This is a genomic window from Cohnella sp. GCM10012308 (genome assembly GCF_042649185.1).
Taxonomy (GTDB): domain Bacteria; phylum Bacillota; class Bacilli; order Paenibacillales; family Paenibacillaceae; genus Cohnella.
Genome location: NZ_JBHRYU010000022.1, coordinates 57,672 through 115,342 on the forward strand (window position 1 = coordinate 57,672; position 57,671 = coordinate 115,342).

Annotated in this window: 50 protein-coding genes (2 of these 50 cut by a window edge); 35 read left to right on the top strand and 15 right to left on the bottom strand. The window is 60.4% G+C overall.

The window, feature by feature from the left end:
- From cls to ACFOTD_RS21720, 4 genes are all read right to left on the bottom strand, one after another.
- Positions 1–534, bottom strand: partial view of a cardiolipin synthase gene (gene cls / locus ACFOTD_RS21705; RefSeq protein ID WP_378122026.1) — the start only. 918 nt of this gene lie to the left of the window's left edge; 534 of the gene's 1,452 nt are visible here — the first part of the coding sequence; its start codon is at positions 532–534; its stop codon lies beyond the left edge, outside the window.
- Positions 531–653 (bottom strand): hypothetical protein, encoded by a 123-nt coding sequence (locus ACFOTD_RS21710; protein WP_378122027.1) that lies wholly within the window; start codon positions 651–653, stop codon positions 531–533. The genes cls and ACFOTD_RS21710 overlap by 4 nt, the downstream gene beginning before the upstream one ends.
- A 41-nt stretch (positions 654–694) precedes the next feature.
- Positions 695–2,251, bottom strand: coding sequence for an ABC-F family ATP-binding cassette domain-containing protein (locus tag ACFOTD_RS21715; protein ID WP_378122028.1), 1,557 nt, complete (start codon positions 2,249–2,251; stop codon positions 695–697).
- A 136-nt stretch (positions 2,252–2,387) separates the two neighbouring features.
- Positions 2,388–2,630: a hypothetical protein gene (locus ACFOTD_RS21720; RefSeq protein WP_378122029.1), complete on the bottom strand. Its 243-nt coding sequence runs from the start codon at positions 2,628–2,630 to the stop codon at positions 2,388–2,390.
- Between the two features lie 188 nt (positions 2,631–2,818).
- Here ACFOTD_RS21720 and ACFOTD_RS21725 point away from each other — a divergent pair, with 188 nt between their 5' ends.
- Together ACFOTD_RS21725 and ACFOTD_RS21730 are read left to right on the top strand one after the other, a co-directional pair.
- Positions 2,819–3,541 (top strand): Cthe_2314 family HEPN domain-containing protein, encoded by a 723-nt coding sequence (locus ACFOTD_RS21725; protein WP_378122030.1) that lies wholly within the window; start codon positions 2,819–2,821, stop codon positions 3,539–3,541.
- A 29-nt stretch (positions 3,542–3,570) separates the two neighbouring features.
- On the top strand, positions 3,571–4,353 hold the full coding sequence (locus tag ACFOTD_RS21730; protein ID WP_378122087.1) for an SDR family oxidoreductase: 783 nt from the start codon (positions 3,571–3,573) through the stop codon (positions 4,351–4,353).
- Positions 4,354–4,421: 68 nt separating this feature from the next.
- Here ACFOTD_RS21730 and ACFOTD_RS21735 read toward each other — a convergent pair whose 3' ends face one another.
- Positions 4,422–4,670, bottom strand: a complete 249-nt coding sequence (locus tag ACFOTD_RS21735) for a NifU family protein (protein ID WP_090111072.1) — start codon at positions 4,668–4,670, stop codon at positions 4,422–4,424.
- A gap of 82 nt (positions 4,671–4,752) precedes the next feature.
- Here ACFOTD_RS21735 and ACFOTD_RS21740 point away from each other — a divergent pair, with 82 nt between their 5' ends.
- A complete protein-coding gene (locus tag ACFOTD_RS21740; protein WP_378122031.1) occupies positions 4,753–5,019 on the top strand; it encodes a YuzB family protein in 267 nt (88 codons plus the stop codon).
- A gap of 22 nt (positions 5,020–5,041) precedes the next feature.
- On the opposite strand, the gene ACFOTD_RS21745 is transcribed toward ACFOTD_RS21740, so the two are convergent.
- Together ACFOTD_RS21745 and mqnE are read right to left on the bottom strand one after the other, a co-directional pair.
- Positions 5,042–6,103 carry an NAD(P)/FAD-dependent oxidoreductase gene (locus tag ACFOTD_RS21745; protein ID WP_378122032.1) on the bottom strand — a complete coding sequence of 354 codons (1,062 nt, stop codon included), beginning with the start codon at positions 6,101–6,103 and terminating at the stop codon, positions 5,042–5,044.
- Positions 6,104–6,118: 15 nt separating this feature from the next.
- Positions 6,119–7,222, bottom strand: coding sequence for an aminofutalosine synthase MqnE (gene mqnE / locus ACFOTD_RS21750; RefSeq protein WP_378122033.1), 1,104 nt, complete (start codon positions 7,220–7,222; stop codon positions 6,119–6,121).
- Positions 7,223–7,487: 265 nt separating this feature from the next.
- Here mqnE and ACFOTD_RS21755 point away from each other — a divergent pair, with 265 nt between their 5' ends.
- Entirely contained in the window at positions 7,488–7,955 is a 468-nt protein-coding gene (locus ACFOTD_RS21755) for a hypothetical protein (protein WP_378122034.1), read from the top strand.
- Between the two features lie 226 nt (positions 7,956–8,181).
- Here the strand turns inward: ACFOTD_RS21755 and ACFOTD_RS21760 are convergent, their stop codons facing one another.
- The gene (locus tag ACFOTD_RS21760; protein ID WP_378122035.1) at positions 8,182–8,778 is read right to left on the bottom strand and encodes a pentapeptide repeat-containing protein; all 597 of its coding nucleotides are present in this window, start codon (positions 8,776–8,778) and stop codon (positions 8,182–8,184) included.
- A gap of 150 nt (positions 8,779–8,928) precedes the next feature.
- On the opposite strand from ACFOTD_RS21760, the gene ACFOTD_RS21765 reads away from it, so the two are divergent.
- Positions 8,929–9,291 carry a HesB/IscA family protein gene (locus ACFOTD_RS21765; protein ID WP_378122036.1) on the top strand — a complete coding sequence of 121 codons (363 nt, stop codon included), beginning with the start codon at positions 8,929–8,931 and terminating at the stop codon, positions 9,289–9,291.
- Between the two features lie 236 nt (positions 9,292–9,527).
- Here the strand turns inward: ACFOTD_RS21765 and ACFOTD_RS21770 are convergent, their stop codons facing one another.
- The 4 genes from ACFOTD_RS21770 to ACFOTD_RS21785 form a co-directional block, all read right to left on the bottom strand.
- A complete protein-coding gene (locus tag ACFOTD_RS21770) occupies positions 9,528–9,905 on the bottom strand; it encodes a hypothetical protein (protein ID WP_378122088.1) in 378 nt (125 codons plus the stop codon).
- Positions 9,906–9,996: 91 nt separating this feature from the next.
- Positions 9,997–10,371, bottom strand: coding sequence for a DUF2750 domain-containing protein (locus ACFOTD_RS21775; RefSeq protein ID WP_378122037.1), 375 nt, complete (start codon positions 10,369–10,371; stop codon positions 9,997–9,999).
- 386 nt (positions 10,372–10,757) lie between these two features.
- Positions 10,758–11,243 (bottom strand): hypothetical protein, encoded by a 486-nt coding sequence (locus tag ACFOTD_RS21780; protein WP_378122038.1) that lies wholly within the window; start codon positions 11,241–11,243, stop codon positions 10,758–10,760.
- 678 nt (positions 11,244–11,921) lie between these two features.
- Positions 11,922–15,284, bottom strand: coding sequence for a DEAD/DEAH box helicase (locus tag ACFOTD_RS21785; RefSeq protein ID WP_378122039.1), 3,363 nt, complete (start codon positions 15,282–15,284; stop codon positions 11,922–11,924).
- Between the two features lie 330 nt (positions 15,285–15,614).
- Between ACFOTD_RS21785 and ACFOTD_RS21790 the strand changes: the two genes are divergently transcribed.
- From ACFOTD_RS21790 to melA, 26 genes are all read left to right on the top strand, one after another.
- Positions 15,615–16,286, top strand: a complete 672-nt coding sequence (locus ACFOTD_RS21790; RefSeq protein WP_378122040.1) for a YheC/YheD family protein — start codon at positions 15,615–15,617, stop codon at positions 16,284–16,286.
- 293 nt (positions 16,287–16,579) lie between these two features.
- Entirely contained in the window at positions 16,580–16,726 is a 147-nt protein-coding gene (gene sda, locus ACFOTD_RS21795; protein WP_090110608.1) for a sporulation histidine kinase inhibitor Sda, read from the top strand.
- 476 nt (positions 16,727–17,202) lie between these two features.
- Entirely contained in the window at positions 17,203–18,396 is a 1,194-nt protein-coding gene (locus tag ACFOTD_RS21800) for an NAD(P)/FAD-dependent oxidoreductase (protein ID WP_282907293.1), read from the top strand.
- Positions 18,396–18,677 (top strand): hypothetical protein, encoded by a 282-nt coding sequence (locus tag ACFOTD_RS21805; RefSeq protein WP_282907294.1) that lies wholly within the window; start codon positions 18,396–18,398, stop codon positions 18,675–18,677. Before ACFOTD_RS21800 ends, ACFOTD_RS21805 begins: the two co-directional genes overlap by 1 nt.
- A gap of 146 nt (positions 18,678–18,823) precedes the next feature.
- Positions 18,824–20,614: a sensor histidine kinase gene (locus ACFOTD_RS21810; protein ID WP_378122041.1), complete on the top strand. Its 1,791-nt coding sequence runs from the start codon at positions 18,824–18,826 to the stop codon at positions 20,612–20,614.
- On the top strand, positions 20,607–22,019 hold the full coding sequence (locus ACFOTD_RS21815; protein WP_378122042.1) for a response regulator transcription factor: 1,413 nt from the start codon (positions 20,607–20,609) through the stop codon (positions 22,017–22,019). Before ACFOTD_RS21810 ends, ACFOTD_RS21815 begins: the two co-directional genes overlap by 8 nt.
- A gap of 262 nt (positions 22,020–22,281) precedes the next feature.
- Positions 22,282–23,190: an ABC transporter permease gene (locus tag ACFOTD_RS21820; protein WP_378122043.1), complete on the top strand. Its 909-nt coding sequence runs from the start codon at positions 22,282–22,284 to the stop codon at positions 23,188–23,190.
- Complete coding sequence (locus ACFOTD_RS21825; RefSeq protein ID WP_378122044.1) at positions 23,191–24,117, top strand: carbohydrate ABC transporter permease; 927 nt, start codon at positions 23,191–23,193, stop codon at positions 24,115–24,117.
- A 48-nt stretch (positions 24,118–24,165) separates the two neighbouring features.
- Positions 24,166–25,833 carry an extracellular solute-binding protein gene (locus ACFOTD_RS21830; RefSeq protein WP_378122045.1) on the top strand — a complete coding sequence of 556 codons (1,668 nt, stop codon included), beginning with the start codon at positions 24,166–24,168 and terminating at the stop codon, positions 25,831–25,833.
- Positions 25,834–25,923: 90 nt separating this feature from the next.
- On the top strand, positions 25,924–27,663 hold the full coding sequence (locus ACFOTD_RS21835) for a right-handed parallel beta-helix repeat-containing protein (protein WP_378122046.1): 1,740 nt from the start codon (positions 25,924–25,926) through the stop codon (positions 27,661–27,663).
- A 563-nt stretch (positions 27,664–28,226) separates the two neighbouring features.
- The gene (locus tag ACFOTD_RS21840; RefSeq protein ID WP_378122047.1) at positions 28,227–29,243 is read left to right on the top strand and encodes a LacI family DNA-binding transcriptional regulator; all 1,017 of its coding nucleotides are present in this window, start codon (positions 28,227–28,229) and stop codon (positions 29,241–29,243) included.
- 355 nt (positions 29,244–29,598) lie between these two features.
- Positions 29,599–31,728: a DUF5054 domain-containing protein gene (locus tag ACFOTD_RS21845; RefSeq protein ID WP_378122048.1), complete on the top strand. Its 2,130-nt coding sequence runs from the start codon at positions 29,599–29,601 to the stop codon at positions 31,726–31,728.
- Between the two features lie 192 nt (positions 31,729–31,920).
- On the top strand, positions 31,921–33,786 hold the full coding sequence (gene iolD / locus ACFOTD_RS21850) for a 3D-(3,5/4)-trihydroxycyclohexane-1,2-dione acylhydrolase (decyclizing) (protein WP_378122049.1): 1,866 nt from the start codon (positions 31,921–31,923) through the stop codon (positions 33,784–33,786).
- Between the two features lie 12 nt (positions 33,787–33,798).
- Positions 33,799–34,719 (top strand): myo-inosose-2 dehydratase, encoded by a 921-nt coding sequence (gene iolE, locus ACFOTD_RS21855; protein ID WP_378122050.1) that lies wholly within the window; start codon positions 33,799–33,801, stop codon positions 34,717–34,719.
- A 2-nt stretch (positions 34,720–34,721) separates the two neighbouring features.
- Positions 34,722–35,774, top strand: coding sequence for a 5-dehydro-2-deoxygluconokinase (gene iolC / locus ACFOTD_RS21860; RefSeq protein ID WP_378122089.1), 1,053 nt, complete (start codon positions 34,722–34,724; stop codon positions 35,772–35,774).
- 40 nt (positions 35,775–35,814) lie between these two features.
- Entirely contained in the window at positions 35,815–37,260 is a 1,446-nt protein-coding gene (locus tag ACFOTD_RS21865; RefSeq protein ID WP_378122051.1) for a CoA-acylating methylmalonate-semialdehyde dehydrogenase, read from the top strand.
- Positions 37,261–37,290: 30 nt separating this feature from the next.
- Positions 37,291–38,316 (top strand): inositol 2-dehydrogenase, encoded by a 1,026-nt coding sequence (gene iolG, locus ACFOTD_RS21870; RefSeq protein WP_378122052.1) that lies wholly within the window; start codon positions 37,291–37,293, stop codon positions 38,314–38,316.
- Positions 38,317–38,321: 5 nt separating this feature from the next.
- Positions 38,322–39,131: a 5-deoxy-glucuronate isomerase gene (gene iolB / locus ACFOTD_RS21875; RefSeq protein WP_378122053.1), complete on the top strand. Its 810-nt coding sequence runs from the start codon at positions 38,322–38,324 to the stop codon at positions 39,129–39,131.
- A 12-nt stretch (positions 39,132–39,143) separates the two neighbouring features.
- Positions 39,144–41,726 carry a glycosyl hydrolase family 95 catalytic domain-containing protein gene (locus tag ACFOTD_RS21880; protein WP_378122054.1) on the top strand — a complete coding sequence of 861 codons (2,583 nt, stop codon included), beginning with the start codon at positions 39,144–39,146 and terminating at the stop codon, positions 41,724–41,726.
- Positions 41,723–43,225 (top strand): HAD family hydrolase, encoded by a 1,503-nt coding sequence (locus ACFOTD_RS21885; protein ID WP_378122055.1) that lies wholly within the window; start codon positions 41,723–41,725, stop codon positions 43,223–43,225. The genes ACFOTD_RS21880 and ACFOTD_RS21885 overlap by 4 nt, the downstream gene beginning before the upstream one ends.
- 502 nt (positions 43,226–43,727) lie before the next feature.
- Positions 43,728–45,491: a sensor histidine kinase gene (locus tag ACFOTD_RS21890; RefSeq protein WP_378122056.1), complete on the top strand. Its 1,764-nt coding sequence runs from the start codon at positions 43,728–43,730 to the stop codon at positions 45,489–45,491.
- The gene (locus ACFOTD_RS21895; protein ID WP_378122057.1) at positions 45,466–46,566 is read left to right on the top strand and encodes a response regulator transcription factor; all 1,101 of its coding nucleotides are present in this window, start codon (positions 45,466–45,468) and stop codon (positions 46,564–46,566) included. Before ACFOTD_RS21890 ends, ACFOTD_RS21895 begins: the two co-directional genes overlap by 26 nt.
- A gap of 220 nt (positions 46,567–46,786) precedes the next feature.
- Positions 46,787–48,469 (top strand): extracellular solute-binding protein, encoded by a 1,683-nt coding sequence (locus tag ACFOTD_RS21900; protein WP_378122058.1) that lies wholly within the window; start codon positions 46,787–46,789, stop codon positions 48,467–48,469.
- 82 nt (positions 48,470–48,551) lie between these two features.
- Entirely contained in the window at positions 48,552–49,409 is an 858-nt protein-coding gene (locus ACFOTD_RS21905; protein WP_378122090.1) for an ABC transporter permease, read from the top strand.
- 19 nt (positions 49,410–49,428) lie between these two features.
- Positions 49,429–50,307: a carbohydrate ABC transporter permease gene (locus tag ACFOTD_RS21910; RefSeq protein WP_378122059.1), complete on the top strand. Its 879-nt coding sequence runs from the start codon at positions 49,429–49,431 to the stop codon at positions 50,305–50,307.
- Positions 50,308–50,417: 110 nt separating this feature from the next.
- Positions 50,418–51,716: an alpha-glucosidase/alpha-galactosidase gene (gene melA / locus ACFOTD_RS21915; protein ID WP_378122060.1), complete on the top strand. Its 1,299-nt coding sequence runs from the start codon at positions 50,418–50,420 to the stop codon at positions 51,714–51,716.
- A 122-nt stretch (positions 51,717–51,838) separates the two neighbouring features.
- On the opposite strand, the gene hemQ is transcribed toward melA, so the two are convergent.
- Entirely contained in the window at positions 51,839–52,585 is a 747-nt protein-coding gene (gene hemQ, locus ACFOTD_RS21920) for a hydrogen peroxide-dependent heme synthase (RefSeq protein WP_378122061.1), read from the bottom strand.
- 167 nt (positions 52,586–52,752) lie between these two features.
- Here hemQ and ACFOTD_RS21925 point away from each other — a divergent pair, with 167 nt between their 5' ends.
- Entirely contained in the window at positions 52,753–53,037 is a 285-nt protein-coding gene (locus tag ACFOTD_RS21925; RefSeq protein ID WP_282907317.1) for a YuiB family protein, read from the top strand.
- Complete coding sequence (locus tag ACFOTD_RS21930) at positions 53,037–53,453, top strand: GtrA family protein (protein WP_378122062.1); 417 nt, start codon at positions 53,037–53,039, stop codon at positions 53,451–53,453. Before ACFOTD_RS21925 ends, ACFOTD_RS21930 begins: the two co-directional genes overlap by 1 nt.
- Before the next feature lie 620 nt (positions 53,454–54,073).
- Here the strand turns inward: ACFOTD_RS21930 and ACFOTD_RS21935 are convergent.
- Both ACFOTD_RS21935 and ACFOTD_RS21940 read right to left on the bottom strand, forming a co-directional pair.
- Positions 54,074–56,161 (bottom strand): class I SAM-dependent methyltransferase, encoded by a 2,088-nt coding sequence (locus ACFOTD_RS21935; protein ID WP_378122063.1) that lies wholly within the window; start codon positions 56,159–56,161, stop codon positions 54,074–54,076.
- A 17-nt stretch (positions 56,162–56,178) separates the two neighbouring features.
- A complete protein-coding gene (locus ACFOTD_RS21940) occupies positions 56,179–56,670 on the bottom strand; it encodes a GAF domain-containing protein (protein ID WP_378122064.1) in 492 nt (163 codons plus the stop codon).
- Positions 56,671–56,876: 206 nt separating this feature from the next.
- Here ACFOTD_RS21940 and ACFOTD_RS21945 point away from each other — a divergent pair, with 206 nt between their 5' ends.
- Positions 56,877–57,440, top strand: a complete 564-nt coding sequence (locus ACFOTD_RS21945; RefSeq protein WP_378122065.1) for a type IV pilus modification PilV family protein — start codon at positions 56,877–56,879, stop codon at positions 57,438–57,440.
- Positions 57,424–57,671: the start of a PilW family protein gene (locus tag ACFOTD_RS21950; RefSeq protein WP_378122066.1), read on the top strand. The gene runs 268 nt beyond the window's last position; the window shows 248 of its 516 coding nt (coding positions 1–248); its start codon is at positions 57,424–57,426; its stop codon lies beyond the right edge, outside the window. The genes ACFOTD_RS21945 and ACFOTD_RS21950 overlap by 17 nt, the downstream gene beginning before the upstream one ends.

The following is a 57,671-nucleotide window of genomic DNA, read 5'->3' on the forward strand; positions in this document are numbered from 1 at the left end:
CAGGCGGACTTGGATGCCTTGCTTGGCCTTGGCGGTCAGCGCATTCAACACCTCGCGTCCTAGATTGTCGCAGCGGAAGATGTAGGTTTGAAAATGAATCGTCTGGGTAGCGGCAGCGATATCCGCGAGCAGCTGGTCGAATTTGGCCCGCCCGTCCGTAAAGGTCTCCACCTCGTTGTCCTGGCTCCACAAGGCCCGGCTCCCTTTGAGATGCAGATGGATCAGGTCAGCGTGCCGTGCGGCAATCTTGCCTAAGGAACGCATCGAATCGGGCGAGCCGAGCGAGTCGAGCTGAGCCTGCGACAGATTGCGGATGCCGATCTTGTCCAGGTCGCCCCATTTGAACAGCTTCACTCGGCGATAGTCCTGCGCCAGGAACAAGTACATGATGAAGCCCAGAATCGGAATGAAATACAAGACGAGCAGCCATGCCCAGGTCGACCCGATATCGCGCCGGCCCTGGAAGACGACGAAGACGGCGAAGATCATGTTCAGCACGAGAAACAGCCAGATAATCGTTGAAGTGGAGATCACAGGCATTCCTCCTCGCCGTTCATATCGGGACGGCGCGCCGGGTTCCAGTCCGTCCATTGTCCGGACGAGCGGTCCGGAACGCCTGCCTCGGTCTCTCTCTCCCATGCTGGCAGGATCATGTGCGCCATCTCCAATCGTTTCTTTTCGGCAAACGTCCCGTTTAAATGACCTTCGTCGTCCAAGCTTCGCCGTTCCAGATGTCCGTCGCGACCTCGCGGTAAAATTCGGGTTCGTGACTAATGAGCAAAATGCTGCCCTTGTAGGCCTTGAGCGCACGCTTCAGCTCTTCCTTGGCGTCGACGTCCAGATGGTTCGTCGGTTCGTCGAGCACGAGCAGGTTGGACTCGCGGTTAATGAGCTTGCACAGCCGCACCTTGGCCTTCTCGCCGCCGCTCAGCACGGAGATGCGGCTCTCGATATGCTTGGTCGTCAGGCCGCACTTCGCCAGCGCCGCCCGTACCTCGAATTGCGTCATCGAGGGGAACTCTCGCCATACGGACTCGATGCAGGTGTCGTCCGCGCCGCCTTTGACCTCCTGCTCGAAGTAGCCGGTGAACTGATTGTCTCCGCGTTCGACGGAGCCGTCCAGCGAAGGGATCTCGCCGAGCAGGCTGCGCAGCAGCGTCGTCTTGCCGATGCCGTTGGCGCCGACGAGGGCGACCTTCTGGCCGCGTTCCATAAGCAGGTCCACCGGGCGGCTGAGCGGCTCGTCGTAGCCGATAACGAGGCCTTTGGCTTCAAAGATCAGGCGGCTCGAGGTCCGCGCCTCCTTGAAGTTGAATTCCGGCTTCGGCTTTTCCTTGGCCAGCTCGATGACGTCCATGGCGTCGAGCTTCTTCTGCCGGGACATCGCCATGTTCCGCGTAGACACGCGCGCCTTGTTCCGCGCAACGAAGTCCTTGAGGTCGGAGATCTCCTGCTGCTGCCGCTTGTAGGCCGACTCGAGCTGCGACTTTTTCGCCTCGTGCAGGGCCAGGAAGTTGTCGTAGTCGCCGACGTAACGGGAGAGCTGCTGATTTTCCATATGGTAGATAAGATTGATGACGCTGTTCAGGAACGGAATATCGTGCGAAATGAGAATAAAGGCGTTCTCGTATTCCTGCAAATAGCGCTTCAGCCACTCGATGTGCTGCTCGTCCAGATAGTTGGTGGGCTCGTCCAGCAAGAGGATGTCGGGCTTTTCCAGAAGCAGCTTGGCGAGGAGCACTTTGGTCCGTTGGCCGCCGCTCAGATCGTTGACGTCCCGGTCGAGACCGATGTCGGTCAGTCCGAGGCCGCGGGCGATCTCCTCCACTTTGGCGTCGATCAGGTAGAAGTCGTTGGTGTTCAAGATGTCCTGAATCTCGCCGACCTCTTCCAGCAGGCGCTCGAGCTCGTCGGGCTCAACGTCGCCCATCCGATCGTACATGCCGTTCATTTCGGACTCGAGATCGTTCAGGTATTGAAAAGCCGTCTTCAGCGCGTCGCGGATCGTCATGCCCCTCTGAAGAACGGAGTGCTGGTCGAGATAGCCGACGCGCACCTTGCGCGCCCATTCGACCTTGCCTGCGTCTGGCTCGAGCTTGCCCATTACGATGTTCATGAAGGTCGACTTGCCTTCGCCGTTGGCGCCGACGAGACCGACATGCTCGCCCTTCAGCAGGCGGAAGGATACGTCGTTGAAGATGGCACGGTCGCCGAAGCCGTGACTTAGGTTCTGCACATTCAATATGCTCATGGGAATTCCCCTTTTGTAACGTGGTAGTATGGCGCTTCTGAGCACCAAGTACCATTATAGACGTCACCGGGGACATAGGGAAGATTAATTGATGGAAAAAGAGACTGCTTCCGAAGGCCCTGCCGAACGTTTGGCTTCACTTGCGGAGCTGGGGGCGCACGTTGGCCTCCAACAGGTTGGACACGCGCCTTAGAACTAGGGGGAGCGCGGTACTAAGGCCGATTGCGATCCATTCGCCGCTGCCCTTATGCTTGGCGACGGCATAGATCAACGTGCCCATCAGAATGTCATAAATCACGAACGCTCGGATTCGCGAAACGGGGATGACAAGCATCACATAGGGCTTTGCGTTATGCCGGGCGGGAACGGAATCGAGCAAACGGGTCGCTCCTCTCTTATGCAGCTGCAACGATCCAGCTTATTCGTGGGGGATTGTCCCTTATGTATCGATCGTTTAAGGCGGCAGACAGTTGAGCAAGGATTCCCCGATGCGGTACAATGAAGTAATAGGCGATTGGCGCGATTTCTTTTGCGATTCGACATATGCCGCGCCGGTTGGAGGCCTTTATGCTGCGAGCTTTATTCGGCGAACCCCCGTATGACTGGGGAGGGCCGCTACGGAATACGATCGATGCGATGGAACGGTTTGCGCTGCTGATGCAGGAGCAAGGAGACGGGGATTCGATCGAAGCGGCGCGGATCCGCAAGTACCAGATCTGGACCGAAGGCTTGCTTCGCTCGCTGGACGAGTTGGAGTCGAGCCGCTATGCGGCGCTTCGGTTCGCCAAGATGCTGAACGTGACCTCCTTCGAGGAGATGACGCCGGAGGACCGGCTCAATTATTACAATCATATCTACTTCGATAAAAATGCGTTCATCCGCCTATTCTCGGTATTGGACAAGCTCGGCACGCTGATGAACGAATATTTGAAACTCGATACGGAAAATCGGATGGAGAACCACTTTTCCTTCTTTACGGTGCTTCGCAACATGCGCCACAACGGGCTCCATCCCGATCTGGCCGAGAAGCTCGAGGCCGTGTACGAGCCGCGGCGCGAGACGATGGGAAGGCTGCGCAGAAGGCGCAACATGGAGATCCATCAGATGAACGCGGAACTCCAGGACGACCTGCTGCAGGTGTTGAATGTAAAGCGCGAGCAGCCGCACCTTGAGAATATCGACGAGAACATGAACGACCTGAACGAGGGTTGGGAGCTCGTATATCTTACGCTTGCGCTCGTTTTTAACCATATGTGCAAAAAGGCCAAGAAACAGGCGCATCACGCCTAAGGAGCGATCTGAACGTGGAGACGTTGAAGCTGGCAGGCAGGACGGCGCTGGTTACGGGCAGCGCCAAGGGGCTCGGCAGGCGGACCGCGCTCGAGCTGGCCGGGTTCGGCTGCGACGTGGCCGTGAATTACGTGAACAGCCGGGAAGAGGCGCTGCGCGTCTGCGAGGAGATCGAGGCCATGGGCAGGCGCGCCGTTGCGGTGCAGGCCGACATCGCCAAGGCTGAGGACGCGGAGCGGCTGGTGCGGACGGTGGAGGAGCGGCTCGGCGGTGTCGACATTCTTGTCAACAGCGCGGGACCGTTCATCCGCAAGCGCAAGCTGTTCGCCGACTATTCGGCCGAGGAGATCGACTTTCTGATGAACGGCAACCTCGTCGGCACGATGCATATGGACCTTCGGGTGCTGCCAGGCATGCGCGAGCGAGGCTGGGGGCGCATTATTCACTTCGGTTTCGGTCATGCGGCGGAGGCGAGGTCCTGGCCGCACAGGGCCGTCTACGCGGCGGCCAAGGTCGGGCTCGTGTCTTTCACCAAGACGCTTGCCGTCGAGGAAGCGGCGAACGGGATCACGGTCAATATGATCTGCCCCGGCGACATTCGCGGCAGCTTCAAAGAGAAGGGCATCGCGGACGCCGCGGGCGTACTGGACGAGGAGTCCCCGCGCGGTCGGCCCGGGACGGGCGAAGACGTGGCGCGCGTCATCGGTTTCCTGTGCCTGCCGGAGTCGGACTTTGTCACGGGCAACACGATCGACGTGTCCGGCGGCCTGGATCCGATCAAGAGCAACGTGCGCCGCGCCAAGGACGAATGAAAAAAGAAGCCCCGCACCGCCGGCGCTTGGCCGGACGTGCAGGGCTTCGAACGTTCCCGTAAGGGATATTAGAATACTTGTACGACTTCCTCGATGCCTTCGACTTCCTCGAGCAGAGCGCGCTCGATACCGGCCTTCAGCGTGATCGTGGAGCTCGGGCAGCTGCCGCAAGCGCCCATCAAGCGAAGCTTGACGATGCCGTCCTCTACGTCGACCAGTTCGACGTCGCCGCCGTCGCGCTGCAGGAACGGGCGCAACTTGTCGAGCACTTCGAGCACCTCGTCGTACTTCGTTGCTTCTTGAACGTTGTCACTCACAATCATCCACTCCCTTCTTCAGCTTATTATAATACAAATTGCGCGCAATTAAAATGGATGTCTCCGAGAAAGGAGAATGGCGATGAATATCGTTGAATTTTGCGTCAGTAATGCGCATCACGGCACCGACCGGCTGATCGACAAGCTGAACCGATTGCCTGATATGGAGACGATCGAATACGGCTGCCTGGGCAATTGCGGCGAATGCTACCTATCCCCTTACGTTATGGTGAACGGCGAGACGGTCGTCGCCGAGACGACGGAGGCGCTGTACGACGCGATCATGGAGGAGCTGGGCAGCCAGGACGAGCACCAAAAGGCGCTCGACAAGCTGCTTGACGACCTCTGACGGGCCGTTCGATCCTGACTTATTAGCCGAAGTGCCGGCGGCTCTTCCAGAGCACGCCGCTCTTTAGCATGCGCGGTACGCGCCCCATGATCGGCGTATGGCCCATGATGCCAAAGCCGGACTTTTTGCCGAGCGAGCCGAGCGTCCCGCGAAGTCTGATCTTGGGCAGATGGATGCCCTTGCCGTGCACGCGCGCGGACAGCACGTGCGCGACCTGCTTGCCCTGCGCCTGCGCGAGCTGGGCGCTCGGCGAGAAGGGCTGGCTCGAGCAGTCGCCGATAACAAATACATTCGGCGCGTCGGGCATCTCGTGATACTCGTTAACCACGAGCCGTCCCGCCTTGTCTTTGGCGTATTCGAGCCGCTGGATCAGCTCGACGGGCTGGATGCCCGCCGTCCATACGGTCACGTCCGACGCAATGTCGCCGGTCGCCGTATGGATGACGCCTTCGCCGACGCTCGTCGTCGTGATATGAGACAGCATCTCGACGTTGTGCTCGCGGAACCAGTCGGCGACGAACGACTGGAGCTTGCCGGGGAAGCCGGACATGACGCTCGGCCCGCGGTCCACGATGCGTATATTGAGGTCGGGGCGGCTCTCGCGAAGCTCGGCGGCGACCTCGACGCCGCTAAGCCCGCCGCCGATGATCGAGATTTGACCGTAAGGCGAGGTATTGTTCAGCATCTGATACGTCTTGCGCGTGGCCGTCAGCGACTGGATGCTGCATGCGAACTCCGCTGCGCCTTCAATGCCGTGATAGCTGTCCGTGCAGCCGAGCGCGAGCACCAGATAATCGTAATTCAGCGGGTCGCGCTCCACGAAGTTGACGCGGCGATCGGCCGGGGAGATATCCGTCACTTCGCCATGTATGATCTCGAGCTGAGGGTGCTTCGGGTATTCGACGCGAATATCCAGGTCGGACGACGTACCCGCGGCGAGCGCATAATATTCGGTTTTAAGTCCCTGGAACGGCATGCGGTCGACCAGCAGGATCCGGACGTCCGAGGGAAGCTTCTCCTCGATCAGTTCGTTCACGAGCGTCAAGCCGCCGTAGCCGCCGCCTAAAATGACAATATTGCTCACATTAAACGACTCCTTCTATTCGTAGACCTTGACTTCGTTATAAAGCGTATCGCGTTCTACCGGGATTCTACCCGCTCCCTTAATGAGCCAAACCAGGTCTTCCCGCGTAATGCCGGCCGGCGTCAGCGCGCCTGCCGCATGACTGATACGTTCCTTCACGATCGTCCCGTGAGCGTCGGAGGCGCCCATCGTGAGCGCCACTTGCGTGAGCTGCGTCCCGATATTAATGAAGTAGGCTTTGACGTGCTGGAAGTTGTCCAGCATCAGCCGGCCGATCGCGATCGCTTTGAGGTCGTCGAACGCCGAGTTGCGGCGGCGGATGCCCGCCTTCGGGCTCGTCGGCTGCATGGACAGCGGGATGAATACCTGGAATCCTCCCGTCTCGTCCTGCAGCTCGCGCAGCTGCAGGATGTGCTGCACGCGCTCCTCGACCGATTCGACAGGGCCGTACAGCATCGTCGTCGGCGTCCGCATGCCGAGCTGGTGCGCGGTACGGTGGACTTCGATGTACTCGGATATGCCCGCCTTTTCGACACGCATCTTATCCCGGTATTGATCCGACAAGATCTCCGCCCCGCCGCCGGTGAGCGACTCGAGACCGACGTCCATCAGGCGCTTGAGCACTTCGCGGTAGGAGAGGCCCGAGATGCGGGAGTAAAAATCGATCTCCGCGGCCGTATAGGCCTTAATCGTCACCTGCGGGTAGCGCTCCTTGAGCGCGCGGATCGATTCTACGTAGTATTCGAAAGGGACATGCGGGTTATGACCGCCGACGATGTGGAATTCTCTGGCCGTCGGCGTGATGTGCTGATCGACGTAGGCGAACATTTCCTCCGGCGACAGCGTATAAGACCCTTCTTCGCCCTGGTCCTTGCGGAAGCTGCAGAAGGCGCAGTGGGATTCGCATACGTTGGTGAAATAAAGGCTCATGGTCTCGGTAAAGTAAACCTTTTTGCCGTTTTTCTTCAGGTTGACTTCGTTGGCCAGCTGGCCGATCGTGAGCAGATCTTCGGATCGATACAGGTGGATGCCGTCTTCGAGAGACAGCCTCGCGCCGGAACGAACTTTGTCGGCAATCTCCGCCATGCGCCGGTCGGGATGCGTCGTTACGAGTGTCATGGAGAACATGACCTCCTCCGGATAGAATAGGATACGCCTGCCATGGGGCATGGGCGGGTTCGAGCATTAGTTTGTGAAAAAAGGTACATAATAAAAAGATAAAAATCCTGTTCAACACACTATTAGCATTATAAGCTTCCGCAGAGTACAGGGCAATACATAACAGGCAGGTATATTTCATCCGAAAAGTGGGAATGACCTTGAATAATAAACAAATTATGGTACTGTATTAGAAGATCAATCGAATAAAAGGGAGCCAAAAAGAATGACAAAACCCGATGTTCTGCCGCTTCAGGAATTGGAGCAGCTTGAGCAATCCGACATGATCGCAACGCTGCAACAATATCGCGCAACCTACACGATCAAAGATCTGACGCAAGCTTGGGGGCTGAACAACCCGATTCAATATTATATGTGGCTTCGCAAGCACCAGATATACGAGCAGCTCGTGCGCCGGACGGATAAGTTCGAGCCGACCAAGGAGTGGAAGCGCACGCGGGATATTGACGCCCATCAGGGAGACGACAGGCGCGTCAAAGGATTGCCGGCGGATCAGTTCCGCTACGGCATCGACACCGAGTCGAGCGGGCCGGAGCTGGCGATGGTGTTCCGCAGGCTCGCGGATTTTCTAGGCAACGAGGCGGGCAGCTTCCGCTGCCGGATCGAGCTCAAGGCGATCCAGATGCCTGCGGCCGCCTTGGCCGAGTGGAAGGACGAAGAACCGGGCGCGTGAGCGCCCGGTTTTTGCTTGGATCGAGATGGGCTGGGCCCAGGCGACGAGCGTTCAGGATGCGGTGCCCCGCCCTAGTCGCGCTGAGGCACGCATCGTGCACCATAATGGTGCACGAAAGCAAGGAAGCCCCGCCCTAGTCGCGCTAAGGCACAAATTCGTGCACATAATATCCAGTAACGCAACTCCACTCCAAAGGCTCACAGTTAAGCCGAAGGTCGCGCTACGCTCAGTCCACGATCTCGATGTCCATGTTATACAGCAGCGACGTCGCTTCCGGCAGCATAAACTTGGCCTTTTGGATGCGGTTCTGCGTCGGGTTGATCGCGTAGCCCGTGGCGCGGGTGAAGTCGGCGCCGGTCAGCGTCGTATCGCCGAATAGGCTCTCCGTGAGATCGGAGCCGGCGAAGCTCGTATCGGGGAGCTCGGCTTCCCTGAAGTCGGCGTTTTTGGCCATGCAATCGACGATCGCGCAGCCGGGCAGCTTCAGTCCGATAAAGGTAGAGTGGCTGATCGTGCATTGGTTAAAACTAAGCATGCGCCGTCCCGCCGTTCGCGGCCAATCGGCTTCGGTCCAGTTGACGCCGACGAGCTTGCATTTGACAAACGAGGCGTCCACGAACTCGCTGTCCAACACCTTGATGAAGTTCAGATTGCAGTTCTCAAAGGTGCAGCCGGAGAACTTGCACGCTCTTAACGCAGCCTCGGTTAAGTCGCAGTTCCTGAAGGTGCAGTCGTAGAAGCGTACGGACGATAGTTCTTCATTTGCCAATTGCAGGTCATTAAACTTCTCGTCATAATACTCGTCTTCGGTGAACGCTGTCATGCGGCTCCGCTCCGTTCATAAGGACTTCCAGCTAAGTATAGCACAGGCGGCGATGGCCCGAGGACGTTCGATCCTCTTGAGAGAACCGGCGGAGAGGAGTATACTGTAGTCAGTTCGATTACTGTTTTTATACGTCAGGAGGGACCGTACATGATTCAGATCACTGAGGCGGCCGGTCAGAAAATACAAGAAATGCTCGCATCGGAGGAAAACGAAGGATTGTTCCTCCGCGTCGGCGTGCAAGAGGGCGGTTGCACGGGCTTCTCATACGGAATGGGCTTCGACGACGAACAGCACGAGGACGACCGCGTGCTCGATATTCGCGACCTGAAGGTCGTCGTCGACCAGGACAGCGCGAAGTACCTGAACGGCCTCGAGATCGACTGGAAAGAGTCCGGCCTCGGCGGCGGCTTCACCATTTTTAACCCGAACGCGACCGCTACCTGCGGCTGCGGTTCCAGCTTCCGCACGGCGACCGACGCAGGCAAGCCTGCTGCGGCTGGCGAGTGCTGATTAGGGGATTTCGCGACAAGGTACAAACAAGGGATATTACATGAGTTTACGGCCTTCCGAGCTTGCATGTTGGAGACAACATTCGGGTGAGGGAGGCTTTTGTTTAAGGAAATAAAGAAGGGTACGAAGGAAGGATACCTTAGGAAATCGCGAGTCGCATTTGTACTAAGAAAAGCTTGACTCAGCTTAGAAGCGAATAGGCAGACCTGCTCAAGGGAGCGTAGTGTCCTGCCGCATCAAAATTCATCGTCTAATTGATTGTTGTTAAGCAAGCGCAACCAAATTTCAATAGCATCTCTAACTTCAAATCTACTTTTTGAACGTAAGGATTTTATTTCATTCCACGACTCATCTTCATGCACTTCTACAAGAACCAGTTTGTACTCGCCTGTGAAGCTGCTGTCTGGGTACCATCCTAAATCAACGATAAATGTGTTGGTTTCCGGGATAACATGCCTTCCATCCACAATATCGAGTTTTTTAATCATCAGTATATCTTCTGTGAAGTAATACCAGTTACTTAAAAAATCATTTTCTCCATCGGCAAGAATAGGATCCACATCATGAAATTTGTTGAAAGCGATCGCGTAACCTGCAGGAATTTTTAACCGCATCAGGCTCAAAAGTTTATCTCTCCATTTCAGTTATTTTCTGAATAAAAAGTTTAAAATTAATCCTGCGATGTCGGGTAATATGGTTGAACACTCAGTACTGTTCGAGTTCCAACTTCAAGTCGTTAAGTAAAACATCCACCTTAAGAACTGCGGAATCTTTTCTGTTCCAGAATATTGAAGGTAGATGTTGATCTTCCTCCATTACAGGTAACCAGTCGTTCATAAACTCATCCAATGGAATCTGGCAAGCTTTGTAGTTTGACCAATCTTCAAAGGCGCAGTGCTCTGCAAACTCTTTTTCTGGCCAGAATGGAATCATGAGCTCTCCTCTATCGTTTGATGTTGTAGCCCATCCCTCATCATACAATCCCCAAACTTCCTCAAAGTCAGCAGCCTTCTTAATAAAGTACTCGTACCTAATGTTTGCAGGTAGTTTAATGACTGCATCGAATTCTTTTTGGTTCATCGCTTTCACCTCTAACCTATATGAACGTTTATGATGGATAATCAAGCAATGGCGCAAACAACAACTAAAATGAAATGAATGGCAGCCCTCTACGTCTCCTATCGTTGTTTGACCAGTTCCCTTCACCGAACAATCGGAAGGCAAGCTCCCGAAATATTTGAGCCATCTCATTTAAACCCTTATAACGATAGGCCCAATATAACTCCCTAAATCTTGTATTGCGGTGTCCAAAGTGAAGAAACAACTTTGTGTTCAGCACTAGTTGATTATCATCGGTGTATTGATTTACTGTGATCAAATAATCTCCATGAAAATATGTAATTCTCAATCGACAGATCTCATGCTCAAAGTTAATTTCCTTGTCGATCAGAGCGGGTAGCAAAGGCTCATCTCCTTGATCTAAATAATTCAAGTTGTGATGTAAAAGCTTGAATGTCGTAGTTAGCTTTCATATCGTTTTTTATTCTTAAGTCATTCACTTCGGATAGTTTGCGGATAAGCTCCTCGGCAACGAAGCGAATGTTTTCACTTGTAAATACATGCTTTTTGTCAGTGGATTGCTCCGTAATCCATGTTACGATGCGTCTCTTATGATGGACATCGATATAAAAACCGCCGCAACCAAAAACGCCGCAGGAGCACGTAAACATAGGGAATTTCCCGTCGGTCGCAAGTGAATTAAAAAATTCCGAGATCACAAACACTTCGTCGGCATCTTCATTGATCTTGACTTCATTGACAAGGAGATAAACGCTTTCGAGTATTTCGGGGGCGAGTATGCGTTTGTGTTTGGAGATGTTTTTGTATCTTTTGCTTACATCCACAATCACTTTGACAGCTAGTTCATCGTAGTGCCGTTTTTTAAATAACATATTGACTACCACCTCAATGAATGGTCGGAACTGAAGTGTGAGAGGGCTAGGGTTTATCGTTCAAAGTCTAGTTTATAACCTGTTACGCTAGATGTTTGATGATCATGCACGTACACTCTCCGACATATCTTACATGACCAAACAGTTCGTTCAGGCAATGGCATCTCTTGGATGTAATTAAGATCAAGGGTATACTTATCGAGCTCTTTATCTGTGTAAACAATGTATTGTTCAATATCCGCGCTTCTGCATTTGCAAGTGCCAACTTGAAGGACCAAATTATATTCCTCCAGGACGTATTCCCTGATATGCTTTATCCCCTTGAAAAGATGGAGTCGCTTGCATCGAGGGCATCTCCACACATCTTCTTCAGGCCAATAAAATACTTGCACATTTTCTTTGAAAGCCTTGTCCCAATCTTCAACTTTAGTCACGTGCATTTGAATGTCGTTGGGAATCAAACTATTCGATAGTATTTTGCCGCAATTGCATCCATACTTAGCCATACCATCCCGCCTTTCTCGTTTATGTCGCTCTCTTCTAAAAAACGTCAATTTTCCTTGTGAATTGCCGAAATCATTGAAAATCGCCGCCCTCGTTTTTTGTTAATTCCTCATAAAACCAGCATGCACCAATCCTCCTTCGTCGACTGCTGCAGAACACCGACGCAACACAAGTCTAATCCATACCGATCGACAACAGCTCCCGTATATCCGCCTCGCTGAGCGTGGACAGCGACTCCGTCCCCGGGCGGATGACCTCGTCGATGAGGTGGCGCTTGCGCTGCTGCAGCTCGGTCATTTTGTCCTCGACGGTGCCCTGGGCCACGAGACGGATGACCTGCACGGCGCGCTGCTGGCCGATCCGGTGCACGCGATCCGCCGCTTGCTGCTCCACCGCGGGATTCCACCAAAGGTCGTACAGGATTACCGTATCTGCTCCGGTCAGGTTAAGCCCGGTGCCGCCCGCCTTTAGCGAAGCAAGGAACAGCTCGCGTTCCCCGGCGTTGAACCTATCGCAGAGCTCCACCCGCTCCGCAGCCGGCGTGTCGCCGTCCAGGTAGAAATGGGTCATGCCGCGCGCGCCGAGCTCTCGCCGGATCATCGCCAGCATGGACGTGAACTGGGAAAAGACGAGCGCGCGCCTGCCCGCGCTGCGGCAATCGTCCAGCAGCTCGAGCAGCTGGTCGAGCTTGGCGGAGCCCCCGGCGTAGTCTTGGACGAACAACGCCGGGTGGCAGCACAGCTGGCGCAGCCGCGTGATGCCCGCCAGGATGCGGATCCGGTTGCGATCCAGCGTATCCTGATCCAGATGCTTCAGCGTCTCGGTCCTGAGCTTGGCCAGGTAGGCCGCGTACAGCTTCTTCTGCGCCGGCAGCAGCTCGGAGGCGATGACCGACTCGATCTTGTCGGGCAGCTCGCGCAGCACGTCCGACTTGAGACGCCGCAGCACGAACGGACGGATGCGGTCCGACACTTCCTCGCGGGACAGCTCGGAGAACGCGCGCCGCCCCGGGAACAAGCCCGGAAATACCGCGCCGGCAATGGAGCGAAGCTCGTCCAGCGCGTTTTCGATAGGCGTGCCTGTCAGCGCGAAGCGCTGTTCCGCAACGATCCGCTTGACGGCTTGGGCCGTCTGGGTAGTCTCGTTTTTCACCGCCTGAGCCTCGTCGAGAATGAGCGTGTGAAACGTCATGTCCGCGTACAGCTGAATATCCTTGCGCAAAAGCGGATAGGAGACGATGATCGCGTCATGACGGGACGGATTCGCCAGCGCTTCCGCGCGCTCGCTTTTCGCGCCGTCGGCGATGCGGCACCTGATATCCGGCGCGAACTTGCGCAGCTCGCTCTGCCAGTTGTACATGAGCGAGGCGGGGCAGACGATAAGCGCCGGCTGGCCGCGCTCGCGCATGACCGGCAGCATCGAGGCGACGAACGCGATGCTCTGCACCGTTTTGCCAAGGCCCATATCGTCCGCCAGAATGCCGCCGAAGCGATAGTGGGCCAGCGTTCGCATCCATTGATAGCCGTACAGTTGGTAATCCCGGAGCGTGCCGACGAGCGCGGCCGGGGCGGCGGCGAACGCGGCTTGATCCGGATGGCGCAGGTCGTCGAGCAGTCCCCGCAACGCGCGCCCGTGCTTCACGACCGCGCCGCCTTCAGGCTCGAGCAAGTGGAGGCCGCGGACCAGGGGCAGGCGCAGCTTGCCGTCCTTGAGCTCCGAAGGCAGCATGCCCGTCGCGTCGAGCAGCCTGTTGACCTCGGCGAAGTCCTGGACGTCCAGCGGCACGAGGGCGCCGCCGGTCATGCGGTAATAAGCGCGTTTCTCCACGAGCGCTTGCAGAAGCGACTTGATCTCGGCTTCCGGAATGCCCGCGATGTCGAATTTGAATTCGAGCCAGTCGGTGCGCTCGTCCGTATCGGCCGATACCTTGACGACGACAGGATCGGGCAGCAGGCGGATGCGGACCGCGGCCGTCGCATAGACGCCGAGCAGCGGTTCGAGCAGCGGGAGCACCCGGTACAGAAATTCGAACTCGCCTTCCTCGTCGCCGCCCATCACGTAACCGGCTTCGGTGCGGACGAATGCGCTGCCGTCCATGAGCTCGAGGATGCGCCGTTCGCGCTCGCCGTCCCGAACGAGGATCGGCCCGTCGTCCGATCGTTTGGGGCCGGCGGCTTCCAGCGGATTGATCGCAACGGAGCCGTAGTGGAACTCCAAGCCGGCCAGCAGCCGGTCGCGCACGCGATCCAGGTACAGCTTGGCTTTGAGCGGCTCCCGGACGATCTTGTCCGACACGGCTTCGGCAATCTTCACGCTGCCGAGTCGCATGAGTCCGGGCACGACGCGTTCCATGAAGCCGTCCGCCTGCTCGCGCGGAATGCGAACCTGTCTCGCGTCGTTCGCGATCGCCGCAACTTCCCGCGCTGTTCCCCACGCTGCCCCCCGCTCGGCAGCCTGTTCAGTCGCGTCCGCTGCCGGGAGCATCCGCTGGAGCTGCGCCAGCTGCGCGCAGGAAGCGCGAGGCAGCTTGACGAGCCCGTCCTCCGTCAGGACGAGCCCGTATGCCTCCAGCACGGCGACTGACTCCAGGCCGCGGACGTGCAACAGGCAGCCGCCGTCCGCGTCGTCCGGATCGTAGTCGATCTCATAGCGAACGGGCAGCGGCCCCTCCGCCGAAGGCAAGCCCGGCAGCAAGCGGTCCCCGGCTTGCAGCGAGACGTCCGGGGCGCGAAGGAGCAGCGCGTACAGCGCGTCCCAGTCCTCCGGCGGAATCCGGAGCGCCCGCTGGCTGCGCGCGCCGCTTAATCCCGAAGGAGACCGGACGAACGCGACGTCGCCGCGGTTGATGCGCACGAGCTCCCGGACGATCTCATCGTCGGTCTCCGAAAAGCAGTGCAGCTCCGGGTCGTAAGCGAATGTCCTGGCGATCGGGTGCGATTCGCCTCGTTCGACGCTGTCGAGCCAGCCGCCGATCTGCTTGACCGCATGGATCCGCCCCGACTCGGCGCCGATGCGCGCCTCGATGCCGAGCGCAAGCTCGCGGCTGTCGTCGAGCGGGAGGCAGACGAAGCCGACCGACAGCTGCTCGCGCGTCTCGAACCGTTTGCGCGCGCCGCTGCGCGAGAGCGGCTTGGACGCGAACAGCCCGATCATTTTGGCGGCCAGTCCCTCATCCGGGCCGGTCCCCTCCGCGTCCCCGCGACCGGCTCTCGCGCCCATAGCGGACTCGGGGACGCTTCCGGCCAGTCGATGCTCGATGATCCGCAGCAGGGCGGCCGCGATATGGTTGCAATATTTATCATAAGAAGCCAGTGACGGACAGGTGCAGGAGGCGGCTACGTCGCCCGCTCGCGAGATCCGGATTTTCGCCTCGTAGACGGATCTTCCGCTCCCCTGGACGATCGCTTCGTAGACGCCGGCTTCGTCGTCGTATGCGGCGAAGGAAACTTTGCCCGCGCGGGCATAGGCCAGACCGCTCTCGTAGGCGATGCGGCCGCAGAGCAAACGGACGGTCTGGCGCGTGAAGGATGCGCTCATTGGTCTAGACTCCTCTTCTCGTCGCTGCCTGACGGCAGGCGACATTTCTCCCTATGATACCAGATGCGAAGCGGTTCGGGCGCGAAGAGGAGACGCCGCTCATGCTGTGAATAAAGTTGTTCAACTTTCCCACAGCGCCATGATTGAGAATTAGACGTTTGTCCACAGCATATAGGTGTTTTATTCACAGTCGAATGTGGGTAAAAGGGCAGGTTGGGCGCCCTCCGCCGCCTGCCGACAAAAGGGCGGGTTGCCATGTCCATTCATCCAAGAGGCTGCGCGGATGTCCGAGTATGCTGGTTATATATCGGATAAAAGGAGGACTGGCGCATGCATCAGCAGAACGGGCGCATGCTGGCGAGCAAATGGCTTAAAACGACGGCGCTTATGACGAACGGCTATGTGGCGCGTCACATCCCGCCTACGAGAAGATACAGCACGGGGAATCTGAGGACGATGCTGAGCCATTACGGCATGGTCGTTCTGAAGCCCGTCCGCGGTGCAGGGGGACACGGTCTCATCAAGGTTACGCGGGTCGGCGCGAGGTACCAGGTTCATGCGAAAAGCAGTGTCCGCTCTTTCGGTACGTTCGCGGGGCTCTGCGCGCATATCGGCCGGCTCAAGGGAAGACGCGCGTACCTGATCCAGCGCGGCATCCGCCTGGCCACGGTCGCCGGAAGGCCGATCGACTACCGGGTCAAGCACGTGAAGACGGAAGCGGGCTGGCAAATCAGGGCGATGGTCGGACGCGTGGCGCGCAGGGGACTTTTCGTCACCAATCTCTGCAGGGGGGGCACGCGGGTCACGGCCGGTCAAGGCATCGCCAGATCGCTGTCGGGACGTCTCGTCGGTCCCAAGAAGAGCCAGATGCGCCACTTGACCCGTACATCCACGGCGCTGCTGGAGAGTCGCTTCCCGGGGATCGGGCAGCTTGGTTACGATTACGGCATCGACCGCGGCGGACGCATCTGGATGCTGGAGGTCAATACGCGCCCGCAATAACGACTTGCGAACTTCGCATTTCAATTATTGGTGGCTATCATCGCAAATTTCGCTATGAATTATTTTTATGGAAAAATCAGTATTTTGCCTGTGGATAAATTCATCCACACTATTCTCTCCGGTTGAACGCGGAAAACGGGTTTTTTCAACAAAATAATCACATCTTGTACACAGCTCGATGTGGATAGCGAGGCGCTTGTCCCTCAGTTGAGGAGCGTGCTATGATGCCATCACGAAGAGCTCGCCGAGCGGGATCCTCGTCAGAATAGCCTGCTTAAGAAAGGGTGTAGGCCATGTTGCCGTTGTTGTCGGATGAGCTGCTATTGGAAGCTTACCAACATGCCGTCCGCTTGAAGCTGGAAAGGGAATTCGTACATCTGCTGCACGCCGAGATCCGGCGCAGACAACTGCCCATTAAGGAAGAGCGGCTTGCGAAATAGTCGCGCGCGTCCCGATCATATGAATGAAGGCATCCTCGCTTTTTTCGGCCGTCCCGGCCGAGGGCAGGGATGCCTTCTTTATTATAAATGCGCAAGCCGATGTATTTAGAACCCCTGAGACGGGCTTTAGTTTGCCCGGATAAGGCCGAATAACGCCAGCCGGCGACGATGGCGGCATCCGCGGGAGAGGCCCGTTCTAGACGCCGTTGCAGCTCCTCCGTTTCTTCATGGACTTACGACAATTCCGGGTCTGTCGCCTTAGCGAATATGCCGCGTCCGCAAGCGGGATGCGTTCAGGATAAAGCCAGGCGGAACAGGGTAAATTTGTGGAGAAGTCCAAACGATTTTGTAACAATGAACCTTGAAATAGAAGGGTAAAGCCGATATGATTCTTTTGAGGCAAAGAGACAAATATGCCTATCTTCATTGTGGATTTTTTCACATGTTGAACACCAAACTGGATTGGATGGGATCCCATGAGCAGTATACCCAAAATCGTCATCCTAGGCGCGGGGTACGGCGGCGTTCTGACGTCGCTGCGTCTCCAAAAAGAGCTTAATTATAATGAAGCTGACGTGACACTCGTCAATAAGCATGATTATCACTATATTACAACGCATCTCCATATGCCTGCAGCGGGTACGGATCACCCGGACAACGCGCGCGTGAGCATCTCCAAGCTCATCGACGAGTTCAAGATCGACTTCGTCAAGTCGACCGTCGTGCAGATTCGTCCGCAGGACCGCAAGGTCATCCTGGAGGACGGTACATTATCCTACGATTATCTGATTATCGCGCTGGGCGGCGAGTCCGAGACGTTCGGCATCCCGGGCATGGCGGAGAATGCCTTCACGATCCGCAGCATCAACTCGGTCCGGCTCATCCGCGAGCATATCGAATATCAGTTCGCCCGCTACAAGCGCGAGCCGCACCGCACGGACTATCTGACGTTCGTCGTAGGCGGCGCGGGCTTCACCGGGATCGAGTTCATCGGCGAGCTGGCCGACCGCGTGCCCGATCTGTGCAAGCAGTTCGACGTGGACCGCTCGCTCGTCAAGATCATCAACGTCGAAGCGGCGCCCACCGCGCTGCCCGGCTTCGATCCCGAGCTGGTCGAGTACGCGATGGAGGTGCTGCGCAAGAAGGGCGTCACCTTCCGCATCGGCACCGCGATCAAGGAATGCACGGCGGACGGCGTCATCGTCGGCGAAGGCGAAGAGATCAAGTCGCAGACCGTCATCTGGTCCGGCGGCGTCCGGGGCAACCGGCTGATCGAGGAAGCCGGCTTCGAGACGATGCGCGGACGCGTCAAGGTCGACGAGTATCTGCGCGCGCCGGGTCACGAGAACATCTACGTGCTCGGCGACAACTCGCTGATGTTCAACCCTGAGGGACGTCCATACCCGCCTACGGCACAGATCGCGATGCAGCAGGGCGTCAACTGCGCCCACAACCTCGTCGCTTCGATCCGCAATCAGTCGCTGCGGCCGTTCGTATTCAGCAACAAAGGCACGGTGGCTTCGCTCGGCAAGGGCGAGGCGATCGGGATGGCGTTCGGCAAAAAATACAAGGGCCGCACGGCAGCCTGGATCAAGAAGCTGATCGACCTCCGCTATCTGTTCATCATCGGCGGCATTCCGCTCGTGCTCCGCAAGGGCAAGTTCCTCTAATGCGGCATTGCAGCGTGCAGGTGCGCGGGCTGCTGACGCGGGACGAGCTCGACCGGTACAACGCGCTGATGGAAGTGGGCGGGTACCTCGAGTCGCAGCAGCGGTACGACCTGTCCGCGGTCGTGCAGGCCGAGGTAGACCTGCTCATCCAGCCGGGCATCGAGCGGCTCAAGGAAAAAGGACGCGAGCGCGACCGCATGTCGCAGGAATACCTGGAGGAACGCCGGCGCGCGGAGTGGGAAGCGCAAATGCGCGCGGCGATGGACGACGAGGACGACTAAGCGCGAGAGGCGCGATGATAGGCAGGCCGGTTCCGATTCGATCGGAGCCGGCCTGCCTTTGCTTTTTCCGCCAGCTTGACGAAGGCGTGCCGCAGGCTGATAATAGGCCGTACTTGCAGTCATTCTAACGGTGAGGATGAGACCGCGTGGCCTTCCTGAGAAGACTGTCGATCCGCTCGCAGCTGTTTATCCTGGCCGGATCGGCCATCCTCGTTATTTTGGTAATCATATTGCATACGTATACGACGATGTCCGGGATGATCACCCGCAATCACGAGGCGTACGTCAAGCAGACGATCGCGGAGATCAAGAAAAACGTCGCCTCCAACCGGGACGTCCTATTTCGGCTGATGCAGACGATCTCGTACAATGCCGACGTCCAGAGCTTCCTTGTGGAGAAAAACGAGCTGCGGCGGTACGAAATGTTCAAAGAAATCAGCCGGCTGCTCACCAGCCAGAGAGAGCTCAAGGACGGCATCCTCGACATCGTCGTGTCCGGCGACAACGGCGCCTCGATCGACATCAACGGCGGCAGCCGTTATGTCGCCGAGATGAACGGGCAACTGCCCGACAAGTCGAACGCTTATTACGTGGATATGCGTCAGTTCGGCACGCTGTACGGCTCGGGACAAGGACTCGTGTTCGCCACGACGATCTATTACGTGCAGCAAGGCGAACTGTTCAATACGCGAGTGGGCACGCTGTATTTTATCGTCGATCCGGCGTCGCTGGCGGGCGAGCAGGATTATACGCTCAAGCAGACCAACACCCAGATCTATCTGCTCGACCGCTCGTACAAGATTATCGCAAGCAATACCGAGCGGGAGACCGGCAGCGGGCTCTCGGAGCTGACCGGCAGCCTGAAGCAGGACGGGATCCAGTCGTTGAAATGGCAGGGCAAGCAATACGTCGTTCAGACCGAGAGCCTGCCGGGCGTCGACGCCGTGATCTTAAGCGCCGCGCCCAAGGATGCGCTGCTGCGGGAGCTGCTCGATATCCGCAAGCAGGAGCTGATTATCCTGTCGATCGGCCTGCTCGTGCTGGCCATTCCGCTCATGTTCATCGTCAACAACATTTTGCGGCCGCTCAAGAAAATGATTTTTTTCATGACGACGGCGGCGAGCGGCGACAGCCTGAAGTTCAGGAAGCGCATCTCGCTCAAGGGCTACATGGAGATCAGCATCATGGCTGCCGCGTTTAACGACATGCTGGACGAGATCGAGCATCTGACGCAGCGTCTGCTGGAGACGAACGCCAGGCTGTACGGGACCGAGCTCGAGCGCAAAAAGTCGGAGCTCGCCTTTCTCCGCAGCCAGATCAATCCCCACTTTTTGTACAATACGCTTGAGGCGATCACCGGCATCGCGGCCGTGAACGGCCAGGGCAGCATCAAGACGATGACCCGCGCGCTGTCCAGCATCTTCCGGTACAGCGTCAAGGGCGCGGACGCCGTTCCGCTGTCCGAGGAGATCCGGATCGTGGAGGCTTACGTACGCATCCAGCAGATCCGGTTCGCGGACCGCTTCACGGTTCGCTATCGTATCGCGGAGGCGGCATCCGAACGCGTCGTGCCCAAGATGATCCTGCAGCCGCTCGTCGAAAACGCGATCTATCACGGCGTCGAGCCGACGCTGCGGCACTGCGTGCTGGAGATCGCGGGGGAGATCGACGAATCGGGCGATCTTGTCGTCGACGTAAGGGACGACGGCGTCGGAATGCCGCCGGAACGGCTCGAGGAGCTGCGGCGGGTGCTACAGGGTCCTGTATCCGGGCCGGAGGAGGCGGACGAGCTTCGCAGCATCGGGCTGGTTAACGTGAACAATCGTCTTGCGCTGACATTCGGGCAGCAGTCGGGCCTGTCGATCGACAGCTCGCCGGAACGGGGAACGCATATCAGGCTGCGGTTCGCACGCGAGAGGAGGGATTCGGATGCATAAGGTGCTGCTCGTCGACGACGAGAGCTGGGTTGTCGAGAGTCTGAAGGATCTGGTCGACTGGGAGCGATACGGCTTCCGCGTGGCCGGACAGGCTGCCAGCGGAGAAGAGGCGCTTGCGGCGATCGGCAGGCTGCGGCCGGACGTCGTGTTCACCGATATCCGTATGCCTGAAATGAACGGTCTGGAGCTCATTCGCAGAGGCAGGGAGCTGCCGGAGCCGATCCAGTTCGTCGTCGTCAGCGGCTACGCGGAGTTCGCTTACGCCCAGAAGGCGCTGGCCTACGGCGCGGCGGCTTATTGCCTCAAGCCGTTCGACGAGATCGAGATCGCGGGCGTGCTCGTCAAGCTGGCGGCCAAGCTCGACGCGCGGGGCGCGGATTCTGCCGAGACGCTGCTGCGTCTCCTCGACGAGCCCGATCCGGCGGTGGCGGACAGGCTGCTCGGCGAGCTGCGGGAGCGCGGGCTCGCGGCGCGCATCGCCGCCGGCGTCGTGCCGGTCGTCGCGATCGGCGGAGGAGAGCCGCCGGGACTCGGGGGCGCCGCCTTCCGGCTGAAGACGGGCGTGTCCAAGACGGCCTATTTAATCGGCGCCCGGGACGTACAGGCTGCCCGCGAGGGCTGGGAGGCCGCGATGCCGGAGGGCGTGACCGGCATCGGCATCGGACGCCCGGTCGCGGACTGGCGGGAGATCCGCGACGCCATCGCGGAGGCGGACATCGCGGCGCATCAGCGTTTCATTGCGGGACGCAACGGCGTGTATGAGCCCAGGCGATGGCAGGAGGATACGCTGAACGCCTATATGCTCGACGTCGGCAAGGCGGTCGAGCACAAAAACGGACAGACGCTGTCGGACGCGTTCGCGCGCATCGGCTCGCTGTTCCGGGAAGGCGAGCTGTCGATTCGGCACGCTTTTCAGGTGTACAACATGACGAACTCCTTCCTGTTCAAGCTGGGCCGGACCGAGACCGCGCTGTACAGCTACGAGCAGCTCGCTCAAGTGTTCGCCGATGTGCATGCGATGCTGGCGGGGCTTGCGGCCGTGTCGTCCCGCTATCTCAAGCAGAGCGACGCGCCGTTGCCGGAGACGCGCAATCAGACGTTTAACGCGATCCTGCAGCACGTGACCCGGCATTATCGGGAGGATCTGTCGCTGCAGGGACTGTCCGAGCAGTTTTTCATGAATCCGAGCTATATCAGCCAGCTGTTCAAAAAAGAAACGGGCGAAACGTTCACCGCCTACGTGGCCAGACTGCGGATCGGCAACGCCTGCGAGCTGCTTCGGGAGGGAGACGATACCGTGCAGGACATCGCGGCCAGGATCGGCTACCAAGACTACTTTTATTTCACCCGGCTGTTCAAGAAGCTTACGGGCAATACGCCTTCGCAATATCGGGAGTCGCGGTAAGTGGCAGTAATTAGCTGTAGATAGCAGTCGGGGGCGCTAAAACGGGCCGCGACAAGCGCTTGCAGACCCGGCCGCATTTGCCTATGTTTTATTTTTAGAGAATCTATGGACGTATTTTAGAAAACCTTCGCCGAAGGTTTTTTCTTTTCCTGCGAACGCTTTCAAATTGCAGGCAAATCCATAAATCCCGTGCATACCCCGCGCGGCCGCCGACAGGGATAATAAGTCCCAGAGCAATGGCAGCGCTTACGGGAGGTACGCAATGGAAAAAAGATTAGGGAAGGAAATCTACAAAAGCCGCTATTTGTACATCCTGCTCCTTCCGACCGTGCTGTTCTACGTGCTGTTTCAATATTTCCCGATGTACGGCGTCCTGCTGGCATTCAAGGAATACCACATCCGGGAAGGTATACTTCGCAGCCCGTGGATCGGCATGAGCAACTTCGAGGAGTTGGTCAAGCAAAGCGAGTTCTGGCGGGCGTTCCGCAATACCATCATCATCAGCGTCGGACGGATCGTGCTGGAGTTTCCGGCGGCCATCGCGCTCGCGCTGCTGATCAACGAGGTCGTCCGGCAGAAGCTGAAAAAGTTTTACCAGACCGTGTACACGTTCCCGCACTTCATTTCGTGGGTTATCGTAAGCGGCATCATGTTCAACTTTCTGAGCAACGACGGGGTACTGAACCAGATTATCGCGGCGCTGGGCTTCGGCAAGCAGACGTTTCTGACCGATCCGGGCTTGTTCCGGCCCATCATCTTCTTGTCGAACATCTGGAAAGAGATCGGCTGGAGCGCGATCATCTACCTGGCGGCCATCGCAGGCATCAATCCCGAGCTGTACGAGGCCGCGCGCGTCGACGGCGCCGGACGCTGGCAGCAGCTGCGGGCCATCACCTGGCCTTCGATCCGCGGCACGGCCGCGATCCTGCTGATCTTGGCCGTAGGCAACGCGATGAACGGCGGATTCGATCAGATCTTTAATCTTTACAACCCCGGCGTATACGCCACGGGAGATATCATCGACACCTACGTGTACCGGGCGGCCTTCTCGGACGGCTCGAGCTTCGGGGTGACGACGGCAGTCGGACTGTTCAAGGCCGTGCTCAACTTCGCCCTGCTGTACGGCGCCAACTACATGGTCAAAAAACTCGGCGGAGAGGGGCTGGTCTAGATGGAGACGACGATCACGAGAAAAACGAACGCCAAGCCGGCGCCGGCCGCTCTTCGCCGCAAGAAGCGAAGCTGGGCCGACATCGCTATCCACGCCGTTTTGATCCTCCTGACGATCGGCACGCTGTTCCCGTTTTACAACGTATTGATCATGTCGTTCAGCGATTCGGCAGCCGTCTCCAAGCAGGTCGTCTATCTGATTCCCACGACGTTCAAGACGACGGCGTACAGCTACATTTTCCAGGAGCCGCGCTTCCTGAAGGCCTTTCTCGTCACGCTGTTCGTGACGGTCGTCGGCACGTCGGTCAACCTGATCGTCACGCTGACGGGCGCCTACGTGCTGTCGAAGAAAGGGTACCCCGGTCGGGGGATCGTCATGTCGGGCATCATCTTCACGATGTTTTTCAATGGCGGCCTCATTCCGTTCTACCTGACGATGAAAAACCTGCATCTCATCAACAACCTGTTCGTCATGGTGCTGCCGGTCGCGGTCAATACGTTCTACCTGATGATCTGCATCGCTTTTTTCCGCACGCTGCCGGCCGGTCTCGAGGAGTCCGCGAAGATCGACGGCGCGAACGATATCCAGGTGTTCTACAAAATCGCGCTGCCCGTCTCCAAGCCGATGATCGCGACGATCGCGCTCTTCTACGCGGTCGACCGCTGGAACGAGTGGTGGTACGGCGTCCTGTTCATGACCGACGTGAACCTGCTGCCGCTGCAGGCGCTCCTGCGGGAGCTGCTCACGAACTATGCGCAGGTATTGTCCGGCATTACGACCAGCGTCCGCTTCCAGGACTCCGGCCTGTACCCGGAGATGCTCAAGATGGCGGTGCTCGTCGTCAGCGCGCTTCCGATCGTCTGCCTGTACCCGTTCATGCAGCGGTACTTCGCCAAAGGCGTGCTGATCGGCTCGATCAAGGGATAGTAAGAGCGACAAGCTTTTATTATAAAAATATCGAAGGGGACTACACACATGAAAAAAGCGAAGCTTCTGGGTTCTGCAGGACTATCCGCCGTCATGCTGGCCACCGTGCTTGCGGGCTGCGGCAACGATTCGAACAACGAACAGGCTTCGTCTTCCGCGCCGGCCGCCGCGTCTTCGGAAGCAGCGTCTTCCGCCTCGGCCTCCCCTGCGGGGGACGCCGATCCGTATGCGGAGCATCTGGACCTGTCCGTCTCCTGGTGGGGCATCGGCGTCGGCTTCGAGAAGCATGACGAGATTTTGCAGAAGCTCGAGAAGGATTTCAACGTCACCTTGAAGCCGATGGACATCGGGTGGGACAACTACAAAGAAAAAGCGCAGGTATGGGCCGCGGCCGGACAGCTGCCCGACATCATCACCAACAGCATCACGAACGACAATCCCGCCACGTATAACGAATGGGTCAAGCAAGGACTCGTCCATGCGCTGCCGGACGATCTGAGCGCTTATCCCAACGTCGAGAAGGTCGCCAAGGCGCCGGAGGTGCAGGGGATCTATCGCGAAGGCAAGCTGTACGCGATTCCGCGCATGACGTATCCGAACACCGACCTGTGGGCCGTGGACCGCGCGATCTACGTCCGCAAGGACTGGATGGAGAAGCTGGGCATTCAGGATCCGAAAACGTTCGACGAGTTCGAAGCGATGCTGACCGCGTTCGCCACCAAGGACCCGGACGGCAACAACAAGCAGGACACGACCGGCATTGTCATGAATACGCTAGGCTATTTCAAATCGGTGTTCGTCCCGACCTTCCCGCAATTCGGCAACCAAAGCTGGGTGCAGGAAGACGGCAAGTGGATCCCCTTCTATGCGTCCAAGCAGATGGACAACGTCGTCGTGCAAGCCCGCAAGATGTACGCGGACGGCGCGCTCGACAAGGACTTCGCGGTCGAGAAGGCCGGCGAAGCCAACCAGAAGTTCTATCAGAACAAAGCGGGCGCGCTGGCGTTTAACGTCGATTCGGCGAGCGGCGCGACGGGCATCCGGGCCGAGTGGGAGAAAAACAACCCGGGGCAGAACTTCTTCGACCACGTGAAGGTGCTTCACCTGTGGCCGGCCGCCGACGGTACGATCTATCGCCACACGACCAACTCCTGGTGGTCCGAAACGATGATCAACGCCGACGTCGACGACAAGAAGCTGGACCGTATCCTGCGCATCTACGATTGGCTGCTCTCTCCGGAGGGCAAGGAAATGTTCGACTACGGCATCGAAGGCAAGGACTTCACCAAGAGCGGCGACCAGTACACGATTACGCGTCCGAAGGACGGCGACTCGTACATCGATCTGAAGAAGGAATACCCGTCGATGGACATCGTTTCGCAGCTGGCGATGTGGCGCAACGTGAGCGCGATCGAGGATTCGCCGATTAATAGAGCCGCGAAGGGCGACGACATGGTACAGTTCATTCAGGACGAGCTGAACTGGCAGATGCAAAACGCCAAGCCGATCCCGACGGCGTTCGAAATTTTCACGATGTCAACGCCGGCCAAGGATAAGCTGTCGGCCATCAACTTCGACGACGACTTCACCCGCATGATCCTGAGCAAGGACGATCCTGTCGCGATGTGGCACGACATCGTCAAGGGCTACGACGGCAAGGGGCTGCAGACGGCGATCACGGAAGTGACGGCAGAGATGGCGAAGCAGGGGAAGTAAGCGGAATCTTGAGGAAATGCCTGCCGGGGAGCCGGCTGGGCATTTCCTTGCTTGCTTGGTGAAAGAGAGATTGGTGAACGGAGGAGCAGCATGAGCGAAACGAATCGACAGGCGGGTGCGGAGCCGGCAGTATGGCGGCTCGAAGACTTTGGCGCGCGGGCGGACTCAGGCGAGGATACGACGGTTGCGATGCAGCGGGCGATTGCGGCGGCTGCAGGCGCGGCGGGACCGGCGCTGCTGACTTGCGGGCCGGGCCGTTACGATTTTTATGCCGAGGAAGCGGCCCGCGTACCCTACTTCATCACGAATACGGCCAGCGAGACGGAGAACCCGGATATTACGAAGACGATCGGCGTTTATATGAAAGGTGTGCGCGATCTGACGCTGGACGGCCAAGGCGCGCTATTCGTTTTTCATGGCAAACAGACCATGCTCGCGCTCGACGGCTGCGAACGGGTAACGATCCGCAACTTGCGCATGGACTATGCGGTCCCGACGGTGACGGAGGCCAAGGTGACCGGCATCGGCAGCGAATGGCTGGAGCTTGAGGTTCATCCGGATTCCCGCTGCGCGGCAGAGGGCGGCAAGTTGGTTTGGATCGGTGAAGGCTGGCGCTTCCATGAAGGGCCGGTTCAGGCATACGATCCTGCGCGCGATACGACCTGGCGCATCGACAATCCGGTCGAGTCGGCAGTGACGGCGGAGCTGATCGGATCGCGACGAGTGCGGCTGAGCTTCGGCGAGGCTAGGGCTGCTGTGAAAGCGCTGGCGGGGATTGAGGCCGGCTATGTGCTGCAATTTCGCGACGGCATCCGCGACCAGGTCGGCGCGTTCCTGCTGGACAGCCGTGACGTCGTCATGGATGGTGTCGGCATGCACTTCATGCACGGACTCGGCATCGTGGGGCAGTATAGCGAGAACTTGTCTTTTGTGCGCATGGAGCTGGCGCCGCGTCCGGAGACGGGCAGGACCGTCGCGGCCTTCGCGGACTGCATTCATCTGATGGGTTGCCGCGGCCGGATCGAGATCGCGGATTCCCGGTTCGCCGGCGCCCACGACGACGCGATCAACGTCCACGGCACGTATTTGCAAATCGTGGGCCGGCCTGCGCCGAACGCGGTGGAAGTGCGGTTCATGCATCCGCAGAGCTACGGCTTCGAGGCTTTTCGGGACGGCGACGAGATCGAGTTCGCGAGAGGCGGCTCGCTCGCGGCATTCGGGACCGGCAGGGTGCGTTCAGTGGAGCGGATCGACGATCGTACGCTGCGGCTGACGTTAGAGGAGCCAGTGACGGTAATTGAGGATTTTGCGCCGGGGGATGTCGTCGAGAACGTGACTTGGACGCCGGAGGTTCGCATCGCCGGCAACCGCTTCGCGCGCATTCCGACGCGCGGCATTCTGATCACGACGCGCCGCAAGGCGACGATCGAAGGCAATGCGTTCGAGCGAATGCGGATGAGCGCCATCCTGGTCGAAGGGGACGCGTCGTCCTGGTTCGAATCGGGACCGGTGCACGATCTGACGATCCGGGACAATCTGTTCGTCGAATGCGGGGACGGCGACTTTCCGGTGATCGCCATCACGCCGGCGGCCGACGAGCCGGACGCGGCGCGGCCTGTACACCGCAACATTCGTATAGAAGGCAATCGCTTCGAGACGCGGGAGGCTTTGGTGCTGATGGCGAAGGGAGCGGCAGGCGTTTCTTTTGCGGACAACGAGATTCGGGCGGTAGGGTTGCCGGGAGGCGGCTTCGGCGCGTTCGAGGGGACGATTCGGCTCACCGCTTGCGCGGATACGGATGTTAGGGACAATCGGTTTATAGTTTCGTAGGATGAGATGGCGTTTGCGCGGGGGACTGCCATGCTCAAGCGATAGTTGTCAGATGGCATTTATTTTTGGCCGAATCCGGCAATTGGAGAGCGATAGTTGTCAAGTGGCATCTAATTCATCCCAAATCGGCTTTTTTTATCATCCGTATTGAAAATAACCGCTCTTTGAAACTTATCGAGAAATAACGCCTCAACATGTGAGAAATAAATGCTGAAATGCAGGAATTTTTGGGGCGGTGGGTGTGAAGGTAAAGCGGGTATCCGCGTCGGGGCGGCGCAAGTGAAGGTGGAGCAGATGACCACGCCGGAGCGGCCGGTGTGGAGGTAGAACAAGTGGTCACGACTGGGCGGCGGAAGTTAATATGGAGCGGATGACCACGACTAGGCGGCGAATGTGAGAGTAGCAGACGGTCAAAGGCGATGTGGCGGTTGCGCGGGTCGAGTGACGCGGAATGCGCGCGAGAGTCGGCGCGGACGATTGCAATGATGGCTCCGACATCGGATAATAGCCCTAGGCGCGCGCCTTGCGCGCTTTTCTGATTCGATTGAAGTGGGGCTGCGTCTATGAAACCGACTACGATATACGATGTCGCCAGAGAAGCGGGCGTATCGATCGCCTCCGTCTCCAACGCCATCAACGGCAAAGGCAAGATCGGGAAGAAGAAACGAGAAGAAATTCTTAAAATAATGGAGCGTCTGAACTACCAGCCCAGCGTTATCGCGTCGGCGCTGACGGGCAAAAAGACGTATACGCTCGGATTGCTCATCCCGGACGTCGCCAACCCGTTTTTCGCAGAGATCGCGCGGGCGGTCGAGGATATTGCCCATTCGGCTGGGTACAGCGTCATCACATGCAGCACGGACAATCAGGACGAACGCGTGCTGGCATATATCCGGCTGCTGGAACAGAAAAGCGTCGACGGCATCCTTATCGGCACCGGGGGCGGCGCGGATATTTTGGCGCAGCTTGCGGAGAAGCCGCTGCCGACGGTGACGATCGCCCGCGAGGTGCAGGGCTTGCCGGTCAGCGGCGTCGCCACCGACGACTTTCGGGGCGCATCGCTTGCCGCGGCGCATCTGCTCGGGCTCGGTCATCGCAGAATGGCCGTGCTCGCCGAGGACTTGAAGGTAAGCAGCAGCCAGGAGCGGGTGCGGGGCTTCCGTTTCTCGCTGTTCGAAGCCGGTGTCCGGCTTGAGGACGGCGACATCCAGCCCTGCGCCTCCAGCATCGAGGACGGCAAACGCGCCACGCTCGAACTGCTGCGGCGCGACGATCGGCCGACCGCGTTGTTTTGCAGCAACGAGCTGCTGGCTGTCGGCGCGCTCCAGGCGGCCAGGGAAGCCGGTATTGCCGTCCCTGCCGAGCTGTCCGTCGTCGGCTACGACAACACGCTGCTCTCGACTGCGACCAACCCGCTGCTGACGACGATCGCCCAACCGATCGGGCAGATGGTGAAGCTGGCATTTGAACTGCTGATCGGGAACGGACCCGAGAGCGCCAGCCCCGTCCCCCAGCGGATCGTCATGCAGCCGGAGCTCGTCGTGCGCGAGTCGACGGCAGCCACGGATATCGGGGTTTGAAGGTAACTGGCTTTTGCCAGCTGGCCGGCGATGTGCGGATCAAAGCGGGCTTCCGGGCAGGGGTAGCTTTTCGGGCTCGCTATATGGCGGCATATTTTGCCGCTATGGCGGGACGAAAGTGAACCGGCGGAGATAATAGCGGCACTTTTTGCCGCTATCGCGGCGCGAAGGTGAACCTAGGGACGGGGGCTTCTTGCAGAACGTTTTTCCGCTAGGGGCAGGTAAATTTGCCTTCGCGCATAGCTAATATAATTTTTTGCTAATAAAAAAATTTCATTGTGGGTTAAGCGCTTTACCTAATTCGTGTTTTCGATTACAGTAAAGATGATTAAACGGTTGCAGGAGGAATGCGGCGGTGGCACCCATTGAACGCGTGCACGTTATTTTCAAAACGCATCTGGATATCGGCTTCACCCATCTGGCGGAGCAGGTCGTCCGGCAGTACATGGACGACTATATACCGAAGGCGATCGAGCTCGCCGAGCAATTGGAGGCGGCAGGCGGTACCGAGCGTTTCGTATGGACGACCGGTTCCTGGCTTATCAGCCGCTATCTGGACGAGGCGCAGCCCGAGGATAAGGCGCGCATGGAGCGCGCGATCGCTGCCGGCCATATCGCCTGGCACGGCCTGCCCTTCACGACGCATACCGAGCTGATGGACGCGGGGCTGTTCGAGGCCGGTCTTGCGATCGGTCGCGAACTGGACGCCCGGTTCGGCAAACGGACCGTCGCGGCGAAGATGACGGACGTTCCCGGCCATACGCTCGGCATGGTGCCGCTTGTGGCACGGGCGGGGCTGCGCTACCTGCATCTCGGGGTCAATCCGGCATCCAAGCGGCCGGACGTGCCGCGTCTTTTTCGCTGGCAGGCCGACGACGGATCGGAGATCATCGTCAACTACGCCGGCAATTACGGCGAGGCGGTGGAGGTCGAGGGGCTCGGCGACGCGCTATTGTTCGCCCATACCGGCGACAACTGCGGCCCCCCTGATGCGGAGGAAATCCGGCAGCAGTTCAAGGACATCGGGCATCGTTACCCGGGCGCACAGGTGCTGGCCTCGACGATGGATGCCTTTGCGCTGCAACTGGAGACCGTGCGAGACAAGCTGCCGATCGTCCGCGAGGAGATCGGAGACACCTGGATTCATGGCGCGGGCACCGATCCGTTAAAGCTCGCCAGCCTGCGTACGCTGCAGCGGCTGAGGAACGAGTGGTTGACGACCGGCCGGCTGCGGGAGGATGACGTTGCCTGCCGCGCGCTGAACGAGGCGCTGCTGCTCACCGCGGAGCATACGTGGGGGCTCGACGTTAAAAAGTGGCTGCCGGACTTCCGCAACTATGCCAAGGCCGACTTCATGGAGGCGCGCCGCCGAGACATCGTCGATCCGCTCGACCAGCCCGCGAAGTTCGCTTACATCGGCGCGTTCGCCATGGACGAATTCGACAAGCATTCGGCGGGGCTGTTCGAAGGGGAGGAAAGCGTGCGATCGTACGCCATGATCGAGCGTTCATGGGCGGAGCAGCGAGCGTATGCGGAAAAAGCGGTCGGCGTGCTCCCGCCGGCGCTGCGGGATGAAGCGCAGGCGGCGCTCGCCGAGCTGGAGCCGCGACGTACGGATACGGCCGTCGGTTTCGCCGAACGACGACAGAACGAGCGCTACAGAAGCGGCGGCTTTGAGCTCGCTTTTGCGGGCGACGGCTCGCTCTCGTACCTGGCGGACGGCAACGGCAAGCAGTGGGTCGCCGAAGCCGAAGGCGGCGGAGTCGGCGCCTACGTGTACGAGACGTTCGGCACGGACAGCTACGGCCATTATTTCCGCACGTACATGCAAAACCTGCCGGTCACCCATCCGTGGGCCGACGCCGACTTCGGCAAGCCCGGCTTCGAGTTCGTCCGCCCGCTGCCTAGCCATCGGACCTACCGGCCGACGCTGGTCGACATCAAGCATTCGGCGGATACGTCGGGAGAGCGTTACGTGCTGCGCCTGCGCATGCCCGAGGAATCGTGGACGCTGTATGGCGCGCCGCGCGAGCTGGAGCTGACTTATATCTTCGACGCGGGTGCCAAAGACGAGATCGGCATGACGCTGCAGTGGTTCGGCAAGGACGCGAACCGGTTGCCCGAGGCGAGCTGGCTAAGCTGCGGCCTCCAGGTCGGCAATCCGAACCGCTGGACGATGGACAAAATGGGAAGCGCCGTGTCGCCGCTGCAGGTCGTGCAAGGCGGCAACCGCAATTTGCATGCCGTCGGCAGCGGCGTGAGCTACCGGGGCGCGGACGGAGATGCGGATATCGCGACGTTGGATGCCGCGCTTGCGGCGCCCGGACAGCGGAGGCTGCTTCAGTTCGACGGCACGTTCGCCCCGCTTGACGGCGGCTGGCATTTTAACCTGCACAACAATATTTGGGGCACGAACTTCCCGATGTGGTACGGCGAGGACGGGAAGTTCCGCTTCCGGCTGAAGCTGAGGTCGAATCCGGTCTAAGCGAATCGGGTTGGACGAGGCTAGCATTCGAGGTTGAACGGGGATTTGAGGTCGAATTAGAATTTGGGTCATATAGAAGATGGACGGTTGCGGAATGGCGGCGCAGCGGGATCGGATTCGATTGCGTAAGCCGTTTTTTCAGCCGATTGGATTAAGCGCTTAATCCCATTAAACGATTGGAGGACTGGGTTTATGGAAACGATCCGACTGACGATGGCGCAGGCGCTGCTCCGCTTTCTGGACGCGCAATACATTAGCGAGGACGGCGTCGAGACGAAGTTCGTGGCGGGCGTCATGGGGATCTTCGGGCATGGCAACGTAACGGGCATCGGGGAAGCGCTCGAGCGGAGCCCGGGAAGCCTGACCTACGTGCAAGGCAAAAACGAGCAGGGTATGGCCCATGCCGCGACTGCGTACGCCAAGCAGAAAAACCGCAAGCAAATCTACGCCTGCACGTCCTCGATCGGACCGGGCGCGCTCAACATGGTGACGGCGGCGGGCACCGCCACCGTCAATCGCATCCCGCTCCTGCTGCTGCCGGGCGACAACTTCGCGTCCCGCCAGCCCGATCCGGTGCTGCAGCAGATCGAGGCGCCCGGCGACTACACCATGTCCGCCACGGACTGCTTCAAGCCGGTCAGCCGCTACTGGGACCGGATCGTCCGGCCGGAGCAGCTCCTGAGCGCGGCGCTGAACACGATGCGCGTACTGACCGATCCCGCGGAGACGGGCGCCGTGACGCTCGCGCTGCCGCAGGACGTGCAGGCCGAGGCGTACGACTATCCGGCCTCCTTTTTCGCCAAGCGCGTTTATTACCGCGACCGCACCATGCCCGCCGCCGAGGCGATCGAGCGCTGCATCCGCCTCGCTGCCAAGGCCAAGCGTCCGCTCATCGTAGCCGGCGGCGGCGTCCGCTATTCCGGCGCATCCGAGGCGCTGGCCGCGCTAGCGGAAGCCTTCGGCATTCCGGTCGCCGAGACGCAGGCGGGACGCGGATCGCTGCCCTGGAGCCATCCGCTCAACGTCGGCGGCATCGGCGTGACGGGCGGGCTCGCGGCGAACCGGCTCGCGAAGGAGGCGGACCTGATTATCGGCATCGGCACCCGCTATTCCGACTTCACGACCGCCTCCAAGTCCGCGTTCGCCCGCGAGGGCGCAGCTTTTCTCAATATCAACGTGAGCGGCATGGACGCCGCCAAGCTGGAGGGCGCGGCCTGGATCGGTGACGCGAAGGCGGCGCTGGAGGTGCTGCTAGAGCGTCTGTTCACGCTCGGTTACCGCACCGCATACGGCGCGAACGAGATCGCCGATATCCGCGCGCTATGGAACGCCGAGATCGACCGGCTGTACGCGCTGGAACGCGAGGACGGCCTGGCGCAGACCCGCGCGCTCGGCGTCGTGAGCGAAGCGCTCGGCGACGAGGCCGTAATCGTGTGCGCCGCCGGCAGCCTGCCCGGCGATCTGCAGCGGCTGTGGCGGACCGGCACGCCGGATGGCTACCATCTCGAATACGGCTTCTCGTGCATGGGCTACGAGGTCAGCGGCGCCTTCGGCGCGGCGCTCGCCGCGCCGGACCGCGAGGTGTATGCGCTCGTCGGCGACGGCAGCTATCTGATGCTGCACTCGGAGCTTATCACGAGCCTGCAGGAGGGGCGCAAGTTCACGATCCTGCTGTTCGACAACCACGGCTTCCAATGCATCCACAATCTGCAGCGCGGGCATGGGAGCGACGGCTTCGGCAACGAATTCCGCTACCGCGAGCCGTCCTCCTCCCGATATACGGGCGCGTATATGCCGATCGACTTTGCGGCACATGCCCGCAGCCTGGGAGCGGCCGCCTACAAGGCCGATTCGGCCGAGACGCTTCGCGAGGCGCTGCTGCGCTCCCGGGAAGAGCAGGTTACGACGCTCATCGAGATCTCCGTGCTGCCCGGCACGAATACGGACGGCTATGAGTCGTGGTGGAACGTGGGCGTGCCGGAGGTATCGGCAGGCGAACGGGTTGTCGAGGCGCATGCGGCCATGAAGCAGAAGCTCGGCGAGGCCAGACCTTATTAGGAGGGAATTTCAGTGAGCGCTTTTCCTTGGAAAATGGGCATTCATCCGATCAACTGGGTCGGCGAGGATGTACGGGAGCATGGCGAGGAGACGACCTGCGAGCAGATCCTGAACGATATCGCGGCATTGGGACTGACCGGCACCGAGATGGGACGCAAGTTCCCGGAGGACCGCGATGGGCTGCGCAAGCTGCTGGACGCGCGGGGCATCCGGCTCGTCTCCCGATGGAAGTCGGTGCTGCTCAGCGATCCGGCATACCGCGAGCGGGAACTGGCGGATTACCGGAAGCACGCCGAGTTCCTTCGTGCCATGGGCAGCTCGGTCATCAGCACCTGCGAGGTCGGGGGTTCGCTGCATTTCGACCCGCGGCGCACGCCGCACGAGCGCGAGGTGCTGCGTCTCACCGAGGACGGCTGGCGCCACCTGGCCGAGGGGCTGAACGAGGCGGGGCGGATCGCGCGCGAGCTCGGCCTCAAGCTGACCTATCATCATCACGGGGGCACCGCGGTCGAGACGCCCGAGGAGATCGACCGGCTGATGGCCATGACCGACCCCCAATACGTATACCTGCTCTACGATACCGGGCATGCCTTATACGGCGGAGCGGATCCGCTCGCGCTGCTGCGCAAGCATTACGGCCGCATCGCTTATATCCATCTGAAAGACGTGCGCCTTAGCGAGCTTGAAGCGGCGCGCGCGGACGGCGTCGACTTCGTCGCCTGCATTCGCAGAGGCGTGTTCACCGTGCCGGGCGACGGCGGCATCGACTTCGGCCCGATCGTGCGGGAGCTGCGGACGCGCGGCTACGACGGCTGGGCGATGCTCGAGGGCGAGCAGGATCCCGCTGCGCACCCGCCGCGCGAATACGCGGCACGGTCAATAGCTTATCTGGGTGCGCTCCTAAGCGCGCAGGAGAAGGAGGAACGGGCATGAGCATGGAAAAAGTCGGCGGCAACAACGTGAAAGTAGATCAGGCGAACGCGGGATTGACCTTGCCGGAAGGCCGCGAGTTCGATCTGACGGCGCTCGGCCGCCTGTGCATCGACCTCAATGCGAACGAGATCAATCGCCCGATGGAAGAGACGCTCACTTTTACCAAGTACGTCGGCGGTTCGCCGGCGAACATCGCGATCGGCGCGAGCCGGCTCGGACTCCGGACGGCGTTCATCGGCAAGCTCGCGGACGATCAGATGGGCCGCTTCATCGCCGATTATCTGCGCCGCGACGGCATCGATACGCAGGGCGTGTCGACAGACCGGACGGGCGCGGTGACGGGGCTCGCTTTTACCGAGATCAAGAGCCCGTCGGACTGCAGCATCCTGATGTACCGGGATAACGTCGCCGACCTGCTGCTCTCCCCGTCCGAGGTGAGCGAGGAGCTGATCGCGCGCAGCCGGCTGCTGCTCCTGTCGGGCACGGCGCTCGCAGCAAGTCCGTCCCGCGAGGCGGCGCTGCTGGCGCTGACCTATGCGCGCAGGCACGGCACCGCCGTCGCCTTCGACATCGATTACCGCCCTTATACGTGGAAATCCCCGGAGGAAACGGCCGTCTACTACAATCTGGCCGCAGAGAAAAGCGACATCATCGTCGGCACGCGCGAGGAATTCGACAGCATGGAGCGCTTCGAGCACAATCCGGACCGCAGCGACGCGTTCACGGCGTCCAAGTGGTTCGGCCATGCCGCCAGCCTCGTCATCGTCAAGCACGGCAAAGCCGGCTCCGTCGCGTATACCCGGGACGGCGGGGAGCACCGGGCCGTATCGTATCCGGCAAAAGTCATCAAGACGTTCGGCGCGGGAGATTCGTATGCGGCAGGCTTCCTGTACGGGCTGCTGTCCGGCTGGGCGGTCGACCGCAGCATGTCGTTCGGCAGCGCCGCCGCGAGCATCGTCGTGTCCAGCCACAGCTGCTCCGACGCGATGCCGACGGTGGGGCAGGTCGAGGATTATATCGCGCGCTGCGAGCGCGGAGAGATCGTTGCCAACTGACTCGGCGTTTAACTATGAACATGGAAGAGAGGAATCACGCATGGCACATACATTAAAAAACTGGATCGCGGGCGAATGGATCGAGGCATTGGGGGAAGGAACGGAAGCGGTCGTCAATCCGGCGAACGGAGAGGTGCTGGCGCACGTTCCGCTGTCCTCGCGCGAGGACGTGGACCGCGCCGTCGCCGCGGCGGAGGCCGCCTTCAAGGAATGGAGCCGGACGCCCGTGCCGAAGCGCGCGCGCATCCTTTTCAGATACCAGCAGCTATTGGTCGAGCATTGGGAGGAGCTTGCCCGGCTCGTGACGCTCGAGAACGGCAAGAGCTATGCGGAAGCGAACGGCGAAGTGCTGCGCGGCATCGAATGCGTCGAATTCGCCGCAGGCGCGCCTTCGCTCATGATGGGCAAGCAGCTGCCGGACATCGCGACAAATCTCGAATCCGGCATGTACCGGTACCCGATCGGCGTCGTCGGTGGCATCACGCCGTTCAACTTCCCGATGATGGTGCCCTGCTGGATGTTCCCGCTGGCGATCGCTTGCGGCAACGCCTTCGTGCTCAAGCCGTCGGAGCGCACGCCGCTTCTCGCGAACCGGCTCGCCGAGCTGTTCCACGAGGCCGGCCTGCCGTCTGGCGTCCTGAACCTCGTGCACGGCGCGCGCGACGTGGTGAACGGCATTTTGGCGCATCCCGGCATTCGCGCGATCTCCTTCGTCGGCTCGCAGCCGGTCGCCGAGTACGTATACAAGACCGGCGCCGCGCATGGCAAGCGGGTACAGGCGCTGGCGGGCGCCAAGAACCATTCGATCGTTCTGCCCGACGCCGATCTGGACCTTGCGGTCAAGGAGATCGTGAGCGCGGCCTTCGGCTCGGCCGGCGAGCGCTGCATGGCGTGCGCGGTCGTCGTCGCGGTCGGCGGCATCGGCGACGAGCTTGTACGGCGCCTGCGCGAGGCGGCCGATCGTCTGACGATCGGCGACGGCTCGCAGCCTGGCGTGTTCCTCGGGCCGGTCATCCGCAATTCGCACAAGGCGCGCACGGTCGGCTACATCGAGGCCGGCGAGCGCGAGGGCGCGGAGCTGGTGCGCGACGGACGCCTCGACGAGGCGGCACAGGGCGAGGGTTACTTCGTCGGCCCGACCATATTCGATAGGGTAGGTACGGACATGGCGATCTGGCGGGACGAGATTTTCGCGCCGGTGCTGTCCGTCGTGCGGGCCGAGACGCTCGAGGCGGCGATCGACATTGCCAACGCGTCGGAGCTTGCGAACGGCGCGTGTCTGTTCACGTCGAGCGGTTCGAGCGTGCGGCAGTTCCGCGAGACGATCGATGCGGGCATGCTCGGCGTCAATCTGGGCGTTCCGGCGCCGATGGCGTTTTTCCCCTTTTCCGGCTACAAGAAATCATTCTACGGCGATCTGCACGCCAACGGCGGCGACGGCGTCGAGTTCTATACGCGCAAGAAGATGGTTACGGCGCGCTGGTAATCCATATCTACTGACGAAAGGCGATGCGGCATGAGACAAATCAACATTGGCATCATCGGCATGGGCCGGATCGGCCGGATTCACGCGGACAATCTGCTGCGCGATCCGCAGGCGAGACTCGTCGCGATCAGCGATCCGTTCGCCGGCGACGAGCTGCGCGAATGGGCCGTGGCGCGGGGCATCGCGATCGCGGACAGCGACGCCGTACTGGACGATCCGGCGATCGACGCCGTTTTCATCTGCTCCTCCACCGACACGCACGTTCCGTTCATTAAGCGGGCGGCTGCGCGCGGCAAGCATATTTTTTGCGAAAAGCCCGTCAGCATGGATCTGTCCGCGACCGAAGAGGCGCTTAAGGCCGTTCGTCTCGCAGGCGTCCAGCTGCAAGTCGGCTTCAACCGCCGGTTCGACCACAACTTCAGGCGCGTCCGCGAGCATGTGCTGGAGGGATCGGTCGGCGAGCCGCACATGATCCGGATCACCTCGCGGGATCCTGCGCCGCCTCCTGCCGAATACATCAAAGTGTCCGGCGGCATCTACATGGATATGATGATCCACGACTTCGACATGGCGCGATACCTGTCGGGCCGCGAGGTCGAGGAGGTGTTCGCGCAGGGCGCCGTGCTGGTCGATCCGGTATTCGCGGCGCATGGCGACGTGGACACGGCGATCGTCACGCTGCGCTTCGCGGGGGGCGCGCTCGGCGTCATCGACTGCAGCCGGCGGGCGGCGTACGGCTACGACCAGCGCGCGGAAGTTTTCGGCTCGGGCGGCAGCGTCGCGACGGCCAACGACTATCCGAATACGGCAGTGGTAGCGACCGGAGCAGGCGTGCGGCGCGACAAGCCGCTCCATTTTTTCCTCGAACGCTACAATGGCGCCTATATCGACGAGACCCGGCAGTTTATCGAGTGCCTGCTGAACGGAACGCCGGTACCGGTGAGCGGAGAAGACGCCTGCAAGGCGGAGCGGATCGCGCTAGCCTCTAAGCTGTCGGCAAAGTATAAACGAATCGTGAAGCTGTCCGACCTGGACAGTCTGCGGGAAGGGATGTGAGCGGCATGTCCGAATTGATCGTGCGTCCCGCCGCGGTGCCGGACTCGGACGGACGCCTGCTGTCGGTGACGCCGGCCTCGGCAGGCTGGGACTACGTTGGCTTCGAGGCTTACAGATTGGAGCCGGGGGCGACGCTAAGCCGCGAGACGGAAGAGCGGGAGTATTGCCTGGTGCTGCTGTCGGGAAAAGCGAATATCGTTACGGCGGACGCGGCCTGGACGGACGTGGGAGGACGGATGGACGTGTTCGAAGGCACGCCGCCCTATTCGGCGTATGTGCCGGCAGGCAACCGCTTCGCCGTGGAGGCGTTGACGACGCTCGAGATGGCGGTCTGCGCCGCCCCAGGGCGGGAAGGCCGCGCCTCGCGACTGATCGCGCCGGCCGACGTCGGCGCGGAGGTGCGGGGAAGCGGCGCGACGCAGCGTTACATCCACAATATTTTGCCCGAATCCGAACCGGCCGACAGCCTGCTCGTCGTCGAAGTATTCACGCCGGCAGGCCACTGGTCCAGCTATCCGCCGCACAAGCACGACCGCGACGCGCTGCCGGACGAATCGCTGCTCGAGGAAACGTATTATTTCCGCGTCCAACCGGAGCAGGGCTTTGCCGTGCAGCGCGTCTACACGGACGACCGCTCGCTCGACGAGACGCTGGCCGTCGGGAACGGACAGACGGTGCTGGTGCCGAGAGGTTATCACCCGGTCTCCGCGCCGCCCGGCTACGAGGTGTACTATCTTAACGTGATGGCGGGGCCGGCGCGCGTATGGCGGTTCCGCAACGATCCGGATCATGCCTGGATCGCGAAGAAAAGCTGACGAGGTGCAGGGATGAAACTCTTATACGACAAGCCGGCAGCCGTATGGACGGAGGCGCTGCCGCTCGGCAACGGGCGGCTCGGCGCCATGCAGTTCGGGGGCGCGGAGCGCGAGCGGATCGGGCTCAATGAAGATACGCTGTGGTCCGGCTATCCCAGGGAAACGAACAATCCGGCGGCGCTGCAGGCGCTCCCGCGCGTACGCGAGCTTGTGCGCGAGGGCAAGTACGCGGAGGCCGATCTCGCTTGCAAGGAGATGATGGGGGCGTATACCCAGTCGTACCTGCCGCTGGGCGATCTCCATTTGCGAATGGGCCACGGGGATATCTGCAGCGCGTACCGGCGGTCGCTCGATCTTGGCGATGCGGTATCGCGGGTGGAATACAGCGTGGGCGGCATTCGCTACATGCGGGAGCTGTTCGCGTCGCACCCGGATCAGGCGCTCGTGCTGCGGTTGACCGCGAGCGTCCCCGGCGCGATCGATCTGCACGCGACGCTGGACAGTCCGCTGCGCCATGCGGTCGGTGCCGAGGACGGCCGCCTGGTCATGCGCGGCATCGCGCCGGAGCATGTCGATCCGTCCTACTACGAGACGGACCGGCCGATCGTCTACGCCGCCGACGGCGCTGAAGCGAAGGCAATGCGGTTCGCCTGCTGTCTGCAGGCGATCGCCTGCGGAGGCTCGGTCGGCGCGGAGGCGGACGGCCTTCGCGTTCGCGGCGCGACCGCGGTGACGCTGATCGTCGCCGCGGCCACCGGCTTCGCGGGCCCGACGCGCGTGCCGGGCATCGACGGCCGCGATGCGGGCGCGATCGCGCTTGCGATCGCCGGGCACGCGGCGGCGCAGCCTTACGACAGGCTGAAGGCTGCGCATGTCGCGGATTACCGTGCGCTGTACGATCGGGTGAAGCTCGATCTGGGCGATCGGGGCAGGAACGTTGGTGCCGACGTAGATACGGGCGAAGGTGCCGGAGCTGAAACGAACGCGCCTGCGGACATGCCAAAGAAAATGCCAACGGATATGCCGACGGACATGCCAACGGACATGCCAACGGTCATGCCAACGGACATGCCAACGGACATGCCAACGGACATGCCAACGGACATGCCAACGGACGAATGGCTCGCTTCCTGCGGCGCCGACGATCCCGGCTTCGCCACGCTGCTGTTCCAGTACGGCCGGTACCTGCTGATCGCGAGCTCGCGTCCCGGCACGCAGCCCGCCAACCTGCAGGGCATCTGGAACGCGTCGACCCGCCCGCCCTGGAGCAGCAACTGGACGCTGAATATCAACGCCCAGATGAATTATTGGCCGGCGGAAACGGCGAATCTCGCCGAATGCCACGAGCCGCTGCTCGACTTCATCGGCACGCTGTCCCGCAGCGGCCGGAAGACCGCGCGGCTGCATTATGGCGCGCGCGGCTGGGTCGCCCATCACAACGCGGATATATGGGGCCACGCGGCGCCGGTCGGCGACTTCGGCCACGGCGACGCGAGCTGGACGATGTGGCCGATGGGCGGCGTATGGCTCGCCCAGCACCTGTGGGAGCGCTATGCATTCGGACGGGACGAGAAGTATCTGCGGGATACCGCCTACCCGGCCATGCGGGATGCGGCGCAGTTCGTCCTCGACTTCCTGACCGAAGACGCGCAGGGCTACCTCGTCACCAATCCGTCCACCTCGCCGGAAAATCGTTTTCTGACGCCGGACGGTCCCGCCAGCGTCTCGATGGCTTCTACGATGGACCTGTCCCTGATCTGGGACTTGTTCACCAATTGCATCGAGGCAGCGCAAGCGCTTGGCAGCGACGAAGACTTTGCCGCCGAGCTCGCGGAGGCGAGGGAACGTCTCTACCCGCTGCGGATCGGTGCGGACGGACGGCTTCGGGAGTGGTGCTGCGAATTCGAGGAGGAGGACCCGCATCACCGGCATACGTCCCATCTGTTCGGCGTCCATCCGGGAAGGCAGCTCACCGCGAGAGACACGCCGGAGCTGTTCGCAGCAGCACGCAAGTCGCTGGAGGCGCGCGGCGACGAGGGCACAGGCTGGAGTCTCGGGTGGAAAATCGCGTTCTGGGCCCGCTTCGGCGACGGAGACCGCGCGCTGCGGCTGCTCAAGCAGCTCACGCGGCTGGTGCGCGAGGATGAACGCGGCCCCGGGCACGGCGGACTTTATCCGAATCTGTTCGACGCGCATCCGCCCTTCCAGATCGACGGCAACTTCGCGGCCACGGCCGGCATCGCGGAGATGCTGATGCAGTCGCATCAGCCGTTCGTCGAGCTGCTGCCCGCATTGCCGGATGCCTGGCGCGAAGGCGTCGTCCGCGGCCTGCGTGCGCGGGGCGGCTTCGAGGTCGACGTACGATGGGCGGACGGAAGGCTGCTCGAAGCGACGATCGCGTCGCTGCGCGGTCTGCCTTGCGCCGTGACGGTATCCGGCGGCGCGCCGCTATCGGTGACCTCGGACGACGGAATGAGAATAGAGGCTCATTCGTCCGCGGACGGAATCGTCCGTTTTGACACGCAAAAAGGTCGCAAGTACACGATCAGACCTTCTGCGGAATCCCTTTGTACAGAAGGAGGGGCATCAGTATGAGCGGAGCTAGCGGACGGAGACGACTAATTCTTTTTCTGGACAGCGGCGATACGATTGTCGACGAATCGACGGAGGTGCGGGACGAGGACGGCATCGTCGTCAGCGCCGGGCTGATCCCCGGCGCCGACGTCATGGTAAGGACGCTGCACGAAAGGGGCTTCGCGCTGGCGCTCGTCGCTGACGGCGATGCCCAGTCGTTCAAGAACGTTTACCGGCAGCACGGGCTGTACGATTATTTCGACGCGATGATCTACTCGGAGAACATCAAGGCGGTCAAGCCGAGCGCGCGCATGTTCAAGGCCGCGCTCGGCGCGCTCGAGCTTGGCGAGGACGACTGCAGCCGCGTCGCGATGATCGGCAACAACTTGAGCCGGGACGTCAAAGGCGCCAACGCGCTTGGCATCGCGAGCGTCCATATCGGATGGACGCCGCGCTATCCGCGCGATCCGGCCGATGAGAGCGAGCGGCCGGACTACACGATCGGCGAGCCGCTGGAGCTGGTCGAGCTGGCGGAAAAGCTGGAAGCGCGCCTCGCCGCAGGGCTCGGCATCCGCCCGGATACGCTTTTGTCCGAGACGAAGCGCATCCCGTACGAGCGGCCGCTTGGGCAAGACGGCAGATCGACCGATGGAGACCCGACCGATGGCGCTTCAACCGACGACTCACAATTCTACGGCACCTCGATTGACGACAGCTTGACCGACGGCTTCCCGTCCTACGGCAATACGACCGATGGCTTCCCGTCTTACGGCAGCCAGACCGACGGCAGCCAGACCGACGGCAGCCAGACCGACGGCAGCCAGACCGACGGCACCTCGACCGACGGCAATCCTGCGGACCTGCCCTGGCAAACGCTTGCCGCACGCTACGCGCCGATCCTGCTGCTGGACGAGCGGGAGCCGTTCCGCCCGATCCGTGCGGGCATCGCCGTGTACCGCGAAGACGGACCCTCGCCCTCTTTTAACCGGCAGATCCTGCTGGACCCGCAACGGCATGCGTGCGTCATCGAGTATGCGATTTATTGGGATTACGACATTCAGCATCTGTACGATCTGGAGCATGTCTGGATTTACGTCGGCCTTGAGGGGGAGGTCGTCTCCTGCGAGGCCAGCTTCCACGGCAGACGGCTGCTCGGGCTGAACCGGGAACGCACGAATCTGATCGGCCGTCGCGTACGTCTGTACGTGCAGCCGGGCAAGCACGCGATGTCGCCGCTCGAGGACGCGCTGCATCTGCTCCCGGATCTGACGTCCTGCTGCATGGAGAACGCAGGGACGGGCGGACTGCTGGAGCCCGCGATATTCGCCGGCGAGTTCCGGACGGGGGCGCCTGCCGATGTCGATGTCCTCGCTGAGCGGCATTTGCGGGATTTCGGCTTCGTCCCGAGCTTCGACTATGCGCCTTGGTCCTGGCCGGCGGACGCGTTCGTCCGCTGGGAGGCGCTGCGCGAGGAGATTCCCGTCCGCATGCGGAGCCTGATCTCGCAAATCGCAGAGTGAACCGGGTGTCATTGTTCTTTATCCCTTTCCGACCGAATGGCGGGTTAAATACCTGCGTTTATACATGTATTTTCCGCCGTCGCGCGACACTTGACGAAATACCTGCAAATATGCAGGTAAATGCAAAGCGCAAACCCGAAATCGGGCTGATGAGTGGAAATAAATGCGTTTTTGCATCTATCCTGTCCCAAAGAGGCGACATCGGCAAAAAAAGATGTATATTTGCAGGTATTGCGGCGGAGGAACGACGCGGGCGACGATACGCAGGTCGATTGGAGCGGCTGTCGGATGAGCCCGAGATAGGCGTTCCGCGCAACTCCATTTTCGGAAAACGCCAAACTTAATAGGACCGTCAGGGCGATCTTCCCCTGGCGGTTTTTCTCATGCCCGCCAGATTCAAACCTTACTCCCCCCTGTCTCGGAAAATCGTCCGACTATGCCCGCACAAGGCTGCGTTATAATAAAGGGATTACGAGATTTAGCCATTGAAGGAGCGCGCAACATGATGAACCCGCTTCGCCGCTTCTTTCCGCTGCGCTCCCTGAGATCGCGCCTGGCGTTGTTCCTGACGATCGCGACCGTCGTCCCGGTCCTGTGGCTCGGGTATATTTCCTATCGCTGGATCTACATCGTGCAGACGGAGAAAATCCAGCGCGATTGGATGGACAAGGCCTACCGCGAGCGGGACGAGCTGGAGCGCAAGCTGGACGAGCTTGGCCGGGTCTCGCAGCTGCTCGACGTCGAAGGCGGCATCGGGCGCGAGGTCGTAAGGTTTATCGGCAGCGCCGACCCGTACGAGCGCTCTATGCTGTACCGCGATATTAACGACTCGATCGCCAACGTTAACTTTTCCAACCCGAATCTCGGCCTTATGTTTTTCTACGACCCGGATCTGGCGGAGCCGGTGCTGTTCCCGAACCGGAAGGGCGGCGCCGCCTTGGATCTGCGGTCGCTCACGCCGTTCTATCGGCAGAAGCTGTTCACCTATTACGGCCCCTATCCGTCCTTCAGCCCCGAATCGGAAGCGGAGGGGCCGGTTTTCTCCCTGCTTCGCAAGCTGACGTACGGCCAGGGGAAGTCGCTGTACGCCTATGTAGAGACGAAGACGACAGGACTAGAGTCTCTGTTCGACGCGGGGGCCGCGGGCCGGAGCGATTATCCCGTCTACCATGTGTTGACCGCTCCGGACGGGAACGTGGCGTACAGCAACCTGAAGGAAGCGGCGCAGGCGGGCGAACCGTACGCCGTGTCGTCCCGGCAGTACAAGACTTTCCGGGCGGACAGCGGGCACGGCTGGACGATCTATCAACTCATCCCCGTATCGGCGTACGACCGGGAGATGAACAAGTGGCTCCTGCAGTTCGTGCTGCTCGCATCGCTGTCGATCTTGTTCGGCATCGCGCTCGCATGGGTCATCTGGCGGATGGTATACCGTCCGATCCGCATCATGAACCGCGAGATCACTCGCTTCCGCTACAATCAGTCGCCGACGGGCGTGTCCGCGACCGGTCTGCTGGAATTCAACCAGATGCTGGCCAACTTCCAATCGATGAGCCGCCGCATCGCCGAGCTGATCGCCGACGTCGAGGACAAGGAGAAGCGCCGGGGGGAGCTGGAGGTGGAGAAGATTCTCGTCCAGATCAATCCCCATTTCCTGCACAATACGCTGAATACGATCCAGTGGCTCGCGCGCATGCAGGGACAGGCGAATATCGCGAAGCTGGTCTCGATTTTTACGCGGGTGCTGCACTACAATCTCGGGAAGAAGACGATCATCGTCACCGTGCGCGAGGAAGCCGAAGCGGTGCGGGACTATATCGAGCTCCAGAACATCCGCTACGACCATTCGTTTAACGTATCCCTCGACATCGGCCCGGATTGCCTTGACGTGCCGATCCCGCGTTTCCTGCTGCAGCCGCTTGTCGAGAACGCGCTGTATCACGGCTTCGACGAGGACGAGAGCGGCGAGATCGCCGTGACGATTCGCCGGGAGGCCCGGCACCTGCTGGTAGAAGTCGTCGATAACGGCAAGGGGATACCGAGGGAACGGCTCGAGGAGCTGCTCGAGACGGACGACGACAAGCTTAGGCGTTCGGGACTCGGGATCGGGCTTCGTTATGTGCGGAAAATGCTGGCGGTCTATTATGGATCGGCTGCGGAGCTCTATATAGAGAGCGAGCCGGGCGGGGGAACGCGGATCGTTATTCGGCTGCCGGACGCGGTGAGAGGAGCGGAAGGACTTGATTCAAGCGTTGATCGTAGATGACGAGAGCTTGGTGCGCAAGGGGATGCGGCTCTTTTTTCCATGGGAAAAGTACGGCGTCCAGATCGCGGGGGAAGCTGCAAACGGCGAGAAGGCGCTGGCGTTTATCCGGCGGCAGCCGGTGCAGCTGCTGCTGACCGATATTACGATGCCGGGCATGTCGGGAATGGAGCTGATCAAGCGGGCGAAGGAACTGGCGCCGGCAATCAGCGTCGTCATTCTGACCTGTCATCAGGACTTCGACTTCATTCAGGAGGCGCTGCGTCTGGGGGCCGTCGACTATATCGTCAAAACGCAGCTGGAGGAGCTCGACCTGGACGAGACGATGACGCGCATGCTGCGTGCCGTACGCCCGGACGTGTCGACCGCGGAGACGGCCGGCGGGAGAGAAGCGGCGGCGGGTCCAATCTCGTCCGCCGCCCCGTCCGCCGCCCCGTCCGCCGCATCGAACGGGGCGCAGATCCGGGGGATTGCCGAGCTGGCGGCAGGCGCGCTGTGGACGTTGGACGACGGGCGGTTCGCGGCGCTGCAGGAGAAGGTACGCGGCGCAAGCTCGCGCGAGGCGGCCGAATTGCACGGAGCGCTGGTCTCCGCATTCGCCCGCTGGCGGGAATGCTTGCCCATGTACGATTGGGAGCGTGAAGCGGCGCAGCGTATTCCGGCAGAGCCGCAGGATGCCGCGGCTTGGCTGCTAGGCCTGCGAGGGCGGCTGCAGCTGTGGCTCAGACGTTCGCATTACTCGGAGGACGTGCTGCTCGCGATCGTGAAGGCGGCCGATCTCATCGCGGAGCGGCGAAGCGGCGGCGTGAAGCAGAGCGAGATCAGTCAGGCGGTCAACTTGAGCAAGAGCTACTTCAGCACGAGCTTCCGCGACATCATGCGCTTGACGTTTACGCAATACGTGCAATACGTCAGCGTCTATGCCGCGAGGGACATGCTGCTGCTGACCAACCATCCGGTCTATCTGATCGCGGAGCGGTGCGGCTTCGCGGATCAGCGGTACTTCAGCAAAATGTTCAAGGAGCTGACCGGCCTGCTGCCGAGCGAATACAGGCAGCGCCATACGGGACGGGTCTGATGATGCGCATCGGGCCCGTCTTCGCCGTTGATTCGCGGCTGCTTGGGGGAGCGAAGAGGGCGATTCCGATCCTCGAACGGTGCGGCTCCGGTCTTGCGGCGCGAATCGCCGGACGATCGTCGTACCGGCCGCGAATGGCCGTCGCTCTCGGCATGGCCTGGCGCAAGCTTATAATGACGAGGAGCCGGAAGGACACCATTACGGAGGGGTTGTTCACGATATGGAGAGAAACAAGGCCATCGCATTATGCTTGACGTCCGCTTTGCTGATGCTGCAGCTGTCGGCATGCAGCGGAGGGAGCGAGGAGAGCCGGCCGTCCGGCGAAGGTAGCCCGACGGCGGGGTCCTCCGCACCGGCATCGGCATCGGCATCGAATGCCGCGTCCGGTCCGCTGGACGCGTACGATCCGCCGATCGAAGTGACCGCCGTCCGTCCGATCGCGGAAGGGATGAAGTTTAACGAAGGCGATGCGATCGACAATAATGTATGGTCGCGGGCTTACGAGAGCCAGCTTGGCGTTAAGGTCAAATACCTTTGGACGACGCCCGCTGCGCAGTACGACCAGAAGCTGAACATCGCGATCGCTTCGGACGAGCTGCCGGACATCGCCTCCGTCAGCGCCGCCCAGCTGAAGCGGCTGGTCGAGGACGGTCAGGTCGAGGACTTGTCCGCTCGCTACGACGGGTACGCCTCGGAGCAGACCAAGCGGATTCTCGCGGAGGACGGCGGCAATGCGCTCAAGTCGGCGACATTCGACGGCAAGCTGTACGCGTTGCCCAAGATGAGCTCCGGACAGGGACAGTCCCATGTGCTGTGGGTGCGCAAGGATTGGCTCGACAAGCTGGGCCTGCCTGAGCCGAAGACAATGGACGACCTGGTCAAGACGGCGGAAGCCTTCGTCAAGCAGGATCCCGACGGCAACGGCAAGCCGGATACGTACGGGCTCGGGCTGAACAAGGATCTCTTCGGCTTCTACGCCGCTTTGGAAGGTTTTTTTAACGGCTACCATGCCTATCCGAACATCTGGCTGAAGGACGCCTCCGGCAAGCTTATCTACGGCAGCGTGCAGCCGGAAGTGAAGACGGCGCTGGCGAAGCTGCAGGAGATGTACAAATCCGGCCTGATCGACAGAGAGTACGGCACCAAGGACGCTTCCAAGGTCAGCGAAGCGGCGAGCGCCGGCAAGCTTGGACTTTTTTACGGCTACTTCTGGAACGTGGGCTGGCAGCAGGATGCCAAAAACGCGAACCCCGGCATGGAGTGGAAAGCGCTGTCGCTTCCTTCGGCGGACGGCCAGCCGGCCAAAGCGCAGGTGCCGTTCGCGATCGGCACGTATTACGTCGTAAAAAAAGGAGCCGCCCATCCCGAAGCGGCCGTCAAGCTGCTGAACCTCGATCTGGAGAAGCTGTGGGGCGCCACCGCCGAGCCGGACGTTTACAACATCGACAAGAACGGCGTTGCCGTTTTCGACTATGCGCTGTTGTACGGCGAAGCGCCGCGCAAAAACCTGGACGCGCACGAGCATGTCGTCAAGGCGCTGGAATCCGGCGATCCATCGGGGCTTAACGCGGAGGAGAAGGGCTATTACGACAACATCGCGGCGTATAAAGGCGGAGATTCGAAGGGCTGGGGAACCGAGCGCATGTACGGCCCGGAAGGCTCGCTCGGGGTCCTCGACGGCTACGCCAAAGCCGGCTTGTTCCAGGACGACGCTTATTACGGCGCGCCCACGCAGGGCATGACCGACAACAACGCGACGCTGCAGAAGCTGCAGCTCGAGACGTTCACGCGGATCGTCATGGGCGGCTCGGCGGCGGACTTCGACAAGTTCGTCTCGCAGTGGGACAATCTGGGCGGCAAGACGATCACGGACGAAGTAAACGCCTGGCAGTCGTCGCAATAATGAGGCATGCGTTAACGTCGAAGGCGGAGGAGGCGGTCGGATCGTGAGACGCAGAAGCTTGCGGGAGCTGCCCCTGCACCTGATGCTATTGCCTGGATTCGCGCTCGTGTTTGTTTACAGCTACATTCCGATGGCGGGCATTCTGATGGCCTTCGAGCGGCTCGTGCCGTCCAAGGGGATGTTCCGGTCCCCTTGGGTCGGCTGGAAAAACTTCGAATACATGCTGCACCTGCCGGGCACGATGCAGGTTCTCTGGAACACGCTGTTCATCGCCGTCATGAAGATGGGGGCGGGCATCGTCGTCCCGGTCCTGTTCGCGCTGCTGCTGAACGAGGCGCGCAGCCGGCTTTTCAAGCGGAGCATTCAGACGATCATCTATTTTCCGCACTTCTTGTCCTGGATCATCCTGAGCGGCATTCTGGTCGACATTCTGTCGCCCTCCACGGGAATCGTGAACGGGGCGCTCGGCCTGCTGGGCATTTCCCCGGTCTACTTCCTCGGCGACCCGCACTGGTTCCCGTTCGCGACGGTCGTCTCCGATACGTGGAAGGAATTCGGCTACGGCACGATCGTCTATCTGGCCGCATTGACGGGGATCAGCCCGTCCTTGTACGAAGCGGCGGCGATGGACGGCGCGGGCCGCCTGCGGCAGACCTTCAGCGTGACGCTGCCCGGCTTGCTGCCGATGATCGTGCTGATGTCGGTGCTGAGCCTCGGGAACGTGCTGAACGCGGGGTTCGACCAGATCTATAACCTTTACAGTCCGCAGGTGTACCGGACCGGCGATATTATAGACACCCTTGTGTACCGCATCGGCGTGGAGAACGCCAATTACGGCGTCGCGACGGCGGTCGGCCTGTTCAAGTCGGTCGTATCGTTCATCATGATCGGAATCTCGTATATGCTGGCGTACCGGCTGACGAACTATCGGATTTTCTAGAGAATCGGGGTGCGGAAGGATGCAAGCTTCGTTAGGCAGGCGGGCCTTCCATGTATGCAACTACTTGTTTTTGACTGCGGCCGCGGCCGCATGTCTGCTGCCGATGCTGAACGTGCTGGCGGTCTCCTTCAGTTCAAGCTCGGCCGTCTCGGCGGGAGCGGTCAAGCTGTGGCCCGTCGGCTTCACGCTCAAGTCGTACGCGTTCGTCGTGGGCAAGCCCGAATTCGGCAAGGCGTTCCTTGTGTCGCTGGCCCGCGTGGCCGCCGGCGTCCCGCTCAACATGCTGCTGACGATTCTGGTCGCCTATCCGCTGTCCAAGGACCGGAAGCAATTCCGCTTCCGCAACTTCTATGCCTGGTACTTCGTGCTGACGATGCTGTTCAGCGGCGGACTGATTCCCTGGTATATGACGATCAAGATGACCGGGATCATCGATTCGTTCTGGGCGCTCATTCTGCCCGGGGCCGTGCCGATCTTTAACGTGATCCTGCTGCTCAACTTCTTCAAGTCGCTGCCGGAGGAGATCGAGGAGGCGGCCGAGATGGACGGCGCGGGCAGATGGCAGGCGCTCTGGCGCATCACCGTTCCGCTGTCGGCGCCCGCGGTCGCCACGCTGACGCTTTTTTGCATCGTCACGCACTGGAATTCTTGGTTCGAGGGGCTCATTCTGATGAACAGCCCGAGCCATTATCCGCTGCAGAGCTACCTGCAGACCGTCATCGTCGGCCGCGATCTGTCGCTGCTGACGTCGGCCGACATCGCCCGCTGGTCAGAGATAAACGACCGGACGTCGAAGGCGGCGCAGGTGTTCGTCGCGATGGTGCCCGTGCTGCTCGTCTATCCGTTCCTGCAGAAGTACTTCGCGGAAGGGATCGTCATGGGCAGCGTCAAGGGATGAGGGCGAAGGGATTACAGCTTAGAGATAACCGTGGAGGACAATGTGGCAAGAGAGACCCGAGGCGCATGATCGCATACGAGGGATAACCGCACAAAAGGGAGAAGAGAGGCATGTTAAAAATCGCATTCATCGGCGCAGGAAGCACCATCTTCGCCAAAAACGTGCTCGGCGACTGCATGATGACGCCGGCGCTGGCCGAAGCGCATATCGCGCTTCACGACATCGATCTCGCGCGGCTCAAAGAGTCCGAGACGATGCTGAACAATCTGAACCGCAACAACGGCAGCAAGGCGACGATCAAGGCGTATGCCGACCGGCGCGAAGCGCTGCGGGGCGCGACCTATGTCGTCAACGCGATCACGGCGGGCGCCTTCGAGCCGTTCATCCGGGGGGATCACGAGATTCCGCGCAAATACGGACTGAAGCAGACTTACGCGGATACGCTCGGCATCGGCGGCCTGTTCAGGGCGCTGCGCACGATCGGTCCGATGCTGGATTTTGCGCGCGACATGGAGGAATTGTGCCCGGACGCATGGTTCCTCAACTACACAAATCCGATGGCGATCCTGACCGGCGCGCTGCTGCGGGGAACCGGCATCAAGGCGGTCGGTCTGTGCCACAGCGTGCAGGTGTGCGCGAAGGAGCTGCTCGAGGGGCTCGGCATGAACGCCGAGGGCGTGCATTGGCGAATCGCGGGCATCAACCATCAGGCCTGGCTGCTGGATATTACCCGGGACGGCGAGGACCTGTATCCCGAGATCAAGCGGCGCGCCGCAGCCCGGCCGGGACCGCACGACGACATGGTCCGCTACGAGATCATGAATACGTTCGGCAGCTACGTGACCGAATCGAGCATGCACGGCGCCGAATACATGCCTTATTTTATCAAGAACGCTTACCCCGAGCTGCTCGAGCGCTACAATATACCGACAGAGAACTACAAGGGCTGGGGCAACAGCCGTCAGGAATATTGGGATCGCGTCATGAGGGAGCTCGTGAACGACGTCTCCATCGTCCATGTCCGCACGCACGAATACGCTTCTTATATTATGGAGGCGATGGAGACGAATACGCCGTTCAAGATCGCGGGCAACGTGCTGAACACGGGCGGCCTCATCTCCAACCTGCCGGAGGAAGCTTGCGTCGAAGTGCCGTGTCTCGTCGATGCCAACGGCGTCACGCCAACGCGGTTCGGGCCGCTGCCGCAGCAATTGGCGGCGCTCAACCGGACCAATATCAACATGCAGCTGCTCGCCGTCGAAGCCGCGCTGACCCGCAAGCGCGAATATATCTATCATGCCGCGCTGCTCGACCCGCACACGTCCGCGGAGCTGCCGATCGACAAGATCAAGGCGCTCGTCGACGAGATGCTCGAAGCAAACGGCGACATGCTGCCCGCATACCTGTAAATGGATCGATTAGCTCCTCGGCTCGCGGCCGCCGGGCAGGCAAATAAAAAGCAAGCACGCGTCCGGTCCATGCCGGATGGTGCTTGCTTTTATTTTCCCGGGACAGAGAGCGGGAAAGCCGTTTACGCGCGCAGCAGGTCCGCAAATCCGTCCGCCGTCAGCAGGTTGCCGACATAGAACGGACCGAACTCGCCGTAGCGCGCGCTGACCTCGTCGAATCTCATTTCGTACACGAGCTTCTTGAACTGCAGCGCTTCGTCCGCGAACAGCGTGACGCCCCACTCCCAGTCGTCGAACCCGATCGAGCCCGTGATGATCTGCTTGACCTTGCCCGCGTAGGTGCGTCCGATCATGCCGTGGCTGCGCATCAGCGTCTTGCGCTCGTCCATCGAGAGCGAGTACCAGTTGTCGCCGAGCAAGCGGCGCTTGTTCATCGGATAGAAGCAGATATGCTTGGATTGCGGCAGAATCGGCTTGAGGCGCGCGGCGACCTCGGGAATCTGCATCGGATCGGTGCCGGCAGGCGCGAGATAGCTGCTCAGTTCTACGATGCTGACGTACGAATATTCGGGCTTTGCGAACTTGGCGAAGGCGGAGCGGTTAAACGCGTTCTCGATCGCGTTCAGCTCCTCCAGCGTCTCGCGCAGGTGCATGAATACGAAGTCGGCCTTCTGTCCGACGATCGCGTAGACGGCAAGACTGCCTTCCTTGCGTTCCTCGGTCGCCCGCCAGTCCGCGATCAGGCCCAGCAGCTCCTGCCGCGCGGTCTCGCGTTCCTCGGGAGCAGCAGCCTTCCAGGCCGTCCAGTCAATCGTGCGGAAGTCGTGCAGCGCGTACCAGCCGTCCAGCGTTTGTGCGGCTTCACTCATTTGCTTCAACTCTCCTTCTCGTCGTGCCTTGTCCAACATGGCTTTTCCCATTTTAGCCTATATTCGCTCTCCCGGGCAAACGCCGGCGCATCCGCGCGTTGACTGCCGTCAAACCGATCTTGTAAACTAATAGAGCATACATCCGACCGGGAGGCTTAACATTTAAGATGAGAGAGATTCTGCAAGAGATTCTCGGCACCATGCTGTTCTTCGTCCTGTTCTTCGGCATCGGCTTTATCCTGAACATGCTGATCAAGACGACCTGGCTGCCGACTTGGATATATGTGATCGTCGTGCTGCCCCTGGGCGTATGGCATTTCTGGAATCCGGAGCTTAGCGTGCTCGCGTTCATCGGCGTGTTCACGCTGCCGTTCATCGCCGGCATCGGCGGCGCCCTGACGAGCGGCTGGGCGATCCGCGCGCTGCGGCGCGGCGGCTACAAGATGTTTTGATGAAAATCGACAGCCGGGAAATTAAACGCGTCTTCAAGTTCGCGGCGATCGGCGTGCTCAATACCGGGATCGACATCGCGATATTCGCGGCGCTCGTCTACGCGCTAAGCTGGTCCTCGCTGCCTGCGCAGTGCGTCTCCTATTTCCTCGCCTTCCTCAACAGCTATTGGTGGAACCGGCGCTGGACGTTCGGCATGCGGGAGCGCGGCAGCGCGAGGGAGCTGCTCAAGTTCGGCGTCGTCAACGCGCTGTCCTTCCTGTGCGCCACGGGCGTCCTGCTCGCCGCGGAGAAGGGGCTCGACCTGTCGCCGATCCTCGCCAAGCTCGTGTCGGTCGCAGCTTCGCTGGCCGTCAACTACGTCGGGAGCAAGCTGTGGGTGTTCAGGCAGGGGACGGAGCTGGGGCGCGGCAATTAGCAGGGGAAAAAGCCGACGGAACGCATCGCGCGTTCGCGTCGGCTTTTTTAGATGATCTTGGCGCTGCCAACTGCATGCTTACGTTTGACGGGCCAAATAACTGCATTTGTGCAGGTATCCTCTACCGGCTCGCGCCATATAGTGAAATACCTGCAGATGTGCAGGTAAATGCAAAGCACAAGCCGAAAATCCGGCGGATGGCGGAAAATAACTGCGCTTTTGCATCTATCCTGATATTAAGGGGCAACATCGGCATAAAAAGATGTATATTTGCAGGCATTGCGGCGAAAGAGCGACGCTGGCGACGATACAGGGCCTACTTGGAACGGCTGGCTGACGGGCCATCGACGGGCCATCGACGAAGCCATCGACGGGCCATCGACGGGCCATCGACGGGCCATCGACGGGCCATCGACGAAGCCATCGACGAGCCATCGACGAGCCATCGACGAGCCATCGACGGGCCATCGACGAAGCCATCGACGAGCCATCGACGAGCCATCGACGAGCCATCGACGGGCCATCGACGGGCCATCGATAGACGTTTCGCGCGACGCCGATTTCGGATATCCGGCCAAACTTAAAGTGAACGTCAGGGCGATCGATCCCTGATGGTTTTTTTAAGCGCGCCGCGCGATGACGATAAAGCAGGTGCTGTCCGGCAGCGGCACGGGATGTCCTTGTTCGTCGAACAAGGCGACCTTGTCCGCCAGCGCTTGGGTGTACCCTTCCTGCAGGTAGTGCCGCATGACGACGATTTCCGCTTTTTCGCCAAGCGTGTCCCGAATGAAGCGCTCGTACTCGCCCGGCGTGAAGTAGCCGAACTGCTCCTGCACCTCGTGAACGTAGGCTTCCTCGCCCCAAGTGTACGTGTAGAGGAACTCCATCGCGTCGTTGACCGGCAGCGAGACCTCGTTCTGGCTCAGCTGCGCGTAGACGATCTTGCGTCCGGCGAAATCCCGGCTGTACCGCGCAAGCCATGCCGGCCCGTCGGGCTGCAGGAACCGGATGACGCGCTTCTCGTCCGGCTCGGTCATGATGCCGTCGCGGATAATGATGCGCCCGCCCGCCGCGAGCACGTCGAACGCGCTCCTCAGCGCCGCGGCTACCGTATCCCGATTGAAGCGCGAGCCGTTAAAAGGAATGTAGGAATATAGCTCGTGCAGGATCGAAGAGAAAATGACGGTGTCCACGCTGCCGGGCTCCACGTAGTCCTTGAGCGCGAGGGCGTCCCCCTGGAGCACCTCCCAGTTACGGGCTTCCGCGTGCTTTTTGCGGGTCAGCGCCTCGATGACGTTCGCCGAGATATCGATGCCGACAGCCTTGACGCGCGGCAACTTCTCCTCCAGCAGGTCCAGCAGCACGCCGCCGCCCGGGCCGATGTCCAGCACCTTTTCGCCGACGACGAAGTCCAGAATAACCTTTTTATAATCCGCCGTGCTGTTCATGTCCGCCAGGTAAGTTTCTTCGTTGTGAAAACGGTCGTAGGCGTCGCGGCGCAGCTCGAACAGGTCGAACAGCAGCAGCACCGCCTTCTCGTAGAGCGAAGACTTCTCGGCCTCCACGCAAAAATCGATAAGACGTTCCGCGGCCGGCGAAAACTCGAAGTCGAAAAATAGCGTGTCCGGCAGCTGCGCCTTGCAGACAAGACGGTGGCGCAGATGCGGGTTCCCGAGAACGGCCGTCCCCGTGCGAATTCGCTCCCAGTCCAGTTCGCCTAGGTACTTTTCGATGATCCGCTTTTTGTAGACGTTTATTTTTTTGCTGCCCTTGTAATCGTAGTACATCGCGTTCATGACGTTCTCGAAGCTGATATGCTTTACTTCCGGCAGCGTATCGTCGCTGGCGACGATGGCGAAGATCTTTAGGAACTGCGCCAGCGAAAAGTCCTTCAGCGCGGCCTCGACGTACCAGAACGTCTTGGATTCCAGCGGCGTCAAGGCAGCGAGCAGGTTGAGCTCCGCATCGAGCGTCGCGAGCTCTCCCTCGAAGTCCTCGCCGCGGCGGATCGATTGCGTCCGCAGCCTGCGAAGGCGCTCGCGGATCGGGAGCAGCGTCTCTTCGGCGTTGCCCGCGGCAATCCGGCGTATGATCGCGGCGACGTCGGCCTCGACCTCCGTCCAGAGCGCAGGAGATACGGCGGCGATAATGCAATAGTTAAGCGCGGTCAGCAGACGCTCCCGCTCCTCCGCCGAAGCCAGCGATCGCTCTAGCGCGCGCTCCAGCGGATCGTGGTCCTCCGGCGGCACCTCGCCGCGGAGCTCCTGTCCGACGAGGCCGTGCGTCTCCACGAGCGCATGGACGAGCTGCGTGCGCTCGTTTGCCGCCCCTGCAGCAGCCTCCTGGCGGGCAAACAGCTGGGCGGAGCCGATATTGTGCACGCGGAAGTTGATGCCCTGCGCCTGCCAGCCGAGCCTGTCCCGGTGCGAGCCGCCTTTGGCCGTTTCGCACCAGGCGAGCGCTTCTTCCACAAGCTCCTTGATCCAGTAAGAGACCGGCAGCGCATCAAGCAGCCGCAGGCTCCGCTCCACGTAGTCGAGTACCGGGTTGGACTGCGTAAGTTCACGGATGGAGGCAATTCGTTCAAGATTGACGACGGTCTCCTCTGCGGAAGCGAGCAGCTTCAGCCAAGGCGGCGCCGCGGACAGCGCCTCCTCGGCATAAGGAGAACGGCGGTAAGCTTCAATGGCTTCGAGAGACTTCAGCATCGGTTCTCCTCCTGTCTTTACAGATGTTGCGCCAGCAGCGCGTTGAATTGCTCCAACAGACGCTGGTCGTCTTCGCTGAAGCGGTCCGGCAGCGGGCTGTCGATATCGAGCACGCCGATCAGTCCGCCTGCGGCGTCGTAGAGCGGCACGACGATCTCGGAGCGCGAAGCGGCGTCGCAGGCGATGTGCCCGGGAAACGCGTGCACGTCCGGCACGCGCAGCGTCTCGCGGCGCGCGGCGGACGTGCCGCACACGCCCTTGTCGAGCGGGATGCGAACGCAAGCGGGCAGACCCTGGAACGGACCGAGCACCAGCCCGCCGCTATCCCCCTCGATTAGGTAGAAGCCGACCCAATTGATCTCGCTCAGGTAACCGCGGAGCAGCGCCGAGGCGTTGGCCAGATTGGCGATGCGGTAAGGTTCGTCTTCGATCAGGTGCCGCAGCTGCGTCAGCAGCAGCTTTTCGTTTTCCTCTCTCGTGCCTGCGTAAGCCTGCGGGTTAAACGTCATTACGAATCATCCTCTCTGATCCGATTATATAGGATAGCGGAGAGGTTCACCAAGGTACCCTCCGGCGGTGGCCCGGGCCCGTCGAATCATGCGGAAGCTTGGGGAATCGATCGATTCCCTCATGTATTAAACGGAAACTATATGTTAAAATAAGAGAATAATTTAGGTAAAAAGTAGCTATTTTTATAGGAAGTAGGTAGTATATTTTGAGAACCTGGCTCCAAAAACGCCGGTCGGCGGAAGAAGGCTTCTCGTTAATCGAAGTTTTGGCGGCGATCACGATCCTGTCGATCGTCTCTTTGGCGATGACGGCGTTTTTCATACAGGCGATGAGCTACGCGAAGGGGAACCAGAACAAGACGGTGGCGGTGAATTTGGCGCGGAACGCGCTGTTTTTCGTGGAGAAGCAGAGCTTCGACGTGTTCAATACATATTTTGAAAAAGATGGCTTCGGCATCGTCGACCCGTCCTCCTGCGAATACGACGAGGCGAACAATATCGTAATCTCGTGCAAGGATGCATCGGAGACCGCGGATCTTTTTAATAACGTTCCCAATCTATGGATCTTATTGAATCCCTCCGTCAATGGAAGAGACTATCAACTGACGATTGAATATGACGATCAATTGCTTGCAGAGAATGATAAAGCAGAAGGTCTGGAAACTTATCTGATCCCGGTCAAAGTCGTGACGCGAGAGAAAAACGCAAATCCGGGAAGCCGAGGCTCGGCAGAGGTGGGGGGATATATTACGGATGAGAAAATTCGTTAAAGAAGTCCGCCGATCGGAAGCGGGGCTTACGCTAATTGAGCTGATCGCCTCCCTGACCGTGCTCTCTATGGTAAGCATCGCCATATACGGCGTTATCCACTTTGGATTCAACACCTACCATAAAGTAACGATCGAGAATTCGCTCCGGGACGAGGGAGACCTGATCATGTCGACGGTCATTGCCCAACTGTACGAGGTCGGACCCGAATCGATCAAGCAACTGCCGGACGG

Coding starts and splice junctions, on each gene's coding strand:
- ACFOTD_RS21760 (WP_378122035.1), bottom strand. CDS start 8,778: ATGACAGCGTTCACCGAAGACGAGTATTATGACGAGAAGTTTAATGAC.
- ACFOTD_RS21790 (WP_378122040.1), top strand. CDS start 15,615: ATGCATCAGCAGAACGGGCGCATGCTGGCGAGCAAATGGCTTAAAACG.
- ACFOTD_RS21815 (WP_378122042.1), top strand. CDS start 20,607: ATGCATAAGGTGCTGCTCGTCGACGACGAGAGCTGGGTTGTCGAGAGT.
- ACFOTD_RS21930 (WP_378122062.1), top strand. CDS start 53,037: ATGAAAATCGACAGCCGGGAAATTAAACGCGTCTTCAAGTTCGCGGCG.
- ACFOTD_RS21740 (WP_378122031.1), top strand. CDS start 4,753: ATGAATATCGTTGAATTTTGCGTCAGTAATGCGCATCACGGCACCGAC.
- ACFOTD_RS21830 (WP_378122045.1), top strand. CDS start 24,166: ATGAAAAAAGCGAAGCTTCTGGGTTCTGCAGGACTATCCGCCGTCATG.
- iolG (WP_378122052.1), top strand. CDS start 37,291: ATGAGACAAATCAACATTGGCATCATCGGCATGGGCCGGATCGGCCGG.
- ACFOTD_RS21885 (WP_378122055.1), top strand. CDS start 41,723: ATGAGCGGAGCTAGCGGACGGAGACGACTAATTCTTTTTCTGGACAGC.
- ACFOTD_RS21765 (WP_378122036.1), top strand. CDS start 8,929: ATGATTCAGATCACTGAGGCGGCCGGTCAGAAAATACAAGAAATGCTC.
- ACFOTD_RS21900 (WP_378122058.1), top strand. CDS start 46,787: ATGGAGAGAAACAAGGCCATCGCATTATGCTTGACGTCCGCTTTGCTG.
- ACFOTD_RS21805 (WP_282907294.1), top strand. CDS start 18,396: ATGCGGCATTGCAGCGTGCAGGTGCGCGGGCTGCTGACGCGGGACGAG.
- iolD (WP_378122049.1), top strand. CDS start 31,921: ATGGAAACGATCCGACTGACGATGGCGCAGGCGCTGCTCCGCTTTCTG.
- ACFOTD_RS21890 (WP_378122056.1), top strand. CDS start 43,728: ATGATGAACCCGCTTCGCCGCTTCTTTCCGCTGCGCTCCCTGAGATCG.
- ACFOTD_RS21905 (WP_378122090.1), top strand. CDS start 48,552: ATGCTATTGCCTGGATTCGCGCTCGTGTTTGTTTACAGCTACATTCCG.
- mqnE (WP_378122033.1), bottom strand. CDS start 7,222: ATGACACTCGTAACGACGCATCCCGACCGGCGCATGGCGGAGATTGCC.
- ACFOTD_RS21770 (WP_378122088.1), bottom strand. CDS start 9,905: ATGCGGTTAAAAATTCCTGCAGGTTACGCGATCGCTTTCAACAAATTT.
- hemQ (WP_378122061.1), bottom strand. CDS start 52,585: ATGAGTGAAGCCGCACAAACGCTGGACGGCTGGTACGCGCTGCACGAC.
- ACFOTD_RS21840 (WP_378122047.1), top strand. CDS start 28,227: ATGAAACCGACTACGATATACGATGTCGCCAGAGAAGCGGGCGTATCG.
- ACFOTD_RS21710 (WP_378122027.1), bottom strand. CDS start 653: ATGATCCTGCCAGCATGGGAGAGAGAGACCGAGGCAGGCGTTCCGGAC.
- ACFOTD_RS21835 (WP_378122046.1), top strand. CDS start 25,924: ATGAGCGAAACGAATCGACAGGCGGGTGCGGAGCCGGCAGTATGGCGG.
- iolC (WP_378122089.1), top strand. CDS start 34,722: ATGGAAAAAGTCGGCGGCAACAACGTGAAAGTAGATCAGGCGAACGCG.
- ACFOTD_RS21820 (WP_378122043.1), top strand. CDS start 22,282: ATGGAAAAAAGATTAGGGAAGGAAATCTACAAAAGCCGCTATTTGTAC.
- sda (WP_090110608.1), top strand. CDS start 16,580: ATGTTGCCGTTGTTGTCGGATGAGCTGCTATTGGAAGCTTACCAACAT.
- ACFOTD_RS21755 (WP_378122034.1), top strand. CDS start 7,488: ATGACAAAACCCGATGTTCTGCCGCTTCAGGAATTGGAGCAGCTTGAG.
- ACFOTD_RS21800 (WP_282907293.1), top strand. CDS start 17,203: ATGAGCAGTATACCCAAAATCGTCATCCTAGGCGCGGGGTACGGCGGC.
- iolB (WP_378122053.1), top strand. CDS start 38,322: ATGTCCGAATTGATCGTGCGTCCCGCCGCGGTGCCGGACTCGGACGGA.
- ACFOTD_RS21865 (WP_378122051.1), top strand. CDS start 35,815: ATGGCACATACATTAAAAAACTGGATCGCGGGCGAATGGATCGAGGCA.
- ACFOTD_RS21780 (WP_378122038.1), bottom strand. CDS start 11,243: ATGTTATTTAAAAAACGGCACTACGATGAACTAGCTGTCAAAGTGATT.
- ACFOTD_RS21725 (WP_378122030.1), top strand. CDS start 2,819: ATGCTGCGAGCTTTATTCGGCGAACCCCCGTATGACTGGGGAGGGCCG.
- ACFOTD_RS21715 (WP_378122028.1), bottom strand. CDS start 2,251: ATGAGCATATTGAATGTGCAGAACCTAAGTCACGGCTTCGGCGACCGT.
- ACFOTD_RS21910 (WP_378122059.1), top strand. CDS start 49,429: ATGCAAGCTTCGTTAGGCAGGCGGGCCTTCCATGTATGCAACTACTTG.
- melA (WP_378122060.1), top strand. CDS start 50,418: ATGTTAAAAATCGCATTCATCGGCGCAGGAAGCACCATCTTCGCCAAA.
- ACFOTD_RS21775 (WP_378122037.1), bottom strand. CDS start 10,371: ATGAACCAAAAAGAATTCGATGCAGTCATTAAACTACCTGCAAACATT.
- ACFOTD_RS21785 (WP_378122039.1), bottom strand. CDS start 15,284: ATGAGCGCATCCTTCACGCGCCAGACCGTCCGTTTGCTCTGCGGCCGC.
- ACFOTD_RS21925 (WP_282907317.1), top strand. CDS start 52,753: ATGAGAGAGATTCTGCAAGAGATTCTCGGCACCATGCTGTTCTTCGTC.
- ACFOTD_RS21935 (WP_378122063.1), bottom strand. CDS start 56,161: ATGCTGAAGTCTCTCGAAGCCATTGAAGCTTACCGCCGTTCTCCTTAT.
- ACFOTD_RS21880 (WP_378122054.1), top strand. CDS start 39,144: ATGAAACTCTTATACGACAAGCCGGCAGCCGTATGGACGGAGGCGCTG.
- ACFOTD_RS21825 (WP_378122044.1), top strand. CDS start 23,191: ATGGAGACGACGATCACGAGAAAAACGAACGCCAAGCCGGCGCCGGCC.
- ACFOTD_RS21940 (WP_378122064.1), bottom strand. CDS start 56,670: ATGACGTTTAACCCGCAGGCTTACGCAGGCACGAGAGAGGAAAACGAA.